Source organism: Allobosea sp. ASV33, assembly GCF_016428755.1.
Taxonomy (GTDB): domain Bacteria; phylum Pseudomonadota; class Alphaproteobacteria; order Rhizobiales; family Beijerinckiaceae; genus Allobosea.
In genome coordinates, this window is record NZ_JAELTI010000029.1 from 1 (window position 1) to 51,944 (window position 51,944).

Below are 51,944 nucleotides of genomic sequence, written 5' to 3' on the forward strand. Positions count from 1 at the left end.
CCCCCCCCCCCCCCCCCCCCCCCCCCCCCCCCCCCCCCCCCCCCCCCCCCCCCCCCCCCCCCCCCCCCCCCCCCCCCCCCCCCCCCCCCCCCCCCCCCCCCCCCCCCCCCCCCCCCCCTTTAATGCTCCGGCGACCACCGAGATCTACACCGAAGGTTAATCGTCGGCAGCGTCAGATGTGTATAAGAGACAGGACATGCCACGGCGCGTTGAAGGCGGCTCGCCCGGTCGTGGGTTCCGGGTTCTTCGCTATGCGAAGCCCCGGAATGACAAGGGTGGTTGCGCCCAGGAGCGATCGCGCGATCCGTCCCGCAGCCTAAGGCCTCTTCAGAATCGCCATCACCGCGTCGATCGCATCAGTGCGCGCCTTCGGATCGGTGCCGATCGTGACCATGCCGTCGGGCCGCTGGGAATAGGCCGCCTTGCGCTCGCGCAGAGGCAGGCTCGGATGGTCGAAATCGTGATAGGCGCCGGGGAAGCCGACGAAGCGCGCCCCGCCGCTGCGCGCCAGTTCCTCGCAGGGCGCGGCCGGGGTCCAGTCGTCCGCCAGCCCCTGGAAGATCGCGGTGTCGGTCTGTGCCTGCCAGCCGCGCTTCAGGATGACGCGGCAGCCGGGATAGAAGGCGATGACATGGCGCAGGCGCTTGGCCTCGGGCGCGCCCGCGACGCGCAGCGCCGTCGAGCCGCCATTCGACCAGCCGATCAAGGCGATGCGCTGCTTGGTGGCAAAGCTCTGCTTATCCAGCCAGTCTATGGCGGCGAAGGCGTCTCGCGCGCGACCGGCCGGGGTTAGCGAGCGCTCGCGTTCGTTGCACAGCGCCTTGATGCCGCGTGACCCGAAGCTGTCGACGAGGAGCACGGCATAGCCTGCCGCGGTCAGGCGCACCGACCAGTCGCTCTCACGGGCGCCAACCGCCCCCGAGCGCGTGTAGAGCCCGGCGCAGCCATGCAGCCCGATGACGACCGGGAAGGGGCCTGCGCCTGCCGGGCGGGCCAGCCAGCCGACGAGACCAACCGAATCGCGCGATGGAAAGGCCACTTTCTCGAAAGCGCTCGCGGAGCCTGCTGCCGCAGCGAGCGAGAAAAGAGTGACGACAAGAGCGCGAATAAGAGAACCGATCATCCCGAACTCCTCGGCGACCAACTGTACAACGCGCGCGTGTCGGCTGCTCGCGGAAACACGCCGTCATCCCGGGCTCGACCCGGGATCCATCGTGGAGATCCGGAGCCCTCCGATGGATCCCGGATCGGCGCTGCTACGCGGCTTGTCCAGGATGACACGGCGGTTGCGCCGGAAATCAGCGGCTGTGGATGAGCAGAACGATCTCACCCTGCACCCCGACTTTGGCGGGAGAGGAGCAAAGAAAAACGCCGCGTCCTTGCGGGCGCGGCGTCAAGCTTCGTGACGATCGGCTGCAGGCTCAGTTGAGCTTGGCCTTGATCTCGCTCAGCCCGGAGGTGAAGGCGGCTTCGCCGGCCTTGCCGGCCATCTGGCCGCGCAGGATCGTCTCGGCGGCCTTGGTGGCGGCCTCCGCAGCCGCGGCGCGAACCTCGGCCTCGGCCTGGCTCTCGGCCTGGGCGATCTTCTCCTCGGCCGCCTTGGTGCGGCGGGCGACGAAGTCGGCGAGCTTGGCCTCGGCTTCCGCCGCGAGGCGCTTGGCCTCGTCATTGGCGGAGGAGACGATCTCGGCGGCCTCGGCCTCGGCGGCCTTGCGCTTGGCGTCGTACTCGGCGAGCAGCTTCTCGGCCTCCTGACGCAGGCGGCGGGCTTCCGCCAGCTCCTGCGCGACCTTCTCGCCGCGCGAGTCGAGCGCCTTCACGATCGCGCCCGGCACGCCGAACTTGACGAGGATGGCAAGGAAGATGACGAGCGCGACGCCGACCCAGAAAGTATCCATCTGAACTCTCCTCAGCCGCGCGTCAGGGCCTGGTCGACAGCCGCCGACGCCTCGCTGGCGCTGGGAGCCTGACCGGTCAACTTGGTGACGATGGCGGCGGCGATATCGCTGCCGAGATCGCGCACATTGCCCATCGCCTTGGTCTTGGTCGTGGCGATGGTCGCCTCGGCCTGCGCCATCTTGGCGGCAAGTTCCGCCTCGGTGGCGTGACGCTGGGCGTCGCTGGCCTTGGCGCCGGTCTCGCGCGCCGCCTGGGCAATGCCCTGGGCGTTCTTGCGGGCCTCGGCCAGGGCCTTCTCATAGGCCTGGGCCATGTCCTCGGCCTTGGCCTGCATCTCGGTGGCCTGGTCGAGATCCCGGCCGATCGTCTCGGCGCGCTCTTCCATGATCGAGCCCAGGCGCGGCAGCGCGACCTTGGACATCAGCCAGTAGAGAGCCGCGAAGGTGATCGCGAGCCAGAACAGGTTGCTGGCGAAATGGGCGGGGTCGAAGGGCGGGAAGGAAGCCTTCTCGCCGCTCAGGCCGTGCTTCTGCTCGGCAGCCTGCGCCGCTCCCGCCACCAGAGTGGCGAACGAGCCGACAGCCAGAAGCCATCCTTGTCGCGCGAACCCTGAAGATCGAACCGGCATAGCGTGCCTTTCAGCGCTTAAGACAGGAAACCGTCGCGCGCCGGCCGGAGTGGCCTGAACGCGCGACGAGAAAGCGGTCGACGAAAGCGTCAGACCACGAAGAGCAGGACGAGCGCGACGACGAACGCGAAGATGCCCAGACCTTCGGCGAGCGCCGCGCCGATGAACGCGCGGGGGAACTGGCCGTCGGCGGCCGACGGATTGCGGAGCGCGCCCGAGAGGAAGTTGCCGAAGATGGTGCCGACGCCGATGGCGGCGAGGCCCATGCCGAGCGAGGCGAGGCCGGCGCCGATGAACTTGGCTGCAACAGGATCCATGGTCTTATCTCCAGTGTGGAACTTTTTGACGGGGTGGGATGAACTCTCGCGAGCGCTGCCCTGGCCTCAGTGGCCGGGGTGCAGCGCGTCGTTGAGATAGACGCAGGTCAGGATCGCGAAGACATAGGCCTGCAGAACGGCGACGAGGACTTCGAGCGCGGTCAGCGCGACAGCCAGCAGCAGCGGCAGCGGCGCGATGGCGTAGTTGAACACGGCGCCCGAGCCGAGCAGAACGACGACGAAGCCGCCGAAGACCTTGAGCGCGATATGGCCGGCCAGCATGTTGCCGAACAGGCGCAAGCTGAGCGAAACCGGGCGCGACAGGAAGGAGACGGCCTCGATCAGCACCATGAAGGGCAGGAGCCAGCCGGGCACGCCCGACGGCACGAACAGGCCGAAGAAATGGGTGCCGTGCTTCACGATGCCGTAGATCACGACGATGCTGATCACGAGCAGCGCGAGCGCGGCGGTGACGATGATCTGGCTGGTCACGGTGAAGGAGCCGGGCAGCAGGCCGAGCAGGTTCGAGGCCAGCACGAACATGAACAGCGAGAACACGAACGGGAAGAACTTCAGGCCTTCCTTGCCCATCACGCCCGTCATCGTTGCGGCGACGAACTCATAGGCCATCTCGGCGAGCGACTGCAGGCGGCCGGGAACGACCGAACGCTGGCTCGAGCCATAGATCATGATCGCGGAGACGACGGCGAGCACGATCACCATCCACAGCGAGGTGTTGGTGAAGGAAAGGTCGATGCCGAACGGCTTCAGCTCCACGATGGGAGCGATGTGGAATTGGTGGATCGGATCGATTCCGCCGCCGGCCGCCATTGTCTCGTTCCTCGTCGCGCGGCCGATGAAGCCGCCTTTCGATCAATTCGCCTTCGGGCCGCTCTTCGACCCGGAGGTCGGACGCGAACCGAGCCGATAGACGGATCTGAAGCCCGCGATGGCACCGATCACCAGGAAGGCGATCAGCAGGAACGGGGACGTTCCCAGCCACCGGTCGCCGAGGTACCCGATTAGGGCGCCTGCGATGATGCCACCTGCGAGATCCGTCGCGGCGCGAAAGCCTGAGGACATCGCGCCCGCAAGGGCCTTGTCCTCTCCAACCGGGCTCGCGCCCGGCTTTTCGCTCTCTTCCGCCCGCTTGATCGCGGACTTCAGGGAGCCCAGTCTTGCGCGCAACTCCGAGTCTGAGGCGTTTGGGTCGGGTTCGGACATGGTCTTGGGCCTCCGTCTTGATCGCGTTTACGCCGCGATCCGGCGAAAAACCACTATAACCACGACCAAACCCGCGCATCGAGCCGTCGTCAGCACGGCCTCCTTTATTGGCAGCCCCCCGCGCTGTCAAGGCAGGCGGATAATGTCTAACTCGTTGTAATAATTATAAATTCTGGCAAAGTGCGACAATCTTGCCGCATTGCGGGACCGAATGTGGCATTTTTTCAGCGGGGTGCGGCCACTCTACAGCCCGTTTCTGGGGATGATCGGGCTGGTCGGCGCCCGCTTATCCCGCCTCGCGGATGCGTTCCGCCGTCGCCAGGTCGACCGAGACCATCTGGCTGACGCCCCGCTCGGCCATGGTCACCCCGAAGAGTCTCTCCATCCGCGCCATGGTGATCGGGTTGTGGGTGATCAGGATGAAGCGGGTTTCGGTGTTTCGGGCCATGTCGACGAGCAGGTCGCAGTAGCGCTCGACATTGGCGTCGTCGAGCGGCGCGTCGACCTCGTCGAGCACGCAGATCGGCGAGGGATTGGTCAGGAACACCGCGAAGATCAGCGCGGTCGCCGTCAGCGCCTGCTCGCCGCCGGAGAGCAGCGTCATCACCTGCGGCTTCTTGCCGGGCGGGCGGGCGAAGATCTCCAGCCCCGCATCGAGCGGATCTTCCGAATCCACCAGTCGAAGCTCGGCTTCGCCGCCGCCGAAGAGCACGCCGAACAGCCGCTGGAAATGGCCGTTGACGACATCGAATGCGGCGATCAGCCGCTCGCGCCCCTCGCGGTTGAGCGCGCCGATCGCCTGCCGCAAGCGCCGGATCGCCTCGGTCAGGTCGTCGCGCTCGCCCGAAAGACCTTCGCGCTTGGCCTTCACCTCGGTCAGTTCGTCCTCGGCGCGCAGATTGACGGCGCCGAGCCGCTCGCGCTCGCTCTTGAGATTGGCGAGGCGCCGCTCGATCGCTTCCGGCTCCGGCAATGCGTCTCCGGCCTTGATTCCGGCGATCGCCTGCAGGCCGTCGAGCCCGGTCTCGAGACCGTCCTCGATCTGCCGGATGATGTCGCTGAGGCGCTGGCGGGCGGCATCGAGCCGCGCCTCGGCCGAAGCGCGGCGCTCGCGAGCCCCCGACAGGCCTTCCAGCGCGATGCGCGCCTGCCGGTCCGCCTCCGCCAGGGTCGTCTCGCCGGCGGCCAATCTGTCGGCGGCTTCACGGCGCGCGGCTTCGGCCTGCTCGATCTCGGCGACGAGGCGCCGTCGCTCGGCGAGGAAGGTGTCGGGTGCTTCGAGAAGCGCCTTCTGCTCGGCGCCGGCGGCGTCGATTCGCCGCCGCGTCTCCTCGGCGCTTTGGAGGCTCGCGGTGGTGCGCTGTTTCCAGGCGCGAATGTCGGCTGCGATGGCCTCGCGGCGGCGGCTCCGCAACTCCGCCTCGCGGGCCAGCGTCTGGACACGGGCGCGCGCGTCGGAAGCGGCGGCGCGGGCTTCGCCCAGCAGCACGCGAGCCTTGAGGAGGGCGTTTTCCAGTTCGGCGGAGGCGGGCAGGGCGGAAAGCCCCGTCTCCTGAGCGGCGACTTGCTGCGCGGCTTCGGACACGGCCTGGCCGAGCCGCTTGGTCGCTTCGGCCAGCGTCGAGCGCTTGACCAGCGTCTCGGCCGCCTTCCGCTCGGCAGCCGCCAGTTGCTCGCGGGTCTGATCGACGCCGCGCCGCGCCTGCCGTGCCGTTTCGATCGCCGCGCTTTCGGCCTGGGCCGCCTGCCGCGCCTCGGCACTGACGGCCTCCAGCGACCGGCGCGCGGTTTCCGCGGCGTCTCGCGCCACTTTCGCCTCGCGTTCGAGGTCGGCGAGGCGGTTTTTCTCCGAGAGCCGTCGTGCCGCGGGCGAAGGGGCGTCGGCCGCGCTGGTAAAGCCGTCCCAGCGCCAGAGATCGCCCGCCTTCGATACGAGTATTTGGCCTTGTCTCAAGGCGTGCCGCAGGGCCTGCCCCTGATCGGGCGTGACGACGCCGATCTGCGCCAGCCGCCGCCGCAGCGCCGTGGGCGCGGCGACATGGGCGAGCAGCGGTTGCGCGCCTGCTGGCAGGGCGGGATCATCCTGGCCTTCGCCGGTATCGTCCCAATGGGCGGGGGCGGTCGCCTCGGTCGAAGCGTCGAGATCGTCGCCAAGTGCGGCGCCGAGCGCGATTTCGTAGCCCTTGGCGACGCTGACGGCTTCGAGGACCGCCGGCCAGCGGTCGCCAGCCGCCGGCGCCAGCAACTTGCGCAGCGTGCCGATCTCGGTGTCGAGGTGTTGCGCCCGGCGGTCGGCCTCGGCGAGCGGCCCGCGCTGCGCGGTCTCACGCTCGCGCGCCGCTGCGACGGCATTGCGCGTTTTGACGACATCCGCATCGGCCGTCTTCAGCGCCTTCTCGGCGGCGATCAGTGCTTCGCGCAGCTTGTCGAGCAGCGTCTTCGCATCGGAGGCATCGAGGGTTTCGAGTTCGCGGCGCAGCTTGTCGCGTTCGGCCCCGGCGCGGTCCTGCCGCTCGCGCGCCTCGCGCAGCGAACGTTCCAGAGCGCCCCGTCGCGCGGCGAGATCGGACAAGGCGCTCTGCGCGGCGACCTGCTCGGCTTCCGCGGCAGCGAGCGCGGTCTCCGCCCCGCGTTGCGCCGCCGCGGCGGCCTCAGTGCTCGATCCGGCCCCATCGCCTTCGATGGCGAGCGCGGCGTCTTCGTCCGCGAGCCGGGCAAGGCTTTCGGACGCATCCCGCCCGATGCTCTCCTGCCGCGACAGATCGGCCTGCAATTCGGCGAGGCGCTTGCCGAGCTCTTCGGCGCGCTGGCGGGCACGCCTGTTCTCGGCTTCGAGCTCGTCCAGCCCGCGCTTCAGGCGCACCAGGGCGGCTGCCGCGGTCGCCTCGCCCTCGCGCAGTGCCGGCAATTCATGGGCGGCGATGGCCTGCCTTTTGGCGGCCTCGGCCTGGAGCCCGGTCTGGTCGGCGACGCCGCGCACGGCCTCTTCGAGGACATGCGCAGCCTGCGCCTCCTGGGCGCGGGCGTCGTGCAGGGCGATGACGGCAAGCGTCGCCTCGGCCCGGCGGATATCGGATGCGAGGCTGCGATACCGCCCGGCCTGCCGCGCCTGGCGCTGCAAGGCGTCGATCTGCCCGTCGATCTCGCCGAGCACGTCCTCCAGCCGGGTCAGGTTGTCTTCGGCCCCCCGCAGGCGCAGTTCCGCCTCGTGGCGGCGGCTGTGCAGGCCGGCGATGCCGGCGGCGTCCTCGAGGATGCGCCGGCGCGATTGCGGCTTGGCCGAGATGATCTCGCTGATCTGCCCCTGCCGGACGAGGGCCGGTGAGCGCGCGCCGGTCGCAGCATCGGCGAAGAGAAGCTGCACGTCCTTGGCCCGCACCTCCTTGCCGTTGATGCGGTAGGTCGAGCCTTCCTCGCGCTCGATCCGGCGCGTGACCTCCAGCACATCGGTTTCGTTGAAGGCGGCTGGCGCCTTCCGGTCGCTATTGTCGAGGGTGAGCGAGACCTCGGCCATGTTGCGGGCCGGGCGCTCGTTCGAGCCGCCGAAGATGACGTCGTCCATCCCCGAGCCGCGCATGTTCTTGAACGAGCTTTCGCCCATCACCCAACGCAGCGCTTCGACGAGATTGGACTTGCCGCAGCCATTGGGGCCGACGACGCCGGTCAGCCCCGGCTCGATCGCGAATTCGGTCGGCTCGACGAAGGTCTTGAAACCGGCGAGCTTGAGGCGCGTCAGATGCATGGAGCCACCGCGCCGGCTTGAAATACCTCAGCCCTCATCCTGAGGAGCAGCCGGCTTGGCCGAGTCTCGAAGGATGCTCCAGAGCGCGCTGGAACCATCCATCGAGATGCCACTGCGCGGCTCCTCAGGATGAGGGCTGAAGTGAATGGCTTGCGCCAAGAGCCCGAGCGAAGAAAAGCGCGCTCCTCAATTGCCGAGGAGCGGCTCCAGGATCTTGTCGAACTCGGCGATCGAGAGCGCACCGGAACGCTTCTGCCCATTGATGAAAAAGGTCGGCGTCGAATCCACGCCAGCCTTGGCCCCGCCATCCTTCACCACCGTGACGGCGTCATAGATATCCTGGCGTTTCAAGCAGGCTTCGAAGGATTCCTGTGTGAAACCGGCCTGTTTCACCAGCGACGAGAGCGCATCGACCGGCTTGTCGGTGAAGGCCCAGTTGCGCTGCTGCGCGAAGAGCAGGTCCGTCATCGGGTAGAACTTGTCGTTGCCGTTGCAGCGGGCAAGCATGAAGCCGGCCGTCGCCAGCGGATCGAGCGGGAACTCGCGCAGCGTGAAGCGCACCTTGCCGGTGTCGATGTACTTCGTCTTCAGCTCCGGCCAAGTCGTCTCATGGAAATGCGCGCAATGCGAGCAGGTCATCGAGGCATATTCGACGATGGTGACCTTGGCGTCGGCGGAGCCGAGCCACACATCGCCCAGCGGGCCGGCATCGGGCAGCTTGGTCTGGGCCCGCGCGGCGGTGCCGCCGGCGAGCGCGGCAGCGGCGATGCCGGCTGCGCCGGTCAGGAGCTGTCGCCTGTTCGTCATCGTAAGCAATCCTCGAAGGGTCAAAGTGGCTTGGAGCTATAGAGACCAGCGCGATTGTGGCAAGAGCGCATCGTGCCGCGCGCCGCGCCGCTCACGAAGCCGTGTCGTCGCCTTGCGTTTTCGTGCGGAGAGCCACCGCCCGCCCGAGCCGGGCCAGTGCCTCGCGCAGACCTTCGTCCGCGACCCCGGCGACCTGGGCCTCGACGCGCGCCGCCGTTTCGCTGTCCAGCTTGGGCACCGGCTTCTGCGTGACGGGTGGAGCGACCGGCCCCTGCTTGAGCACGAGCTTGCCGACCGCGCGCCAGCCGAGATGGGTATTGACGCGCTCGACCAGGATCGGCCCGAGCTGCTGCATCTCCAGCGCGAAGGCGCTCTCGACCCGCACCACCATCGTTGCCGGCTCGGAAGCCTCGCCCGGAGCCGGCCTTCGCCGCGGCCAGTCGATCTTGAGCGGGCGCGAGCGCGCCGCCAGCCGCTCGCCGACGATCTCCGGCCAGAGCGAGACGATGGCACGCCCCGCAAAGCCTTGCGCGGCAAGCGCTGGCGCGATGCAGTCGTCGATCAGCTCTGCGAGGGGTTTTGCGGCCATGGCTGCATTGTCGGCGCGATGGCCCTGTCTTACAAGGCCAGTGATCGCTACGGCGGCTTAGTTCGGGGATGGCGAGATGCGTGGAATGCTGCTCGGGCTTTGCGCGGCAATGGTCCTCCTTGCGCAGGCTTCGGCCGTAGAGGTGTCGCAAAAAGGGCCCGCGGCACTGATTAGCGGCGCGATCAAGGATGGCGACCAATTCAAGTTGCGGGAGTTCCTGGCCCGGCCTGAGGCCGCTCAGATCAGGGTCGTCTATCTCGATAGCCCGGGAGGGCGGATCGATCCGGCGCGAGAAATGGCGCGGCAGATTCGCGAGAAGGGCTATGCGACGGCTGTGGACGCCGCCAGGGCGCGCTGCGAGAGCGCGTGCACGGGCCTCTTCGTTGCCGGCTCGCGGCGGCTGTACCTGAACGCGGGCGCCATCAGCGACGGCGAGGGCAAGATCAGGCGCGGGCTCGGCTTTCACGAGGGCAATAGCTCGCAACCTGTTGGCGGGCGCGGCTATTCCGGCGGCGCGACATCCGGCATGGTCAATATCTATTATGAGATGGGCGTGCCCGGTGCCGCTTCGCTCGTTACCAAAGCGGCTTTCAACAGCATGTACCATATTTCAGCGCAGACCGCGCTGTCGCTGGGCGTCGCAACGGGGCTGTCCGGCCCGTGACACCGCCCCGCGCCACCGATCTTCTCGCCTGGTACGACCGCCATCGCCGCACGCTGCCCTGGCGTGCGGGCGCGGGCGAGCGGCCCGATCCCTACCGGGTCTGGGCCTCCGAGATCATGCTGCAGCAGACCACGGTTACGGCGGTTAAGCCCTATTACGAGCGCTTCATGGCGCGTTTCCCGACAGTGAAAGCCCTTGCCGAGGCGCCCTCCGAGGAGGTCATGCAGGCCTGGGCAGGGCTCGGCTATTATTCCCGGGCTCGCAATCTCCACGCTTGCGCCAAGGCGGTGATGGAGAGCCATCGCGGCCGCTTCCCCGATACCGAGGATGGCTTGCGCGCCCTGCCGGGCATCGGCGCCTATACCGCCGGCGCCGTCGCCGCGATCGCCTTCGACCGGCCGGCTGCGGCCGTTGACGGCAATGTGGAGCGCGTCATGAGCCGGCTCTTCGCGATCGAGGACGAATTGCCCGGCGCCCGGCCGCTGATTCGCGAGCGCGTGCTGGCGCTGCTGCCGCGGGAACGGCCGGGCGATTTCGCCCAGGCGCTGATGGATCTCGGCGCCACCATCTGCACGCCACGCAATCCCGCTTGCGGCCTCTGCCCCTGGCGCGAGCCGTGCGAGGCCCGCATCGCCGGCACGCAGGAGAGCTTTCCGCGCAAGGCGCCGAAGAAGGCCGGCGTCACCCGCTATGGCGCCGCCTTCGTGCTCGCCCGGCAGGACGGCGCGATCCTGCTGCGGACACGGCCGGCCAAGGGTCTGCTCGGCGGCATGGCGGAGGTGCCGACCAGCGAATGGCGCCCCGATTACGAACTCGAGGGTGCGGCGCAGGACGCGCCATTGCCCTTGCGCTGGCAGCGCCTGCCCGTGCCGGTGCGGCACGTCTTCACGCATTTTCCGCTGGAATTATCGGTGCTTGTCGGGCGCGTCGCCGCTGGAACCGCGGCGCCGGCCGGCATGCGCTTCACGGCGCAGGCCCAGCTCGGCGAGGAGCCGCTGCCGAGCCTGATGCTGAAGGTGGTCGAGGCTGGGCTGGCGGCGCTTACGCCGCCGCCATCTGCGCCCTGATCTCGCCGCGCAGCGCGTCGAGGATCGTGAGGCCTCCGTCGCGCTCGACATGCCAGAAGGTCCAGCCGTTGCAGGCCGGCAGGCCCTGCGCCAGCGCGCCGACCTTGTGGATCGAGCCGACCGCCGGGCCGAGCAGCAGCGTGCCGTCGGCGCGCACCGTCGCCTTGTAGCGGCGCTTCTCGTCATGGACGGTCTCGCCCGCCTTCACCAACCCGGCTTCGACCAGGCTGAGGAACGGCACGCGCGGCTCGCTGCGCTTCGAGGGCGCGGTGGAGAAGGCTTCCGGCGCCAGCGGCGTCACTGCATCGATACGCGCTCGCGCGGCCTTGGCATAGACCGGATCACGCTCGAGCCCGATGAAGCGGCGGCCGAGCGCCTTGGCGACGGCGCCGGTTGTGCCGGTGCCGAAGAACGGGTCGAGGATGACGTCGCCGGGATTCGAGGCCGAGAGCAGCACGCGGGCGAGCAGCGCCTCCGGCTTCTGCGTCGGGTGAACCTTGGCGCCGCTCTCGTCCTTCAGGCGCTCGTCGCCCGTGCAGAGCGGCAGATACCAGTCCGAGCGCATCTGCAGGTCGTCATTGCCGCCCTTCAGCGCCTCGTAATGGAAGGTGTATTTCGAGCTCTCGCCGCGGGCGGCCCAGATCAGCGTCTCATGCGCGTTGGTGAAGCGCCGGCCGCGGAAATTCGGCATTGGATTGGCCTTGCGCCAGACGATGTCGTTCAGCATCCAGAAGCCGAGATCCTGCAGCGTCGCGCCGACGCGGAAGATGTTGTGATAGCTGCCGATCACCCACAGCGCCCCGTCCGGCTTCAGGATGCGCCGCGCGGCCGACAGCCAGTCGCGGGTGAAGCGGTCGTAGTCCGAGAACGAGGCGAACTTGTCCCAGTCATCGTCGACGGCATCGACGAGGCTGTCGTCGGGCCGGCGCAGATCGCCGCCGAGCTGGAGGTTATAGGGCGGATCGGCGAAGATCAGGTCCACGCTTGCCGGCGGCAGCGCGTTCATCGCAGCGATGCAATCGCCGACGAGAATTTGATCGAGCGGCAGCTCGTGAGCGATGCCGATATGTTCGGGAAGGCCCTTGGCCTTCATCCGAGCCCCCAGTGCAGGCCGTCCGGTACGCGAAACCTGAATCCGGACGGGAGCACTGGCGGTCCCGGTACGCAGAATACCCATGACGCCAAGACCGTTACGCAACTTCAACGAGGGCGATATTGGTCAGACAGGGTAAAGGTCGGGTTTCTGCTTTGAAAAAAATGCGTCCCATTCTGGGGCTGCAATTTTTGCCTAGGCTATTGGCAATCAAGGGAAATTCGTAAACGCCGGTTAACGTCTGAGCCTGCCGTTAGGGTAGGCTGGCGGACGTTCGATGAGGGCCGAGAGCCGCGTTTCCCGTCATGGTCGGGCTTGCCCCGACCATCTGCGTCTTCCTTCAGCGAGGGCGGTGCTCAAGACGTGGATGCTCGCCACGAGGCGAGCATGACGGAGTGAAATACCGCCGGGTTCATCGAGGTCGGGCCGAAGCTTCCTGCCCGCCGGGGAGCGACGTGCGAACAGGCGCGGGCGACTGCCTACCGGAACCACACGCCCTTCACCGGCGCGAAGGAATAGCGGTGCTCGGGGCAGGGACCGTGCGCGGCGATCGCCTTGCGGTGCTGCGGCGTCGCGTAGCCGACATGGCCGGAGAAGCCATAGGCCGGGTAGCGCTTGCACAACCGTGCCATCATCCGGTCGCGCGTCACCTTGGCGATGATCGAGGCCGCCGCGATCGAGGCGATCTGCCCGTCGCCCTGGATGATCGCCTCGCAGGAACAGGCGAATTGCGGCGGGTCGTTGCCGTCGACCAGGATATGGAGCGGCGCAAGCGGCAGCCCGGCGACGGCCCGGCGCATCGCCAGCAGCGTAGCCTGGCGAATATTGATGGCGTCGATCTCGACCGCCGTGACGCTGGCGACGGAGACGGCGAGCGCCCGCTCCATGATCTCGCCGAAAAGCTCCTCGCGAATCGCAGCCGGCAGCTTCTTCGAATCGTCGAGGCCATGGGGGACCCGATCCGGATCGAGGATCACCGCAGCCGCCACCACCGGCCCAGCCAGCGGCCCGCGCCCGACTTCGTCGATGCCGGCCAACGGCCACAGGCCGTTGGCGATGGAGGATGTCTCGCGGTTGAAATCGGCGGGCATGACGGGGTTATGCAGCAGAGCGGGGCGCCCGGCCAGAGCTGTCTTCTGTCCGCCCCAAGTGATGGCGCTTCGACGTGACTGGTCGGCCTCCCAACCATCCACGTCTTCCTTCATGAGATGCGCTGGTCAGGACGTCGATGCTCGCTATAGGGGCGCGCATGACGACGCGGGCCGAACAACCCTTCAAAACAAGCTCAGTTGCGCCTTCTCCTTCTCAGGCTTCACGAACAGATCGGTCCGCAAACGCCGGCGCGTCGTGTTGAAGCCGATGCGCTCCGCCGCCATCTCGAAGCGCCGCCCGATCATCCAGGCATAGGGACCGGAGCCGACCATGCGCTGGCCCCATTGCGAATCGTAATCCTTGCCGCCGCGCGTCGAGCGGATCAGCGACATCACATGCCTGAGCTTGTCCGGGTGATGCGTCAGCAGCCATTCCTGCACGATGTCGCGGACTTCGAGCGGCAGCCGTAGCAGGACATAGCCCGCCTCCTGTGCCCCCGCCGCCTTCGCCGCGTCGAGGATGCGCTCGATCTCATGCTCGTTGATCGCCGGGATGATCGGCGCGACCAGTACCGTCACCGGGATGCCGGCCTCGGAGAGCTTGCGGATCGTTTCCAATCGCTTCGGCGGCGATGCGGCGCGCGGCTCCATGCCGCGTGCAACCTTCGGATCGAGCGTCGTCACCGAAAGCGCGACCTTGACCAGCCCCTTCTCCGCCATCGGCGCGAGGATATCGATGTCGCGCTGGACCAGCGCCGATTTCGTGACGATGCCGACAGGGTGGTTGAACTTCGCCAGCACCTCCAGGATCTGGCGCATGAGCCTGAGCTTCTTCTCGATCGGCTGGTAGGCGTCGGTATTGGTGCCGATGGCGATGGTGCGCGGCTGGTAGGACGGGGACGAAAGCTCCTTCTCCAGCAGCGCCGCCGCATCCGGCTTCGCCGTCAGCTTGCTCTCGAAATCGAGGCCCGGCGACAGCCCGAGATAGGCGTGGCTCGGCCGCGCGAAACAGTAGACGCAGCCATGCTCGCAGCCGCGATAGGGGTTGATCGAGCGGTCGAAGGAGATGTCGGGCGAGTCGTTGCGCGTGATGATGTTGCGCGCCTTCTCATAGGCGATCTCGGTCGAGAACGGCGGCAGTTCCTCCAGCGAGCCCCAGCCGTCATCCTCGGCGACGCGCTGCTCGGCCTCGTAGCGCCCGACCGGATTGATCGTCGCGCCCCGCCCGCGCCGCCGGTCCGGATCGATGCGGTGGCCGGCATAGGCCAGCGGATCGGCGGGCGCGACAACCGGAGCGGAGATGCTGGGTTCCTTGTCGGCTCGACGCAAGGGCTGCGCCGCCGGGAAGGGCCGTGAGGTGGGTCTGGCCTGGGGCATGGTTTTCGAGCCGCGTCGCGCGCCGGGAATCGACGCCTTCTGGTCTCATGTAGAGTGAACATAACAAGAACAAAAGGCAAGTGGCGGGATTGTGGCATGTTGCGTTGCGACATAGGGTTTTGCCCATGCTCACAGCCGTTATCCGCAGCGATGGTTCCCAGCAGGCGCTCGCCGCGACGCTTGCCATCCTTATCCCGGCTGTCGCGGAAGGCTTTCTCGGCCATGCGGTGATCGTCGATCTGGTCGGCGTGGCCGAGACCGAGCGGGCGGCCGACGCGACCGGCGCGCGCTATCTGCGCGCGAGCCGGGAGCGGGCCTGGCAGGACGCGGCAGCGAAAGCGCGGGGCGATCGCCTCGTCCTGTTCGATGCCGGCGACGTGCCGCAGGCCCATTGGGTCCAGGCGGTGGAGCGCCATCTGCTGGTCGCGGCCGGGAAGCCGGCACTGATTCCATTACGCGGCGCCGCGGCCTCGTTGCACGAGCGAATCGCGTTCTCCATCGGCGGTCGCGGGCTCGCGGCCGGGCTGGTCATGCCCAAGGCGATGGCGCTGGCCGGTCGTCTCGACCAGGCTCCGGTGCGGCTGCCGGTCTCGCGGGAACGGGCGGGCTAGCCTGCTGCGGCGGGCCGTGACGGCCCGCATTCGCTATGCCGGCTACGCATGGCTGGGCTCATTTTGATCGGGAACTTGTGCATTGCAGCATAAGTTCATATGTTGACGGTCGCCTGAAGCACCTCCCTCAGACATCGAAAGGAGAGACCCATGCTGGAACGGCACGATTCCTGTTCTGCGCTCGAAGCGGAGCGCGACGAGGACAAGCGCGAGGAACAACAGGAGGACACGGATACGTTCTCGCCTCGCGTTCATCAGGAAGGATTCTGGAGCTAGGCACCGGACCGGAAGCCGCGAAGGTTTTCAGGATCCATCTGTGCCGAGCGAAAAGCCCGATCGCCGGTAGCGGTGGTCCGGCAGCTCCATGACAACAAGGCGGAGGGCTGGATGCAGCCCTCCGCACGGAATTCCGGGCCGCCGCAAGCCCTGCTACAAGCCCTTCAGTTCTGGCGAACCAGAAGGCACTTCCGCCGATGATCGGCATCACCGTGCACACGAGATCTGAGGCGCGCCCGTTCTGGCAGTGGGTTGACAGGGCCGCGGCCTTGGAAGCGGTATCGTCGATCCGTGCGCTGGGCTATCCGCCCCATCTCACGCTCGCGCGCTATGACGATCTCTCTCCCGCGATATTGAACGAGGCCCTCGCGTTGTTCGCACGGGAAGCGCCGGTTTCGCTCATCTTCGACCGGATCGGCCTGTTCGACGTCGATCCGCTGGTTGTCTGGCTTTCGCCACGGCATGACGACCGCCTGATCGCCCTGCACGCGAAGATCCACGCGACCATCCGTCCAGCCCTTTGCGATCCGCATTATCGGCCTGGGCAATGGATTCCGCATCTGACGCTCGCGACAGCCATTCCGGCGAATCGGCGCGTGGATGCGCTGGCGCTTGCGGCAGAGAGAGTCGAGCCGTTCGAATTGGTTTTCGATCGGGCCGAGAGCGTTGCCTGGCCGCCGCTGCGCGTGCTGGAGACGGTCCAGCTCTCCGGCTGAACGCTGCTTTCGGGGAAGGCGTCGGCTATACCGGGTTCCGGAACGTATCGCAGCTTTGCATCGAGCCGGACTGGAAGCCGGTGGTGAACCATTTCGTGCGCTGCGCCGAGGAGCCATGCGTGAAGGAATCCGGCACGACCGTGCCCTGCGCCGCCTTCTGCAGCTTGTCGTCGCCGATGGCGGAGGCGGTGCGCATCGCCTGGTCGATATCGCCCTGGTCGAGCCGGCCCATCGCCTGGATGTTATGGGCCCAGACACCGGCAAAGCAGTCGGCCTGCAACTCGATCCGCACCGAGATCGCGTTCGCATCGCGCTCGGAGGAGCGCTCGCGCAACTGGTTGGCCTTGGGCAGGATGCCGATCAGGTTCTGGACGTGGTGGCCGACTTCGTGGCCGACCACATAGGCATAGGCGAAATCGCCGCCACCGCCGAGCTTGCGCTGCATCTCCTGGAAGAAGGAGGTGTCGAGATAGACCTTCTTGTCGACCGGGCAGTAGAACGGCCCCATCGCCGATTGCGCGGTGCCGCAGCCCGAGCGGTCGACGCCCGAGAACAGCACGAGGCGCGGCGGCTGGTAGCGGGTATTGGCCTGCTGCGGCAGGATCTTCGACCAGATGTCCTCGTTCTGCGCCAGCACGGCGGAAACGAAGCGGCCCATCTGGTCCTGGGGCGGGCCGGAGGATTGGCGCGTCTCCTGCGTCTGCTCTCGCCCGCCGATGCCGCCGATCAGTTCGGCGCCGCCGATGAGCAGGCGCGGATCGATGCCCAGCGCCCAGCCGAGCAGGCCGAGCACGACCATCGTGCCGATGCCGACGCCGCCGCGCCCGCCGGGCATGCCGGCAAAGCCGCCGCCACTGCCGCGCCGGTCCTCGAGATTATCGGACTGGCGGTAATCTTCCCATTGCATGAAGGCATCCCCGGCGAAGCTCCCCCGCAATCTCGCCGGGAGATGCGGGGAACTCAAGTTGTCTTTGCAGGCCGCTCCTGAACGCCGGCTGACTGCAGCGGTTCCCGCGTCAGGCTTTCGTGTCGAGTGCCGTCTTCAGCGCCCGCAGATCGCGCCAGGCGAGGCGCTTGTCGAGCGGGCGGCGCAGCAGATAGGCCGGGTGCAGGGTCGCGATCGCGCGGATGCGCCGCGCGCCGGTGTCATATTCCACCCATTTCCCGCGCGAGCGCAAAATGCCGGTGAAGCCGAGTAACCCTTGCGCCGAAGGCCCGCCGACACAGACCAGGATATCGGGATCGGCGAGCTCGATCTGGCGCTGGATGAAGGGCAGGCAGATCGCGACCTCCTGCGGGGTCGGCGTGCGGTTGCCCGGCGGACGCCAGGGCAACAGGTTGGCGATATAGACGTCGTCCTTCCGGCTGAGGCCGATCGCAGCCAGCATGCGGTCGAGCAATTGCCCGGAGCGCCCGACGAAGGGCAGGCCGATCCGGTCCTCGTCGGCGCCGGGCGCCTCGCCGACCATCATCACCCGGCCCTGCGGGTTGCCGTCGGCGAAGACGAGGTTCTTGGCGGTGGCCTTGAGGGCGCAGCCTTCGAACCCGGCCAAGGCGGTCTTCAATTCGTCGAGCGTGCGCGCCTCGCGCGCCAAGGCCTTGGCGGTGACTGCCGCGTCGTCCGGGGCCGTGGCGGCTGCCGCCATCGGCCGCGCCGGCGCGGCCGGCCGGCCGGGCAGGGGGCGCAGGCGCGGCTGCGCGTTGCCCCCAGTGGGGACCGGATCGGCGAAATGGTTGCGCGGCGTCTCGTCGAGCGCCTCGGTCACGCCCATCTCGGCGTACCAGCTCAGCAGCTCATAGGGATCGGGCGCGTCGGGGCCGACTGCATCGGACAGGCTCATCGGCACATCCTATACCCTGCAAGGGCTCTTCGCGAGCCAACGCAGTTGCAAAATGGAACGCGCGCTTGGATAGAGGGGTTCCAGACTGGACGAAAGCCGGCATTGAACGACCCGGCAAGATAGTTCATATATAAACAATTATGCGGCGCGGTTGCTGAGGCGGAGGGCAGGATGGATCTGAAGGAAGCGCAGAGCGAACCGCGCGAGAGCATGGACTATGACGTCGTCATCGTCGGTGCCGGCCCCGCGGGCCTGGCCGCCGCCATCCGGCTGAAGCAACTCGACGAGAACCTGACCGTCGTCGTGGTCGAGAAGGGCGCCGAGGTCGGTGCCCATATCCTCTCCGGCGCCGTGATCGACCCGATCGGCCTCGACAAGCTGGTGCCGGATTGGCGCGACGATCCCGATCGCCCCCTGACCACCGAGGTCAAGGAAGACATCTTCTATTTCCTGACCGAGCCCAACGGAATCCGCCTGCCGAATTTCGGCATGCCCTCGCTGATGAACAACCACGGCAATTTCGTCGGCTCGCTCGGGCTCGTCGCGAAATTCCTGGGCGCGCGCGCCGAGGCGCTCGGCGTCGAGATCTATCCGGGCTTCGCCGCCGCCGAACTGCTGTTCAACGAGGACGGTTCGGTTGCCGGTATCGCGACCGGCGACATGGGCATCGCCAAGGACGGCACGGTCTCCGAGCGCTTCACCCGTGGCATGGAACTGCGCGGCCGCTATACGCTGCTGGGCGAGGGCGCGCGCGGCTCGCTCTCCAAGATCGCGATCAAGCGCTTCGCCCTGGACGAGGGCCGCGAGCCGCAAAAATACGGCATCGGTCTGAAGGAGCTCTGGCAGGTCAAGCCGGAGAAGTTCCACAAGGGCCGCGTCCAGCACTCCTTCGGCTGGCCGCTCGACAACGGCACCGGCGGCGGCTCCTTCCTCTATCATTTCGACGACAACCTGGTCTCGGTCGGCTTCGTCGTTCACCTGAACTACCAGAACCCGACGCTCTCGCCCTTCGACGAGTTCCAGCGCTTCAAGACCCATCCGCTGATCCGCGACACCTTCGAGGGCGCCAAGCGCCTCGCCTATGGCTCGCGCGCGATCACCGAGGGCGGCTGGCAGTCGGTGCCGAAGCTGACCTTCCCGGGTGGCGCGCTGATCGGCTGCGCCGCGGGCTTCGTCAACGTTCCCCGTATCAAGGGCAGCCACAACGCCATCCTGTCGGGCATGCTCGCGGCCGAGAAGCTGGTGCCGGCGCTGCAGGCTGGCCGCAGCCATGACGAGGTCGTCGAGATCGAGAATAGCTGGCGGGACAACGCCATCGGCAAGGACCTGAAGCGCGTCCGCAACGTCAAGCCGCTCTGGTCGAAATTCGGCACCCTCCTCGGCATCGGGCTCGGCGGCATCGACATGTGGCTGAATCAGCTCTTCGGCTGGTCGCCCTTCGGCACGCTCAAGCATGGCAAGCCGGATTTCGCGACGCTGAAGCCGCTCGCCGAGGTGACGCCGATCACCTATCCGAAGCCGGACGGCAAGATCTCATTCGACAAGCTCTCCTCGGTCTTCCTCTCCTCGACCAATCACGAGGAAGACCAGCCGGCGCATCTGAAGCTGACCGATCCCTCGGTCCCGATCACGCAGAACCTGCCGCTCTATGGCGAGCCGGCCCGGCTTTACTGCCCGGCGGGCGTCTACGAGGTCGTCTACGAGAATGCCGAAACCAGGACCAATCCGCGCTTCGTGATCAACGCGCAGAACTGCGTCCACTGCAAGACCTGCGACATCAAGGACCCCGCCCAGAACATCACCTGGACGGTGCCGGAAGGCGGCGGCGGGCCCGGCTACGCGAATATGTGATCGCCTGCGATTCGCAGTCTCGTGAAATAAAAAGGGCGCGCCGGCAGGCGCGCCCTTTGTCGTCAAACCGTAGCTGATCAGCCCTTGCGGACGATCTTGGCGACCGGCTTGGTCTCGTCCTTGGCGCAACCGGCGACGAAACCGCCGAGGAGCGCGACGGCGGCAATGCTCAGAATGATCTTCTTCATTGGAATGATCCCAGTAGAATCGCTGCGGGAGCCGCAAGCGGAGAAAATATAGGCCCGATATCCCTGCCGGATGATTTCTGTTTCCGGGCACCGGCCTCTTCGTCAGCGGGATTTCGGCAACTGTTGCGCGGCTGCTACGAAACCGCCGCATTCATCGGGAGGCCGGCTTGCCCGCCCGCCCGGAAACCGCCATCTTGCCAGCCTACGCGAAGCGATCACGGTCCGCTGGAAGAGTGCGCCCCGAGATGGTGAGGCCGCGGACCGAAGGAGAATGGCAGTCGTGACATTATTGAAGAAGGTGCGTGCCTCGGGCACGGCTGCTGCGCTGTCGCTGTTGATGTTCCTGCCAGCCATGGCCGCCGCCCAGGGCGCGACGCAGCCACGCACGGCCGATTCGCTGGAGCCGGGCGACAGCCTGGAAGGGAACTATCTCGCGGCGATCGTCGCCGGCGCCTCGCGCGATCTCGGCGCGGCTTCGGTCTATCTGCGCGAAGCGATTAAGGAAGACCCGCAGAACAACGACCTGACCGAGCGCGCCTTCGTCGCCTTCCTGGCCGACGGCGCCATGCCGGACGCCTTCCGTGCTGCCGACAAGCTGATCCAGCAGGATCCGAGCAACGGCCTCGCCCAGCTCGTCATCGGCATCCGTTCGATCAAGCAGAAGAGCTACCAGACCGCGCGCAACCATCTCCAGCGCGGGGGCAGGGGCCGCGCGGCCGACATTACCGCGACGCTGCTCTCGGCCTGGTCCTATCTCGGCTCCAACAATCCCAAGCGCGCCATCGAGACGCTGGAGCGGCTGAAGGGCGAGCCCTCCTACAATCTCTTCCGCGACTATCACGCCGGCCTGATCCTCGACGCCGCCGGCCGCAAGGCCGAAGCCGAGAAGCGGCTGAAATCCGCCTATGACGCGGAGAAGACCACGCTCCGGCTCGTCGATCTCTGGGCGCGCTTCCAGGCCCGCAACGGCGATTTCAACGGCGCGGCCGAGACCTATGCCGGCTTCGATCGCCTGCTGCCGAACCACCCGATCATCCGCGAAGGCATGGCGCTCGTCGGCAAGAAGGAGGCGCCGCCGCGCCAGATCTCGACGCCGCAGCAGGGCGCGGCCGAGGTGCTCTACGGTCTCGCCAGCGCCGGCAACCGCCAGGGCGACGAGGCCGCTGCGCTGCTCTACCTGCGCATGGCGATCTATCTCGATCCCGGCCATGACCTTGCGATCCTGACGCTCGGCGACATCCTCGAGCGCGCCCGCCAGCCCGAGGACGCCGTCGCCGTCTACGACAAGATGCCGGCCTCCTCGCCGCTGCGTCCGAATGCCGAGATCCAGGCCGGCCTGGCGCTGGAGAATCTCGGCAAGCCCGACGAGGCGGTGAAGCATCTCGACAAGGTCATCGCGGAGCGCCCGGACGATGTTGACGCGCTCTCGGCGCTTGGCAACATCTATCGCTCACGCAAGCAGTTCGCCGAGGCCGCGACCGCCTATGACAAGGCGATCGCCAAGCTTGCCTCGCCCGGCCGCGCCAACTGGGACCTGTTCTATTTCCGCGGCATCGCCCGCGAGCGCACCAATCGCTGGCCCGAGGCCGAGGCCGACCTGCGCAAGGCGCTGGAACTCCTGCCCGATCCGCTTGGCCGCGAGCGCGCTCTGGTGCTGAACTATCTCGGCTATTCGCTGGTCGACAAGCATCTCAAGCTCGACGAGGCGCTCGACATGCTGCGCCGCGCTGTCGAACTCCGCCCGCGCGACGGTTACATCATCGATTCGCTCGGCTGGGCCTATTATCGCCTCGGCCGCTATGACGATGCCGCGCGCGAGATCGAGCGGGCTGCCGAGCTGCGTCCGTCGGACCCGGTCATCAACGACCATCTCGGCGATGTCTACTGGAAGACCGGCCGCCAGCTCGAGGCGAAGTTCCAATGGAACCACGCTCGCGACCTCAAGCCCGAGCCCGAGGATCTCGAGAAGATTCTGCGCAAGATCGAGCACGGCATGGATGAGCCCTCGGCCAATGTGACCGATGCCGCGAAGAAGGATGGCGGCTGACATCCTCGCGCCGCCGGCTTGAAGCCGTGGCTCTGCCCCTGACGACGCGCGCCCGCGCCAAGGTCAATCTCGACCTGCGCGTGCTTGGGCGCCGCGTCGACGGCTATCATGAGCTCGAAAGCCTCGTCGCCTTCGCCGGCGTCGGCGATACGCTCTCGCTCGATCCCGGCGCGGGGCTGTCTCTCACGCTCGCAGGGCCCAGGGCGCAAGGGCTGGCGGTCGACGACGGCAATCTCGTCCTGCGCGCCGCTCGTGCGCTCGCCGCCGCCCGCCCGGACTTGCGCCTCGGGCGCTTCCATCTCGTCAAGCGCTTGCCGGTCGCCTCGGGCATCGGCGGCGGCTCGGCCGATGCGGCTGCGACGCTGCGCCTGCTTGCGCGCCTGAACGGCATCGGGCCCGCCGACCCGCTTCTGCGGGAGGTCGCTGCAAGCGTTGGCGCCGATGTGCCCGTCTGTCTCGATTCGCGGGCGCGACTGATGGCCGGCATCGGCGAAAAGCTCGGTCCTGTCCTGAGGTTGCCGCCGCTCTTCGCCGTGCTGGTCAATCCTGGCGTCGGCGTCGAGACGGTTGCCGTTTTCCGGGCGCTCGGCCTGAAGGCCGGCGAGGCGGCATCCGAAGCGCGCGCTGCGACCGTCGCGGCGCCGGCATCAGCCGCGAAGCTGCTGGACGATCTCCAGTCTACGACGAACGATCTCGCTGCGCCGGCGCGGCGGGTCGCACCGATCATCGGCGAAGTTTTGGAGCGGCTTGCGGCGCTGCCGGGCTGCCGGTTGGCACGCATGTCAGGTTCCGGCGCTACCTGCTTCGCGCTGTTCGACGACTGCACGGCGAGCGCGGCCGCTGCGAAGACCCTGGCGAGCGAGCGGCCTAGCTGGTGGGTCAGGGCGACGCTGCTGCGCTGACCATGCGTGCCGGCTCGCGGCGCCCACGATAGGCAAGGAGGGTCGCGACGAAACCGCAAAGGGCGGCGAACATCAGCCACAGGCCGGCGATCGCGCGATTGCCGGTCGCCTCGATCAGATAGGTGCTCACCGCCGGCGTGAAGCCACCGAAGATCGCCGTCGCCAGGCTGTAGGCGACGGAGAAGCCGGTGGTTCGCAGCTCGACCGGGATGATCTCGGTCAGCGCGACGACCATCGCGCCGTTATAGCTGGCGTAGATGAAGGACAGCCAGAGCTCGACCATCAGCAGATGTGAGAAGGAGGGGCTGACGACAAGCCAGGACAGTATCGGATAGGCGCTCACGAAGAGCAGCACCGAGAAAACCAGCAGCAGAGGTTTGCGTCCGACCCGGTCGGATAACGCGCCCATCACCGGCAACCAGAACAGGTTGGAGAGGCCGACGCAGAGCGTCACGAGAAGGCTGTCGATGCTGCTCAGCTTCAGCACTTCCTTGCCGAAGGTCGGCGTGTAGGCGGTGATGAAATAGAACGAGACCGTGGTCATCGTCACGAGCAGCATGCCGGTCAGCACCGTCTGCCAGTTGGCCACCAGCGCCCGCACGATCTGTCGTGGGGTCGGATGACTGGCGCTGCGCTTGCGTTCGGCGAAATCCTCCGTCTCCTGCATCGAGCGGCGCAGCAGGAAGATCAGCGGCACGATCAGGCAGCCGACGAGGAAGGGAATGCGCCAACCCCAAGCCGTCAGGCTCTCCGGTGGCAGAATGGTGGCGAGCCAGACGCCGAGCAGCGCGACGAAGATGACCGCGATCTGCTGGCTTCCGGACTGCCAGCTGACATAGAAGCCTTTATTGCCGGGCGTCGCGATTTCCGAGAGATAGACCGAGACGCCGCCGAGCTCGACGCCGGCCGAGAAGCCCTGCACCAGCCGGCCGATCACGACGATGATCGGTGCCAGGATGCCGATCGTCGCATAGGTCGGCGCCAATGCGATGGTCAGCGTGCCGAAGGCCATGAGCATGAGGGTGAGCAGCAACCCGGCCCGTCGTCCGTGATGATCGATATAGGTCCCGAGCACGACCGCACCGAGCGGGCGCATCAGGAAGCCGGCGCCGAACGTCATGAACGCCGCCATCAACTGTGCGAAATCGCTGCCGGAGGGAAAGAACGCCTTCCCGATCGCCGAGGCGTAGTAGCCGAAGACGAAAAAGTCGTACATCTCCAGGAAATTGCCGCTCGATACTCGGACGACCGACCAGATTTGGTTCTGACGATGCGATGCTTCCGACATGGCCATGCTCCGGCCTAGCGTTTGCGGGACGCAATTACGCTAGGCCTCGGCGCGGCTGCTGGGAAGAGCTAGTTTGTCGTTGTGCGCGACGCCGGGCGAATGTCCGGATTCAATGCGCCCGCGCCACGCAGAAATCGACGGCGGCGTTCAGTGCCTGCTTCATCGGCGAAGCCGGGAAGAGCCCGAGCGCGTCCTTGGCCATGCGCGCATAGTGCTCCGCGCGAGCGATGGTGTCGTCGAGCGCCTTGTGCCGGCGCATGATCGCCTGGGCTTCTTCGAGATCGCCGTCGCGAATCGCGCCTTCCTGCAGCGTGCGCTTCCAGAAGGCGCGCTCGGCCTCGTCGCCGCGGCGGAAGGAGAGCACGACCGGCAGGGTGATTTTGCCCTCGCGGAAATCGTCGCCGGTGTTCTTGCCGAGCTTGGCCGCGACGCCGCCATAGTCGAGCGCGTCGTCGATGAGCTGGAAGGCGATGCCGAGATTGAGGCCGTAGCTGCGGCAGGCGGCGGCATCGGCCTTGGAGGAAGAAGCGATCACCGGCCCGACCTCGCAGGCGGCGGCGAAGAGCTCGGCGGTCTTGCCGCGGATCACCGAGAGATATTCGTCCTCGGTCGTCTCGGTGTTCTTGGCGACGGAGAGCTGCAGCACCTCGCCCTCGGCGATCACGGAGGCGGCGGTCGACAGGATGTCGAGCGCCCGCAGGGAGCCGACCTCGACCATCATCTTGAAGGCCTGGCCGAGCAGGAAATCGCCGACCAGCACGCTCGCCTCGTTGCCCCAGAGCATGCGGGCCGCGAGCTTGCCGCGGCGCATGTCGCTCTCGTCGACGACGTCGTCATGCAGCAGCGTGGCGGTGTGCATGAACTCGACGGAGGCCGCGAGCTTCACATGGCCGTCGCCCTGGTAGCCGCAGAGATCGGCCATCGCGAGCGTCAGCATCGGCCGCAGGCGCTTGCCGCCGGAGGAGATCAGGTGGTTGGCCACCTCGGGGATCATCGTCACGTCGGAGCCGGTGCGCGACAGGATCATCGCATTGACCCGCGCCATGTCATCGCGCGTCAGCGCGACCAGCGGCTCGATGCTGGCCTGGTTCGATTCCCGTTCCTCGAGGGAGACGACGACACCCACTGGAAACACTCCGGGTCAGATCCGCGCGCCGGGCGGCGCGCCTTTGCCATGCCACAACCGTCGCATGGGACGCCAGCCCCTGCAAACCGACGCGACGCCGCACCTTGGCGTGAAGACAGGCCCGATGAGCGCGGGGTCTTGCACAAGCCGGGGTGCTTGGGCTCCATGGCGCCATGCACGAACTCATGCGCACCAACGATCTGATTCTGCTCGGCGCGGTCGAAGCCCTGCTGGCCTCGGCCAATCTCGAATGCCTGATCGCCGATCAGCATATCAGCTCGCTGGAGGGCATGATCGGCGCCTTCCCGCGCCGGCTGCTGGTCCGCGATGTCGATCGCAGGCGCGCAAGGGCGCTGTTGATCGATGCCGGCTACGGATCCGAATTGCGCGATGAGTGAGGGCGGGGCGGATTCGGCGCTCGGCGAGATCGTCGAGGATCGCCTGCTCGACGGACGGTTGCGCTTGCTCCAGCCGCGCAAGGGCCACCGCGCCGGCAGCGACGCGATCCTGCTGGCGGCAGCCTTGCCGGAGCTGGGGCAGGGCGCATTGCTCGATATGGGGGCCGGTGTCGGCACGGTCGGGCTGGCAGCGGCGCTGATGCAGCCGGGCTTGCGTGTGACGCTGCTCGAACGCGATCCGGACCTCGCCGCGCTGGCCGGGCGCAATGCCGGGCTCAACGACCTGGCCGGACGCGTGAGGGCCGTGGCCGGGGATGTCACGGCGCGCGCGGCCGTCCTGTCCGAACGGGGGCTCGCTCCGGCTTCATTCGATGCCGTCGCGATGAATCCGCCCTTCTACCCGCCCGGCGGCAGCAAGGCTTCGCCGATTCCCAACCGCAGGGCGGCCCATGTCGCGGAAGGAGCGCTCGCGCCCTGGCTGCGCACCGCCAGGCGCCTGCTCCGGTCGGGCGGGCATCTCGCGCTTATCCATCGGGTGGAGGCTCTGCCGGAGGTGCTCGCCGGTCTCGAGACCGGTTTCGGCGCGGTCGTGGTGCTGCCGGTCCATGCCTTCGCCGAGAAGCCTGCGATCCGAATCGTCGTGACGGCGGTGCTGAACAGCAAAAAGCCGGCAGCCTTGCTGCCGGCTTTCGTGATCAATGGGCCCGAGGGCAAGCTGACGCCGCTAAGCGATGCGGTGCATCGCGGCCGCGGACGCCTGTCGCCCGATTACCAGTAATAGGGCCGCGGTGCGTAGATCGGCGGGGCGAACAGCGGCGGCGGGCCGTAGTAGCGCGGGCCGTAATAGCGGCGCGGACCGTAGTAGCGCGGGCCATAGTAGCGTCGAGGGCCGTAGTAGCGGCGCGGGCCGTAATAATACTGCGCCTGCTGAACCATGCCCTCGCTGGCGACCATGGGGGCGGTCGCGATCGGCGCGGCGCCGATCGGAGCCGCGGAGGCAGGAGTGGCGGCGAGGCCGGCCACGCCCAGCGCGCCGGCTGTCGCCATGGTGACGATCAGAGTCCGAAACATGAAAACCTCCATGAGATGGCGTCGGCAGTCCCTGCCGTCGGATGAAACGCCGCCCTTGGTGTGAGACCTTAGAGCCTCGAACCTGAACGGCACGGGATCGCGCCGTTCAGCTTGCCTTCAGCCGATGGCCGCATTGCGGCCATGGTGTATCAGCGGCAGACGCGCACCGGGCGGACGACCCAGCGGAAGCCGTTCCAGACGCGGCGGCCTTCGGTCCAGCAGCGCGGGCGGTAATAGGGACGCGGGCGATAGTAGCGGCGCGGACCGTAATAGTACTGGGCCTGTTCGACGAGGCCTTGCCCCGCCTGCATGGCCTGTCCCGCCGGCGCCGCGGCGGGGGCAGCGGAAGCGGATGTCGCCATCAGCGCGCCACCACCGAGCACGGCGGCCGTCGCGGCTGCGAGAAGGGTTGTCCGGAACATGATGTTCTCCATGGCTGGTACGATCGGGCATGCCGAAGGTGATCAAGTCGTCCCTGGCGAAAACTCTAACCCCGAAAGCGTGAACGGCGCGATACCGCGCCGTTCAGCTATCCTTCATCTTGGTGCGCTGGCCTCAGCGGCAGACGCGCACGGCCCGGCGGATCCAACGATGGCCGACCCAGACGCGGCGGGATTCGGTCCAGCAGCGACGGACATGGGGGCGACCCGGGCCGTAATGCGGCCGGCCGCGATGGTAGGCCTGCTGGACGAGGCCGGTCTCGGCGCCCGAAGCGAGCGTCGTGCCGGCGGAAACCGGGGCCGCCGAGGCCGGGGCGCTGCTCATGGCGGCACCGAGCAGGGTTGCGGCGCCGAAGGCGGCGGCAATGATGCGGGTTGTCAACATGGGCTAGTCTCCTTGGTTATGCGGCCGCAGGCCCGTCATCAAATGCTCGCCCCGAACATCGCGAGCCATGCGGTTGCCTCTATCGATATCAGGCCGGTCATGAACGAAATCTGTCCGCTTCCGGTTCCCGGCCGCGCTTGACCCTGGCCGGCGCGAACCCTAATCACCGCCATCGCTTTGTTATCGGAAGGTTGCAGGCACTTGTCCGCCCCGGCGCCCCTCACGCACTCCGCCATCCCGGCCTCGTCCCCGGCGATGGACCCGACCCGCTCCTTCCAGGGGCTGCTGCTGACGCTGCAGCGCTTCTGGGCCGAGCGAGGTTGCGTGGTGCTGCAGCCCTACGACATGGAGGTCGGCGCCGGCACCTCGCACCCCGGCACGATGCTGCGTTCGCTCGGGCCGAAGCCCTGGCGGGCGGCCTATGTCCAGCCCTCGCGCCGGCCCAAGGACGGCCGCTATGGCGAGAACCCCAACCGGCTGCAGCATTATTACCAGTTCCAGGTCATCCTGAAGCCGAACCCGCCGAACCTGCAGGAGCTCTATCTCCAGTCGCTCGAAGCCATCGGCATCGACATGCTCCTGCACGATATCCGCTTCGTCGAGGACGATTGGGAGAACCCGACGCTGGGCGCCTGGGGGCTCGGCTGGGAATGCTGGTGCGACGGCATGGAAGTCAGCCAGTTCACCTATTTCCAGCAGGTCGCCGGCATCGAATGCGCGCCGGTCTCCGGCGAGCTGACCTACGGACTCGAGCGTCTCGCCTGCTATCTGCAGAATGTCGAGAGCATCATGGAGCTCAACTTCAACGGGCTCGAGGGCGACGAGAAGGTCACCTATCGCGACGTCTTCCTGCAGGCCGAGCAGGAATATTCCCGCTACAATTTCGAGCACGCCGATACCGACGCCCTGTTCCGGCGCTTCGCCGAGGCGGAGGCCGAATGCCGCGCCCTCCTGCAAAAGGGTGAGGCCGGCGAGCGGCACCTCATGGTGCAACCCGCCTATGACCAGTGCCTCAAGGCCGGCCACACCTTCAACCTGCTCGACGCGCGCGGCGTGATCTCGGTCACCGAGCGGCAGAGCTACATCCTGCGCGTGCGCGAGCTCGCCAAGGCCTGCGGCGCAGCCTGGCTGAAGACCGCCGGCGGGGGAGCGAACTGATGCCCGATCTTCTGCTTGAACTCTTCTCCGAGGAAATCCCCGCGCGCATGCAGCGCAAGGCCGGCGAGGACCTCAAGAGGCTCGTAACCGATGCGCTGGTCGAGCGCGGCCTCGTCTATGAGGGCGCCAAGGCCTTCGCGACGCCGCGCCGGCTCGCGCTGCACATCGCCGGCCTGCCGGTGCGCGGCCGCGACGTGCGCGAGGAACGCAAGGGACCGCGCGTCGGCGCGCCCGAAGCTGCCGTGCAGGGCTTCCTCAAGGCCGCGGGCCTTAGCTCGCTCGATCAGGCGACTATCGTCAGCGATCCCAAGAAGGGCGATTCTTACGTCGCCATCATCGAGAAGCCCGGTCAGGAAACCGTCGCGGCCATCGCCGAGATCGTGCCGGCCGTGATCCGCTCCTTCCCTTGGCCGAAATCGATGCGCTGGGGCAAGGCTTCGGCCGGCGGTGCGAGCCTCCGCTGGGTGCGCCCGCTGCATTCGATCCTCTGCACCTTCGGCGCTGCCGAGGTCGAGGACCCGGAGGTGGTGCCCTTCGAGGTCGACGGCATCGTTTCCGGCAACGTGACCCAGGGCCATCGCTTCCATGCGCCCGGCCCCATCACGGTGAAGCGCCTCGACGATTACGTGACCTCGCTGGAGAAGGCGAAAGTCGTGCTCGATGCCGACCGACGCAAGGAGATCATCCTCACCGACGCCCGCAACCTCGCCTTCGCGCAAGGGCTCGACCTCGTCGAGGACGAGGGTCTGCTGGAGGAGGTCGCCGGCCTCGTCGAATGGCCGGTCGTGCTGATGGGCTCCTTCGAAGAGCGCTTCCTCGACATTCCCGGCGAGGCGATCCGCGCCACCATCCGCGCCAACCAGAAATGCTTCGTGCTGCGCGATCCCGCGACCGGGAACATCGCCAACCGCTTCATCCTGGTCTCGAACCTCGCCGCCAGCGATGGCGGCGCGGCGATCACCGCCGGCAATGGCCGCGTCGTGCGGGCCCGCCTCTCGGACGCCGCCTATTTCTGGCAGACCGATCGCGGCGCGCTGCCGGACCTCGATACCCTCAAGGACAGCGCCGACAAGCTCGGGCTCGATCTCGCCAAGCCGCTCGACCAGCGCATGGCCAAGCTCGACAAGCTCGGCGTCGTCTTCCACGCCAAGCTCGGCACGCAAGGGCAGCGCGTCCAGCGCCTCGCCGCGCTGGCACGGGAACTGGCCCCGATCGTCGGTGCCGATCCCGACAAGGCCGAGCGCGCCGCCAAGCTCGCCAAGGCCGACCTGCCGACCGAGATGGTCGGCGAGTTCCCGGAGTTGCAGGGCCTGATGGGCCGGAAATACGCCGAGCTGCAGGGCGAGGACGCCTCCGTCGCTGCGGCGGTCGAGGAGCATTACAAGCCGCTCGGCCCGTCCGACCGCGTGCCGACCGATCCGGTTTCGGTTGCGGTGGCGCTGGCCGACAAGCTCGACACGCTAGTGGGGTTCTGGGCCATCGACGAGAAGCCGACCGGGAGCAAGGACCCCTATGCGCTGCGCCGCGCGGCGCTGGGCGTGATCCGGTTGGTGGTTGAAAATGGGGTGCGGCTGGAAATCCGGGCAAAGTCTTGGAATATTTATGTCCGGAGGCTCCAGCAGCGGCTTGGCAGCGATGCTGACCTGCTTGATGAGCTTCTTGATGCCCCGCGAACCCAACCCGATGACGGGTCACTTTCTAGCGGCCTTGCCCAGCAGGTTGTTCGCGATGCTCATGCGATGTTACCGGACCTCCTCTCCTTTTTCCACGACCGCCTGAAGGTCATGCTCCGCGACCAGGGCGCGCGGCATGATCTCGTCGACGCCGTTCTCGGCGAGGGCGCCTCGGCCAATGACGACCTCCTCCTCATCACCCGCCGTGTCGCCGCGCTCGGGCGCTTCCTCGACACCGAGGATGGCAAGAACCTGCTCGCGGGTTACAAGCGCGCCGCCAATATCCTCAAGGCCGAGGAGAAGAAGGACGGCGAGGGCGCGTTCGCCGCTGCTCCCGACCTGCACCTCATCGCCGATGCCGGCCTGATCGAGGAGAAGGCGCTTGCCGTCGCGCTGGCACAGGCGACGCCGAAGGCGCAAGGCTCCGTCGCCGCCGAGGATTACGAGGGCGCCATGGCCGCGCTCGCGGAAATCCGCCCGGCGGTCGATGCCTTCTTCGACAAGGTCACGGTCAACGATCCCGATCCGGCTTTGCGTGCGAACCGCCTGAAGCTGCTCAACCAGCTCCGCCAGGCGACGCGCGCGGTCGCGGATTTCGACCGCATCGCGGGCTGACACCCTCCGTCAGGCTCGGGCCTGACCCGAGCCTCTCTGGACCAAGAGGCGTCATTCCGGGCGACCTAAGGGAGACCCGGAATCCATCGTAGGGCTACGAGCTCTCCGATGGATTCCGGATCAGCGCCGCTTCGCGGCTTGTCCGGAATGACGTTGGTCGGGTCCCTGAGAGTCCTCGAGTTTTTTGCTTCGCTCAGGCCGAGAATGACGCCCTCGACGTCATGCTCGCCCTTGTGGCGAGCATCCGTGTCTTGAACACGGCTTTCGACCAGCGAAAACGTGGATCCTCGGGACAAGCCCGACCATGACGGCGGTGCTTCTCCTGCAAGCCGCGACGACCTCTTTTCGCCCCACAACCCGCCTCCGGAACCAATCCCCGCCCGCGACGTTCTTTCGCCGGGGCCGACAAGTCGCGAATGCGTCGCGGCTGGGCTCCGGGGGGCCGGCTACCGGCCGAGATAAAGGGCTGAAAGCATGTCCATTCTGATTTCGCTGCTGATCACCGTTCTCGTCATCGGCCTCGTGCTCTACCTCGTGCGGATGCTGCCGCTCGACGGGCAGATCAAGAACGTCGTCCAGATCATCGTGATCGTGATCGGCATCATCTCGCTGCTGCGCTATCTCGCTGTTTTCTAAGGCGATTGACGGCGCCATCGCGCTGGTTCAGACTTCGTGAGGTCCAGAAGGCCCCGGACGATCCCGTCCCGGGGCCTTTTTCCGTTTCAGGACGTGACCGCGATGAACGCGCCGAACCGCAACGGCCATATCAGGCTGACCTCCCACCCAGAGCCGGGCGGCGCCGCCACGCGCTTCCCGATCAAATGGGGCGCGCCGACCGCCATCGAGCGCGGCCCGATCATCGCCTCGACCACCAACCCGGCCGACCGCAACGTCATCGGCGCCCATGGCGGCTCCTATTCGGTCTATCGCGCGCTGGCGATCTCGGCCCGCGCGATGAACCCGCAGCAGCGCCCGGACCTGACCAACACCTATCCGACGGCGGAAATCCTGCCCCAACCGCAATGGGCCGATCCCAGGAAGATCGTTTCGCTCGATCCGTTCGGCCACACCGTCGCGCAGGATTTCGGCCAGCTCATCGGTGAGGGCATCGATATCCGGCCCTCGATCGCGATCACCAAGGCCAGGCTCAACCTGCCCGAGATCCTCGCCGCGATGGGCGCCCATCGCCTCGCCGCGGACGGGCATATCCTGCACAGCACCGGCGATATCAGCGTCACCAAGATCGCGGTCGATCCGGTCTGGTATCTGCCGGGCATCGCCGAGCGTTTCGGCACGAACGAGAGCGAGCTCCGCCGCACGCTCTTCGAGCAGACCGGCGGCATGTATCCCGAGCTGGTGACGCGGCCGGACCTCAAGGTCTTCCTACCGCCGATCGGCTCGATCACGGCCTATGTCATGGGCGAGGCCTCGCGGCTTGCCGATCCGAAGACGCGCATCGCCTGCCGCGTTCATGACGAGTGCAACGGCTCGGACGTGTTCGGCTCCGATATCTGCACCTGCCGGCCCTATCTCACGCATGGCATCGAGGAATGCGTGAAGGAGGCCCAGAGCGGCGGCGTCGGCCTGATCGTCTACAACCGCAAGGAGGGCAGGGCGCTCGGCGAGGTCACCAAGTTCCTCGTCTACAACGCCCGCAAGCGCCAGGAGGGCGGCGATTCCGCCGCGACCTATTTCGAGCGCACCGAATGCGTCGCCGGCGTGCAGGATGCCCGCTTCCAGCAGCTCATGCCGGACGTGCTGCACTGGCTTGGCGTCACGCATATCGACCGGCTGATGTCGATGTCGAACATGAAATACGACGCCATGGTCGAGAGCGGCATCGCGATCGGCGAGCGCGTCGCGATCCCGCCCGAGCTGGTCCCGCCCGACGCCTCCGTCGAGATCGAGGCCAAGAAGGCGGCGGGCTATTATTCGCCTGACGGCGCGCCCGGCGACAACGCCCTGAAGTCGACGGTCGGCCGCGACCTCGACAAGTTCTGATTCCGTCCCGCCCGCCGAGTTGATGATGCCTGACCGCGACCCCGAGCCGTTCTGCGCCCTGTTGAAACCCACAGCCGTGCGCGAGCGCGCGCAGGAGATGCGGGAGCTCGGGCTCGCCGGCGAATTGCTGCATTTCAGCGTCCACCCGGAGCGGCTCGAAGCTTGTGCCGACTATGTGCTGGAGACGATCCGCGCGAATTATCCGACGCTCGACATCCCCTTCCACGCCCGCTGGCGCCATTTCGTCGTCGAAGGCGAGGATCGCTGGCAGATGCTCGACCGCGAAGCGAATTTCGCTGACCCCGCCGCGCGCGGCCGCGCCGCCTATGATCTCGCCGTCGTCAGCGTCCTGCTCGATGCCGGCGCCGGGCCGGACTGGCGCTATCGCGACGCCGCGACCGGCCGCGAGATCGGCCGCTCGGAGGGGTTGGCGCTCGCCTCGCTCGACATGTTCGCCGCAGGTCTCTTCTCCAGCGATCCGGCCGATCCGTTGCGCGCCGATGCGCAGACGCTGATGCATCTGGACACGGCCGTGCTGGCCAAGGGCTTCCAGGCGGGGCCGGACAATCCGCTGTTGGCGCTCGAAGGCCGCGCCGCCCTGCTCAACCGCCTTGGCGAGGAACTCGAAAGGCAGGGGCTCTCGCGGCCCGGCGACCTCTTCGACCGCTTTGTGGCCGCGGCCGATACCGGCACGCTGCGGGCGCCGCATATGCTGGGCGAAGTGCTCGGCACCTTCGGCGGCATCTGGCCGTCGCGCCTGACGCTGGCGGGCGTCGCGCTGGGCGACACCTGGCGCCACCCGCTGATCGCACGAGGCAAGCCGACCGAGGGGCTCGTGCCCTTCCACAAGCTCTCGCAATGGCTGACCTATTCGCTGATCGAGCCGCTGGAATGGGCCGGCATCGCCGTGGTCGATATCGACGAGATGACCGGCCTCCCCGAGTACCGCAATGGCGGGCTCTTCCTCGACAGCGGCGTCATCGCGCTGAAGGACGAGGCGGACCGGACGAAGGCGCATGAAGTCTCGTCGCCGCTCGTGGTGGAATGGCGCGCGCTGACCGTTGCCCTGCTCGACGAAATCGGCGCCCTCGTCCGCCAGCGTCTCGGCCGTTCGCGCGAGGAACTCCCGCTCGCCAAAGTGCTCGAAGGCGGGACCTGGGCGGCCGGCCGGCGGATCGCGCGCGAAAAGCGTGTGGATGGCGGCCCGCCCTTGACCATCATCAGCGATGGCACGGTATTTTGATCCGTCGGTTGCGTGCAAAAGCCGTCATTCCGGGCAAAGCGAAGCGCAGACCCGGAATCCATCATAGAGCACACTGCTTTTCGATGGATCCCGGATCGGCGCCGCTTCGCGGCTTGTCCGGGATGACGCGAGAGACCCGAGAACGAGAGGGAAACGGCGTATGACTTCGAGCCAGGACGGCGTCACCGTCGTCGACCATCCGCTGGTCCAGCACAAGCTCACGCTGATGCGCGAGAAGGATCGCTCCACCAAGAGCTTCCGCCAGCTCCTCAACGAGATCGGCATGCTGCTCTGCTACGAGGTGACGCGCGACCTGCCGACCGAGCTGATCGAGATCGAGACGCCGCTGCAGAAGTCGATGCAGCCGGTCATCTCCGGCAAGAAGCTGGTCTTCGCGCCGATCCTGCGCGCTGGCGTCGGCTTTCTCGACGGTATGCTGGAGCTCGTGCCGGCCGCCCGCGTCGCCCATATCGGGCTCTATCGCGATCCCGACACGCTCCAGGCCGTCGAATACTACTTCAAGGCACCTTCCGACATCGCCGATCGCATGATCGTGGTGATGGACCCGATGCTGGCGACGGCGAACTCCGCCGTGGCCGCGGTCGAGCGTCTCAAGGAGCGCGGCGCCAAAGATTTGCGCTTCGTCTGCCTGCTGGCTTCCCCCGAAGGCGTCGCACGCCTGCGCGGCGCGCATCCCGATGTCCGCATCTGGACGGCTGCGATCGACGAGCGCCTCAACGATCACGGCTATATCGTTCCCGGCCTCGGCGATGCCGGCGACCGCATGTTCGGCACCCGCTGAGAACCGCCCCAAAGCAAAGCGGCCCGCCCCGTTTCCGGAGCGGGCCTGACCTGAAAGTTGGGCGTGTCTGGGGTTAGAACCGCCCGCCTTTCGGGTCTGTGTTACTCGATGATCTGGACGACGCGGCGGGTCTGCGGCTCGACGATGACCGTGCGGTCATTCACCACCGTGTAGCGGTAGTTCGAGGCGTTCGGCGCATAGTCAGCCGGGACCTGGTGATAGACCACGCCCTGCTCCGGCAGCACCGTGCCGACAGCGATAGGCTCCGCGTAGGTGTAGGACGGGACGCGCTGCTGGACCACATAGGTGCGGAACTTCGGCTCGGCCGCATCGCCGACGATCGCGCCGACCACGGCACCGCCGACACCGCCGACAACCGCGCCGACCGGGCCGCCGACGATGGCGCCGCCGACAGCGCCGGTGGCCGCACCGCTGGTCGCGCCGCCGACGGCGCCACCGGAGGGCTGGCCCTGGGCAAAGGCAACCGCCGGGGTGATGGTCAGGGCGGCAACGAGAGCAAGCTTCTTGAACATGGGATGTCTCCTTTCGAAGCTAATCTTCGGCGGGACAACCAAGGCGCGTTGCAACAGTTCCCGGAACCGGGGTCACGAGATGTTAACGACCGGCAACAGAGCGGCGAAAAGCACGCGGGAGCAAGAGCTTGCTTGGTTACGAAAAAAGTCCCGCGCGTCGCCTGCCGCCTGCGGCAACGGGTTGAAAACAAAAACGGCGGACCCGAAGGCCCGCCGCATCGTCGTCGAAATCAGGCGCTTCTTACTGCTTCGGCGCCGCCGAAACGGCAGGAGTGAGCTTGTCGGCGTCGCGCTTGATCAGCGCGGCGAAGCCGGCCGGCGTGCGCTCCTCGGCCGTCGGCAGCACGGTGCCGAGATCGAGCAGGCGCTTCTTGGTGCCTTCGTCGTTGAGCGCCTTGCCGAGCGCGTCGACCAGCTTGTCCACGGCTTCCTTCGGCATGCCCTTCGGGCCGGCGATGCCGTTCCAGGCCTCGATCTGGTACTCGGGCAGCCCGGCTTCCTTGGTGGTCGGCACGTCCGGCAGCGCCGGCGAACGCTGGGCCGAGGCGATCGCATAGGCCTTGATCGTGTTGGCGCGGACCTGCTCGGCGACCGAGACGATCTGGTCGCACATGAAGTCGACCTGGCCGGAGACGAGGTCGTTCAGGGCGGGGCCCGTGCCGCGATAGGCGACGGCGTTGATCTTCGGCGTGCCCAGGATGCCCTTGAGCAAGGTGCAGGTGGTCCAGGAGACTGAGCCGAGGCCGGCATGGGCCTCGTTGAACTTGTCCGGATTGGCCTTCACGGCCGCCACAAAGGCCTTGAGGTCAGGGGCCTCGAGGTTCTTGCGGGCGACGATCAGGATCGGCGTGCCGCCGGCGAGGCCGATCGTCTGCATGCCGTTGATCGGATCGTATTTCAGGCCGGGATACGTCGCGGGCGCCGCAGAGAAGGTGCCGAGATGCCCCATCGCGATGGTGTAGCCGTCAGGCGCGGCGGTGACGGCGCGGGTGATGCCGGTGGTGCCGCCGGCGCCGGCGACGTTTTCGATGACGATCTGCTGGCCGAGCGTCTTCGACATGTGGTCGGCGACGATGCGGGCGATAATGTCGGTCGGCCCGCCTGCCGCGAACGGCACGATCATGGTGATCGGCTTGGTCGGGTAGCCTTGTGCCTGCGCGCTACCCGTAAAAGCCAGCGCCGCGGCCGCGGCAAGCCCGAGAACAAGTTTCCTCATGCATTTTCTCCCTGTGATCGTTGAGGCAAGGCTGGCGGGGCATCGCCAGAGTCGCAACCCCGCCATTCGGATGGTTCACTCGGTGAAGACCTCTTCGCGCTTCTTCGAGATCGCGGGCAAAAGCGCGATGACCAGGACCAGTACGGCGACCACGAGCAGGCCGGCCGAGATCGGCCGCTCGATGAAGGTCACGAACGAGCCGCGCGAGATGATCAGCGCCTGCCGGAGCTTCTCCTCCATCAGCTTGCCCAGCACGAAGCCGAGCAGCATCGGTGCCGGCTCGAAGCCGAGCTTGATCAGCAGGTAGCCGAACAGGCCGAACAGCGCCGTGAAGGCGACGTCGAGCGGCTGGTTGTTCACCGAGTAGATGCCGATGCAGCAGAAGATCAGGATCGCCGGGAACATCAGCCGGTAGGGCACCTGCAGCAGCTTCACCCACATGCCCACCAGCGGCAGGTTGATGATCAGCAGCATCAGGTTGCCGACCCACATCGACGCGACCATGCCCCAGAACAATTCGGGGTTGCGGGTCATGACCTGCGGGCCGGGGATGATGCCGTGGATCGTCATCGCGCCGACCATCAGCGCCATCACCGCATTCGGCGGGATGCCGAGCGTCAGCAGCGGGATGAAGGCGGTCTGCGCGCCGGCATTGTTCGCCGATTCCGGCCCCGCCACGCCCTCGATCGCGCCCTTGCCGAAGCGCGAGGGATCCTTCGCGATCTTCTTCTCGACGGTATAGCTGGCGAAGGGGCCGAGCACCGCGCCGTTGCCCGGCAGGATGCCCAGGATGCCGCCGATGAAGGTGCCGCGCAGCACCGGGGCGGCGGATTGCTTGATATCCTCCCAGCCCGGCAGAAGCCGGCCGATCTTGCCCTTGACGACGTCGCGCGCTTCCGGGCTTTCGAGGTTGCGCAGCACCTCGGCGAAGCCGAACACGCCCATCGCCAGCACCGAGAAATCGATGCCGTCTGAGAGCGAGGCGATGCCGAAGGTCAGGCGCTCCTGCCCGGTTTCGAGATCGGTGCCGACGGTCGAGAACAGGAGGCCCAGCATGATCATGCAGAAGGCCTTGAGGATCGAGCCCCGTGCCAGCACGACCGCGAAGCACAGGCCCATCACCATCAGCGAGAAATACTCTGCCGGGCCGAACAGCAGCGCCATCTTGGTCAGGGGTGCGCCGAGCGCGGCGATGAACACGGTGGCGACGCAGCCGGCGAAGAAGGAGCCGATCGCAGCGGTGCCGAGCGCGACGCCGGCGCGGCCCTGCCTGGCCATCTGGTGGCCGTCCAGCGTGGTGACGACCGAGGTCGCCTCGCCGGGGATGTTGACCAGGATCGCGGTGGTCGAGCCGCCATACTGCGCGCCGTAATAGATGCCGGCGAGCATGATCAGCGCGCCCGTCGGATCGAGGCCGAAGGTGATCGGCAGCAGGATCGAGATCGTCGCGATCGGCCCGACGCCGGGGAGCACGCCGATCAGCGTGCCGACGAGGCAGCCGGCGAAGCAGAGCGCGATGTTCTTCAGCGTCAGCGCGACGCCGAAGCCCAGTGCGAGATTGGAGAACATGTCCATCGGTCAGATCCCCAGCAGCCAGGGCGCGAGCGGGATCGGCAGCGACAGCGCGTATTTGAACAGCAGGATGCAGCCGAGCGACATCGCCACGGCGAAGATCAGGAGCTCCTTGAGCTTGCGGTCATCGGCGGCCAGGCCCGAGAAGAAGATCAGCAGCGGGCCGGAGACGAGCAGGCCGAGCGAGGGAACCCGGATCGGGCCGATCTCGAAGCCGCGGATGGTCAATCCGAACAGGCAGGCGCCGCCCAGCGCGAAGAAGATGCCCTTCCAGGACCAGCCCGAAAGCTGCTCGCCGTGATAGCGCAGCGAGGATAGCGCCAGCACCAGGCCGAGCGCGCCGCAGATCACTGCGAAGGCCTTGGGCAGCATGCCCGGCCCGAGCTGGCGCAGCGTCCCGGCCGGCAGGTCCCAGGAGAAGAAGAAGGCGCCCACCGCGAGCAGGATCATGAACAGGCCGCCGGCCAGATCCTGCGTCGATCTCACGCGCAGGCCCTGGGCCTGTTCTATCTGGTTCAAACTCATCAGGCTCCTCCGATTGGCGACCCGGTGCGGGCGGTTCGTTTCTGCGGTTTCGACGAGACCGGGGGCAGCACGTGGCGCTCATCGAGCAGCGTCACGCTTTCCCTGAGAATGGCGAGGAAGTCGTCGCGCGACGGCAGCTTCTGCTGCGGGCGCCAGGAGACGCCGACGAGCGCGCCCGGCGGCGGCGGATCGAGCATCGCCCCACGCAGGCGCCGCATCGTCACGCCGGGGAAGGACAGGCGCGAGACCCAATCGGGCGCGAGCGCCATGCCGAGCCCGGCCGCGACGGCCGACATCATCGCCGGCTTCTCGGTCGCCTCGATGGTGACGTTGGGAACCGCGCCGACGCTCTCGAAATAGGCCATGACCAGGTCGTAGGCGTAAGGCCGGATGCGCTTGGACGGCACGACGAAGGGCTCGCCGACGAGATCGAGCATGGTCAGGTGGTCGCGCGCCGCGAGCGGGTGGTCCTCGTGCAGGACGACGATCGGGCGCTCGACCCGCAGGATCTCGAAGGCGCAGTCGGTCGGCTTGCGTGGCGGGCGGGTCAGCGCGAGGTCGAGCTTGCCGGCTTCCAGCATCTGGACGAGCGCGGCCGTCATCGCCTCGACGAACTTGATCTCGACGCCGGGGAAGCGGGCGCGGAAGGCCATCAGCGCTTCCGGCACGAAGCTCGACGAGGCCGCGTCGATCGCGCCGACGCGCAGCACCTTGCCGGAGGCGAGCGACGCCTCGCGCACGGCACGCGAGGCATGCTCCATCTTGACGAGAATGCCCTTGGCCTCCTCGAGCATGATCAAGCCGGCGCGGGTCATCGCGACCTGCCGGGTGGTGCGGGTCAAAAGCGCGACGCCGAGTTCGTCTTCGAGGGCGCTGATCTGGCGCGACAGCGCAGGGGGCGCGACGCCGAGACGTTCGGCCGCGCGACCAAAATGCAGCTCTTCCGCCACCGCGATGAAACATCGCAGTTGCCGCACATCCATGGCCGTCCCCTGTTCCCCGGTACCGCTTGCCGCGGTATCTTGAGAGCCTCTCACGTGAGCCCGAAAGGCCCGATGGGCTCGTAAGTCAGTGGATCGTGCCCTTAGAGACTCCAGCCGACAAGTCGACTCTAGAGCAATTCATAATTTTTGAGCAATAAAGCCTTTGGGCTGAGAAGCCCCGACAAGAGCTTGCGAGGGCTCGCCCGGTTTTGCTGGAAACTGTCATGCCGGCTTGGTTCGCGGTGCCTTGAACAACCTGCCGTCGATCAGTGCAAGACCGGCGGCGATGGCGGTCATACCCAGGAAATGCCGCGGCTGCAGGGCCTCGCCGAGGAACGCTGAACCGAGCAGGATGGCGCTGACCGGTACCAAGAACGTCACCAGCATGACATTGGTCCCGCCGGCGCGGCGCATGATCCGGAAGAAGATGACATAGGCCATTGCCGTCGAGAGGATCGCGAGGCCAACCAGCGAGGAGGCGACCTCGATGCTCGGGACCGGCAGCAGCCAGGGCGGGTTGAACGCGATCACCAGCGGAATGGTCATCATGGTCGTGGCGCTGACTTGCCCGGCGGCCGTGACCAGCGGCGGCAATTCGCGGAAGCGCCGGCCATAGAGGCCGGCGAACCCATAGGAGAGGGCGGCGGCAAGGCAGGCGAGCTGCGGCAGCAGCGCCCCCGAGACGCCGCCGATTGCATCGGGGCCCATCAGGATCGCGACGCCGAGGATTCCGGCACCGACGCCGGCAAGCTTCAGCCCGGTCGCCTTCTCGTTCTGTCCGAACAGATGGGCGACGATGACGCCGAAGAGCGGGGTGGTGGCATTGAGGATCGAGGCAAGCCCGCTCGCGATCTGCGTCTGGCCCCAGAAGATCAGCCCGAACGGGATGAGATTGTTGAGCAGCCCCATGCCGAAGAAGGAGAGCCACATCCGCCCGCCGACGCGCATCGACAGCCCCGACAGCCTGACGACGAGCAGCAATGTGGCCGCCGCCATGCCGACGCGGGCCAGGACCACCGCCAGCGGCGGCCATTCGGAGACGGCAATCTTGCCGAAGAAGAACGACGCGCCCCAGAGCACCGACAGGAGCAGGAGCAGCAGCCAGTCGCTCAGATCCATGGTCTGAGGCCGGTCGGGGGAGGCGGACATGGCGAACCTGTCGGTCGGAGGAAACGGCGGTGCCTCGCCCCGCGGGGGGCCGTCATTCCGGACAAGCTGCAGAGCAGCGCCGATCCGGAATCCATCGGAGGGCGCGGCGCTCTACGATGGATTCCGGGGCAAGCCCGGAATGACGGCACGTTTCCGTCGAAGGTGGTTTGGTCTAGGCGGAAGGTCGCCAGTCGCTCCACCCGTTTCCTGTGTTCAGGCCTCGATCAGGCGGCCTCGGCGTCGCGCGCCTGCCACATTGCCTGGAAGGCCGGCCGCGCCTGGCAGGCCTCGAGCCAGGCCTTGACGTTCGGATTGGCATCGAAGAGCTGCGTCGCCGGCTTGGCGTAGCGGATCACCTCGGCGACATTGATGTCGGCAACGGTGAAGCGACCGCCCATTAGATAGCCCTTGCCCTCGGCCAGGGCGCGGTCGAGCACGGCGAACGGTGCCTTCAAGGCGGCGAACGACGCCTCGGCCACTTCCGGCTTGCGCTTTTCCGGCGGGAAGGCGGCGAGATGCTGCTGGAGGGCGAGGGCGTTCGTCTCGCATTCGGTCGCGGCCCAGAGCGACCACATGATCGCGAGGCCTTCCTCCTGCGCATCCTTGGGCGCGAGCGGGCCGCCATGCTTGCGGGCGAGATAGAGGTTGATCGCCAGCGATTCGTGCAGCTTGAAGCCGTTGTCGTCGATGCTCGGGATATGGCCGTTCGGGTTGATCTTGAGGAAATCGGCGCTGCGGGTATGCAGCGGCACGCCGGGCGCCTGCGGATCGGGCAGGCGATAGGCCTGGATCACCGGCACATGGTCGAAGGGCAGGCCGAGCTCGTTGGCGAGCCAGATGACGCGCGTCGCGCGCGAGCGGTAACAGCCATAGATGGTCAGGGACATCGGCGGGATCCGGCGAGAGAGTGCGAACGGTGACGCAGGCCGGCCGCAAGTGCCGGTTCGTCGTCGGCGACCATAGGCCGGACAGGCCGCCTCGGCCAATGCCGATGATCGCTCCGCCAGCACGGCAAAAACCGTTTGACGCGGGCGCTTTGCGGGTGCATTGGCCTCCTGCCTCCGGCCCTTGCGGCCGGCTGCTCACAGGAACCCCCGACCCGATGCCAAGCGACAGTCCCAGCCGACAGTCGAAGCCGTCTGCCGCCGTCTCGCGCGCCTGACCGGGTCCCCCGGCTCGCCTGCGGTCCGGCCACGACGGCCCGATCGCAAGGAACAGAGCCATGAATGATACCGTCGACACCACGGACCTCCTTGCCGTGACGCTGGCCCAGACGCTGGCGCAGGAGCACGTCGCCGACATCGTCGAGACGTTGAACGACCAGGATGACGCGACCATCGCGCATGTCCTGGCCGAGTTGCCGTTCGAACGTGCCGTCGAGGTGCTCGACCAGCCCGAGTTGACAGCCGCCGCCGAGGCGATGGCGCTGCTGCCGGACCAGCGCGCCGGCGCGCTGCTCTCCGCCATGTCGGCGGACCGGGCGGCCGACGTCTTCCAGGAATTCGACGAGGAGACCAGAGCGCGCCTGAGCGGTCGCATCGACCGCCAGACCCGCTCCGACCTCAAGAAGCTGCTGGCCTATCCCGAGCACAGTGCGGGCTCGATCATGACGACCGAGTTCGTCAGCGTGCCCTCGAACTGGACGGTGCAGCAGACGCTCGACCATATCCGCCGCGTCGAGCGCTCGCGCGAGACGGTCTACGCGATCTACGTGCTCGATTCCGTGACGCGCAAGCTGGTGCGCGCGGTCTCGCTGCGCCGCCTGATCGCTGGCGATCCCGAGGCCCCGGTCGAGTCGGTCGTGCCCGCGCACAAGCCGATCACGGTCACGCCCGAGGTCGATCGCGAGGACGTCGCCCGGCTGATCACGAAATACGACCTTCTCTCGGTCCCGGTCATCGATGCCGATGAGCATGTCATCGGCATCGTCACCTTCGACGACGTCATCGACGCGATGATCGCCGAGACGACCGAGGACGTTCAGAAGCTCGGCGGCATGGAGGCTCTCGACGAGCCCTATAACGAGATCGGCTTCGTCGCGATGATCCGCAAGCGCGCCGGCTGGCTCTCCATCCTGTTGCTCGGCGAGATGCTGACCGCCTCCGCCATGCAATATTTCCAGACAGAGCTGGAGAAGGCGATCGTGCTGACGCTCTTCATCCCGCTGATCATGAGCTCCGGCGGCAATTCCGGCTCGCAGGCGACCTCGCTGATCATCCGGGCGCTGGCGCTGCGCGAGATCACGCTGAAGGACTGGTGGCGGGTCGTCCTGCGCGAATTGCCTTCGGGACTCGTGCTCGGCTCGATTCTCGGCGCTATCGGCATCGTTCGGATCGCGGTCTGGCAATGGCTCGGCCTTTACGACTACGGGCCGCACTGGATGCTGATCGCGGCGACGGTCGGCGGCGCGCTGATCGGGATCGTCACCTTCGGCTCGCTGATGGGCTCGATGCTGCCGTTCCTGCTGAAGCGGGCGGGGTTCGACCCGGCCAGCGCCTCGGCGCCGCTCGTGGCGACCCTGGTCGACGTCACCGGCCTCGTCATCTATTTCGGCGTGGCGGCGCTGATCCTCAGCGGCACGCTGCTCTGACAAATGAAAACGCCCGGGGCCGAGGCCCCGGGCGCCTCTAGATCGGAAACCCTGTTCGATCAGCTCGCCAGCACGCGCTGCGGCGGGAAGGTGATCTCGACCAGCGTGCCCTCTTTCTTGACGCTGGTGATCGCCATGGCGGCGCGGTTCGCTTCGACCAGCGCCTTGGTCAGCGGCAGGCCGAGCCCCGTGCCGCCGGCGCGGCGCGTCGTCGGCACCTGGCGGAAGGGTTCGAGCGCCAGGCGGAGCTCGTCGTCGTCCATGCCGATGCCGGTATCGCGCACCCTGAGGATCGCCTCGCCCTGGTCGCCGAGTGCGGTCGAGATGATGACCTGTCCGCCGGCATCGGTGAACTTCACCGCGTTCGAGAGCAGGTTGATCGCGATCTGGCGGATCGAGCGCTCGTCGGCGACGACCGGCGGCAGCTTCGGCGACAGGCCCGAGCGCAGCACGACGCGGCCGCGCTGCGCCTCCGGCTGGAGCAGGGACACCGTCGACAGCGCGATCTCGTTCAGGTTGACGCTGACGAAGTCGAGGTCGAGCTTGCCGGCCTCGATCTTGGCGAGGTCGAGCAGGTCGTTGACCAGGCTGATGACGTAACCGCCGGACTGGTGGATGTCGCGCAGGTATTCCTTGTAGCGCTCGTTGGCGATCGGCCCGAAGCGCTCCTCGGCCATCACCTCGGCGAAGCCGATGATGGCGTTGAGCGGCGTGCGGATCTCGTGGCTGATCTTGGCGAGCACGTCGGATTTCTGGGCGCTCGCCGTCTCCGCCGCCTTGCGTGCCTCGACCAGTTCGCCCTCGGTCTTCTTCCAGGCGGTGAGGTCGCGCAGCACGGCGCAGAAGCGCGGCTCGCTACCATGGGCGATCTGGCCCATCGTCATGAACAGCGCGATCTTGCCGCCCTGGCGCACGCGGCCCTGCACCTCGCGCCCGTCATTGAGCACCGAGGCGACGCCGCCGCCCTTCAGCCCTTCGAGATAGTCCAGCGCCGGCGCATGGCTCTCGCTGGCGAAGAGCAGGGTGAACAGCTCGCCGGTGACCTCGCGCTGGTCATAGCCGAACAGTGCCTCGGCCGCCTTGTTCAGCGACAGGATGCGTCCGCGGTCGTCGACGGTGACGACGCCGTCGGTCGCGGTGTCGAGCATCGCGGTGAGCTCGCCGATCCGGGCATCGCGCGCATCGGCATCGAGCCTGAGCGCTTCGACGCGGGCCGCCGATTCGGCTTCCTCTGCCGCGAATTCGGCCGCAAGCTCGGCTTCCTCCGCCTCTTCCGGCGTCAGCACAGGCACCTCGCTGCCATCGCCATTGGGATGGCGGAAAGCCATCAGCGTCGCCGGCTCCTCCTGCCAGCTCACGCTCGACAGCACGGCATCGACGCTGACGAGATGGCCGAGCCGGTCGATCAGCGTCATCGTGCCGCCATCGGTGCGGGCGGCCTCCTTGATCAGGCGGCTGACCTTGCCGCCGGCCTTGAGGTCGGCGAGATCGGCATAGTCCAGGAGCTCCAGCAGCGTGCGGTTGGCATAGAGCGCCTCGTCGCCGCGATTGACCAGAACGGCGATCGGCAGCCGGTCGAGCACATCGGCATGGGAGTTGCGCTGGCGGGCCGGAGCGGCGGCTTCGACCTCCGCCGCGACCTTCGCCGCCGGAGCCTCTTCCTTCTCCTTGACCTGCAATGGCGCGACCGGCGGCAGGCGCGGCGCGCTCGGCTCGTCGTCGCCGGCGAGCCTGGCGCCCAGCGCCTTGGCGATCTCGCGGAAGGCGTTGCGCTCGGCCGAGCTCAGATGCGATTTCGACGGCTCGAGCACAGGCCGGATCGCGGTCAGATGCCCGTTGCGCAGCGGCACGATCTTGCCGGGTAGCGGCTCGATCTCGGCGTCGGGTTGGGCAGGCACTTCGGGCGTGGCCTCTGCCGAAGCCTCTTCCTCCGGCTGGTCGAGATCGGTCGAGGCGGCGGCTTCTACGGCCTCCTCCTCGTCTTCCTCGAGCAGATCCCGCGAATCGTCCGTCTCGAGCGCGCTCAGGGACGTGGCATCCTGGTCGACCATGTCGGAGATGGCCGGATCTTCGGTGGACGGTGCGGTGACCGCCGTTTCGCCCATGGCGGAAAGATCGGCCGCTTGGTGCGCGTTGTCTTCCTGTGCGGCCGGGGCCGTAATCGCGACCTGCTCCGCTTCCGACTCCGGCGTGGCCGTCTCCGCCGGGGCGACCTCGGCCACGGGGAACGGGCAGCGCTCGTTGAGCCGGGCGATGCCGAAGCCGCGGAACCCGGCGATCTGGCGCGCTGCGTCGAGCACCGGCACGCCGGAGAGCTCGACTGGCGCCGCCTCGCCGGGCGAATCGGTGCGCCAGAGCACGCTATGGCCGCTCCAGGTCGCAGCCTTGGCGAATCGTTCGATCAGCCCGCCCTCGCTGTCGGCGAAGGCCGAGCCGAGCAGGTCCTGCCAGCGCTGGCCGACCAGCCCGGCCGCGGCCGCTTTCCCGGTCAGGATGGCGATGTTGTCGGAGAGCTTGGTCAGCCTGCCCTCATGATCGCTCTGCCAGAGAAAGCGGACCATGGCCGGCTTGGCCGGCGAGGGCGCTTCGTCCTGAGCGGCAGGTGCCGCCGGAGCGACGGCCGATGCAGGCTCCGCAGGCGCGGCCTTCGGAACGGTGATGCCGAGGCGGCGCAGCTCGGAAGCCTGCACCGCGATAGCCAGGGCGGAACGGCCGTCGGCCAGCGAAACCAGCTTGCTGCCGCAGGTGACGGGCACGGCCGCGAAGCTCGCGGTCAGGCGCAGGCGTTCCAGGCGGATACCGTTGGCCGAGGCCAGGCCACCGGCGAGGAGGTTCAGGCGTTGCCGCGTCGGTGCCGGCAAGCTCGTCTGCCCGCCGAGCAGCGCCTGCGCTGCAGCGTTGACGAGATGCGGCTTCTCGGCGGCCGGATCCCACAGCAGCAGGGCGCCGCCGGCAGCAAAGGATGCAAGGGCGGCGTCTTCAGCCGCCGCCACGCTCCACTCCGCCCAGTCCTCTCCGGCCTCGCTCATGCCTGCCCGCTCGTTCGATCCGCGCCCGTTATGCCTAACAAAGCCTTAATAGACCCCAAACGGCAGCAAATCCATGGAACCTAAGATCGCTCTCCCGCTTCTCATCGAAACAGCGTTAACATGGCGGCTGACGCCGATTGTCACGTTGTTGTCATTGCAGCGCAACAATGATATTGCAGTGCACAATGATCTAGGGATGGATCACCACACGACAGGAGGATTCGATGAACGGCAAGCTGCCTTATGAAGTGCCCACCGAAATGCGCGAGTTCGCCGAGCGCAGCGTAGAGCAGGCCCGCAAGGCGTTCGACGGCTTCATGGGCGCCGCCCACAAGGCTGTGGACAATGCGCATGGCTCGGCCGAGAGCGCCCGCGCCAACACCCAGGAAGCGACCCGCAAGGCCATTTCCTATGCCGAGAACAACGTCGCGGCCGCGTTCGATTTCGCCCAGAAGCTGGTGAAGTCGAAGGACCTGACCGAGGTCATGCAGCACCAGTCCGAGTTCCTGAAGTCGCAGGTCGCCGCGCTCCAGAGCCAGATCAAGGACCTCGGCACCGCCGCGCAGGACGTCGCGACCAAGGCCGCCGAGACCGTCAGCAAGGCCACCAAGGGCCGCTGAGGCGCCACTGATTCGGTGTCGTATGGCGCCGTTCATCGCTCACGTGGCCGGACCGTACGGTCCGGCCTTCGCTGTTTGCCGCTGAAGGAGAGCTGTCATGGTCAAGCCTGCTCCGACCCGGACCAAGTCCAAAGTTCCGGTCAGCCTGTCCCCGGTGAAGGCGCTGACGCCCGCGTCCGCCGCATCCGCCGCGCCGCCCGCCGCCGCGGAACCCGAGAAGCCGAAGGCCCCCGCCGCATCCGCCGCTCCGGCCCAGCCCGCTCCCGCGAAGCCCGCACCGGTCGCGCCTGCGAAGGTTGCCGCCCCCGCTCCGTCACCTGCGCCCGTCGCAGCCGCCAAGCCGGCTCCCGTCGGCAAGCCCGCCGTTGCAAGTGCGCCGGCGAAGCCCGCGCCGATCAAGATCCGGATCGAGAAGCCCGTGTCGAAGGTCGCGGGGCCGAAGGTTGCGGCGAAGGCCGCCAAGCCTGCGGCTTCCGTGTCCAAGCCTGCCGTCGCTGAAACTAAGCCGGCGCCGGCCAAGCCTGCTGCGATCGAGCCGACGGTTGCAAAGCCCGCGCCCAGCAAGCCCGAAGCCGTTCAAGCCGCGCCGGTTGCCCCGATCGCGAAGCCCGCGCCGGCTGCCAAGGCGCCGCCTCCGCAGCCCGTTCCCCTCGATTCGCTCCCTCTGCCGCGCCCGCCCGAGGCTGCAGCCGTCGTGACCGCGACGGCGATGAGCCAGGCGCTCACCATGGCGCGCGCCTTCGGTGCCCTCCAGGCCCGCATGCTCGATCACGCCTGTGCCGAGCTGGAGGCGACGCTGGGCGACGCGCAGACGCTGGCGCGCAGCAACAGCGCCTCCGAGGCAATTGCCTTGCAGGCCAAGGCGGTGCGCCGCAGCTACGAATCCTATGCCGAGCACCTCAAGGAGCTGGCGCGCACCGCCAACGCGGCGCTCCGCAAGGACTGATCGAACGCCGGATTCGGCGCATGCGCAGGCCGCGCCGAAATTCCGATGCCGGAGTTCAATTACGCGGTTGCAAAAGCGGAGAGTCGGCACTAGGGTCCGCGCCGCTGACGACCCCGCCACGGCGGCCGGTCGCTAAGCCTGTGTTTGGGCAGCCATAGCTCAGTTGGTTAGAGCGCTAGATTGTGGATCTAGAGGTCCCCCGTTCAAGCCGGGGTGGCTGTACCATTCTTCTTCCGGACATGGTCGGAACCTTCCGCCTCAGGGTTCGCCGGCTTAACGCCCGCTCCCCTTGAAGCGGCCTTCGCGCTTCGCCATATCTTGCTCAAGCGGAAGGGTTCGCCTTTCGCCCGCGGGATGCTGCCCGGCGGCGGGTCCCGATGTCCATGAGGCGCCTTTCGAGGGCCTGGATCGATGACGCGTACGCCTAGCCTGTCCCATCCGTTCCTGCTCGGCTTCGACGATATCGAGCGTGCGCTCGACCGCGTCGCCAAGGGCGCGAGCGAAGGTTACCCGCCCTACAATATCGAGCGGATGCCCCGGACGGAGGACGAGCCCGATCGCCTGCGCATCACCCTGGCCGTCGCGGGCTTCGCCCGGGAGCAGCTGGAGATCACGCTGGAAGAGAACCAGCTCACGATCCGGGGGCGCCAGAGCGACGACAAGAATCGCCAGTTCCTGCACCGCGGCATCGCCGCCCGTCAGTTCCAGCGCAGCTTCCTGCTGGCCGAAGGTATGCAGGTTCTCGGCGCCGATCTGTCGAACGGCCTGCTCGCGATTGATCTGGTCAGGCCGGAACCGGAACGGCTCGTCCGGCGTATCGATATCATGAGCCGGGAGTAGAGGGCGGAGACCCGTCCAGCTTTTGAAGGGTGCGTCAGCGGTTTTCGCATCTGTTCATAATTGAAGGCGCAGTATCAGAACCGCATTCGCACTGCTCTGAAGGAGGGCGCGATGAAACAGGACAGAATCCTTATTCAGGCCAACCCGCTGACCCCTGCGGAATTCGCCGCGCTCGGCGCCGGCGAAGTGGCCTACGTCAAGTCGATGACCTCGGACGAGCTGATGCGGATTTTCCCGCAGGCGCCGAAGATCGAGTCCGGCTTGCAGCTCTTCACCCTGCTCTCGGCCGACGGCGCGCCGATCCTCGTCACGGATTCGCGCGAAGCCGCCACGGCCAATGCCTGGGAGCACGACCTGAAGATGGTCAGCGTCCACTGACGCCGACCGGGCTCCAGGTCAGGGCGCAGTCGCCATCCCGGCGACCGCCGCCTGCAACCTCACGATATCGTCCGGCGTGGACAGGCGGTGATCGCCGTCCTTGATCAAGGTCAGGACGACGGGATCGCCGCTGAGATGCTCGACGAGCTTAAGCGCTTGGCGCCAGGGCACGTCGGGGTCGCGCATGCCCTGCAGGATATGCACCGGGCAGCCGGCCTTGATCTCGCCGCCGAAGAGCAGGTGCCGGCGCCCGTCCTCGATCAGGGCGCGGGTGATCGGCGTCGGCTCCGGCGAATACTCGGAAGGCCGCAGCCAGACCCCCTCGTCGAGAATCATGCGGCGGATCGAATCGGGCATCTGCGCCCACATCAATTCCTCGGAGAAATCGACGGCGGGTGCGATAAGCACGAGCCCGGCCGGCTGGAGCGGGGTGCCGAACAGTTTGCGTGCCGCGAGCAGAGCGATCCAGCCGCCCATCGAGGATCCCACCAGGATCGGCCGCTGGCGGCAAAGGCTTTCGATCGCGGCGAGCGCGTCGCCGAGCCAGTCGGAGAGGGTGAAGCTGCCGAAGTCGCCATCGCTCTCGCCATGGCCGCCATAGTCGAAGCGTAGGCAGGCCCGGCCGTTGGCGCGTGCCCACTCGGCCAGCGCCTCCGCCTTGGTCGCGCGCATGTCCGAGCGGAAGCCGCCGAGCCACACCACCGGCGCGCCGGTTCCCTCCTGCAGGAGATAGGCGAGGCGGCGCTTCGAGGGGCCGTTTCCGACCTCGAGCCATTGCGGCGGCTGGCGCTCCAAGGCAAATCTCCTGTGACGAATCAGGGCGCCGCGGCGATTAAGGGCTGCGACGTCTATCCGATAGGGGCATATTCGCCCTCGTTCACGAAAGTCCAGATCACCAGATCAAGAGAGCATGTCCTTCAAGCCGGGTGCCCATCTTTCGCTGCCGTCGACCGAAACGCATCCGCTGGCGGGGCGGACGATCCTGCAGATCATTCCCGAGCTGGAAGCCGGCGGGGCCGAGCGCACCGCGGTCGATATCGCCAAGGGTCTGACCGATGCCGGCGCACGCGCGCTGGTCGCGACCGAAGGCGGGCGCCTCGTCGCCGAGTTGCAGGCCAAGGGCGGGGTCTGGCTGCCGTTCCCCGCGGCCTCCAAAAACCCGCTCGCGATGCTCATCAACATCCGCAAGCTCGCGCGGCTGTGCCAGCAGGAGAGGGTGGAACTAATCCATGCCCGTTCGCGTGCCCCAGCCTGGGTCGCGCTCGGCGCGGCGCGGCTGCTGAAGCTGCCTTTCGTCACGACCTATCACGGCTCCTATAACAGCCGCTCGGCGGTGAAGACGCTCTATAATTCGGTGATGGCGCGCGGCGATGTCGTCATCGCCAATTCCCACTACACGGCCGGCCTGATCCAGGCGAAGCATCCTGTCGCAGGGGATCGGGTCAGGGTCGTCAATCGCGGCACCAATTTCTCGGCTTTCGCGCCGGCCGCGGTCGGTGCCGATCGCGTGCAGGCGCTGCGCAAGGCCTGGGGCGTCGAGCCTCACCAGCGCATCGTCCTGCTGCCCGGCCGCCTGACCAACTGGAAGGGTCAGCGCGTGCTGATCGAGGCCGCGCGCATCATGCGCGACGGCGGCGATACCGACACTGCCTTCATCCTCGCCGGCGACGCGCAGGGGCGGGACGGTTACGTCAAGGAACTCGACGCTCTGATCGCCAAGGCCGGGCTCGAAGGCCGGGTGAAGCGCGTCGGCCATTGCACCGACATGCCGGCGGCGATGCTTTCGGCCGCCGTCGTCGCGGTGCCCTCGACCGATCCCGAAGCCTTCGGCCGCGTCGCGGTCGAGGCGCAGGCGATGGGCACGCCCGTCGTGGTTTCGGATCTGGGTGCGGTGCCGGAGACGGTTCTCGCGCCGCCGCAGGTCGCGCCGGCGGAGCGTACCGGCTGGCGCGTGCCTCCGGGCGACGCTCCGGCTCTCGCTGCGGGATTGAACGAGGCGCTCGCCCTGCGTCCCTCCGCCCGCGATGCGCTGGCGCGGCGGGCGCGAGTGCATGTCGAGCGGCATTTCTCGCTCGAAGCGATGGTCGCGGAAACCCTCGACGTCTATTGCGCGTTGCTGGGGCGCTGATCTGCGCGCAGGCGAATGCCTGCCGTGGCGGTGTCATGCATTGACATCGCCCATCTTTGTGCAATGTGTCTGCAACAACGGCGCGACGCGCGCCAAGTACAGGAGAATACCCCCATTCGTCGTCCCTATCGCGCTGCCCCGACCCCGACCAAGGAAGGTCCCCGCTCGAACCGCGACATCCGCGGAGTTCGCGAAGTCCAGCTCATCGACGATACCGGCGCCAACCGTGGCGTGGTCTCGTTCTTCGATGCGCTGAAGCTCGCCGAGGATGCCGGCCTCGACCTTGTCGAGATCGCCCCGAACTC

General features: G+C 67.4%; 50 protein-coding genes, 1 tRNA gene and 1 pseudogene. 24 read left to right on the plus strand and 28 right to left on the minus strand.

What is annotated here, in order from left to right; all coding sequences use genetic code 11:
* Positions 1-316 precede the first annotated feature (316 nt).
* From JHD80_RS11100 to JHD80_RS11140, 9 genes are all read right to left on the minus strand, one after another.
* On the minus strand, positions 317-1,123 hold the full coding sequence (locus JHD80_RS11100; RefSeq protein ID WP_199087017.1) for a dienelactone hydrolase family protein: 807 nt from the start codon (positions 1,121-1,123) through the stop codon (positions 317-319).
* 298 nt (positions 1,124-1,421) lie between these two features.
* Positions 1,422-1,898: a F0F1 ATP synthase subunit B family protein gene (locus JHD80_RS11105; protein ID WP_199087019.1), complete on the minus strand. Its 477-nt coding sequence runs from the start codon at positions 1,896-1,898 to the stop codon at positions 1,422-1,424.
* A gap of 11 nt (positions 1,899-1,909) precedes the next feature.
* Positions 1,910-2,458, minus strand: coding sequence for a F0F1 ATP synthase subunit B family protein (locus tag JHD80_RS11110; RefSeq protein WP_349237252.1), 549 nt, complete (start codon positions 2,456-2,458; stop codon positions 1,910-1,912).
* A gap of 158 nt (positions 2,459-2,616) precedes the next feature.
* Positions 2,617-2,844, minus strand: coding sequence for a F0F1 ATP synthase subunit C (locus JHD80_RS11115; protein WP_038360954.1), 228 nt, complete (start codon positions 2,842-2,844; stop codon positions 2,617-2,619).
* Between the two features lie 66 nt (positions 2,845-2,910).
* Entirely contained in the window at positions 2,911-3,675 is a 765-nt protein-coding gene (locus JHD80_RS11120) for a F0F1 ATP synthase subunit A (protein WP_199087023.1), read from the minus strand.
* Between the two features lie 42 nt (positions 3,676-3,717).
* Positions 3,718-4,068 carry an AtpZ/AtpI family protein gene (locus JHD80_RS11125; RefSeq protein WP_199087025.1) on the minus strand — a complete coding sequence of 117 codons (351 nt, stop codon included), beginning with the start codon at positions 4,066-4,068 and terminating at the stop codon, positions 3,718-3,720.
* 286 nt (positions 4,069-4,354) lie between these two features.
* On the minus strand, positions 4,355-7,810 hold the full coding sequence (locus JHD80_RS11130; RefSeq protein ID WP_199087027.1) for an AAA family ATPase: 3,456 nt from the start codon (positions 7,808-7,810) through the stop codon (positions 4,355-4,357).
* A gap of 186 nt (positions 7,811-7,996) precedes the next feature.
* Entirely contained in the window at positions 7,997-8,617 is a 621-nt protein-coding gene (locus tag JHD80_RS11135) for a DsbA family protein (RefSeq protein ID WP_199087028.1), read from the minus strand.
* Positions 8,618-8,708: 91 nt separating this feature from the next.
* Positions 8,709-9,206 carry a DUF721 domain-containing protein gene (locus tag JHD80_RS11140; RefSeq protein ID WP_199087030.1) on the minus strand — a complete coding sequence of 166 codons (498 nt, stop codon included), beginning with the start codon at positions 9,204-9,206 and terminating at the stop codon, positions 8,709-8,711.
* A gap of 85 nt (positions 9,207-9,291) precedes the next feature.
* Here JHD80_RS11140 and JHD80_RS11145 point away from each other — a divergent pair, with 85 nt between their 5' ends.
* Together JHD80_RS11145 and mutY are read left to right on the plus strand one after the other, a co-directional pair.
* On the plus strand, positions 9,292-9,870 hold the full coding sequence (locus tag JHD80_RS11145; RefSeq protein WP_199087032.1) for a hypothetical protein: 579 nt from the start codon (positions 9,292-9,294) through the stop codon (positions 9,868-9,870).
* Positions 9,867-10,937, plus strand: coding sequence for an A/G-specific adenine glycosylase (gene mutY / locus JHD80_RS11150; protein ID WP_199087034.1), 1,071 nt, complete (start codon positions 9,867-9,869; stop codon positions 10,935-10,937). Before JHD80_RS11145 ends, mutY begins: the two co-directional genes overlap by 4 nt.
* On the opposite strand, the gene JHD80_RS11155 is transcribed toward mutY, so the two are convergent.
* From JHD80_RS11155 to JHD80_RS11165, 3 genes are all read right to left on the minus strand, one after another.
* Entirely contained in the window at positions 10,912-12,114 is a 1,203-nt protein-coding gene (locus tag JHD80_RS11155) for a site-specific DNA-methyltransferase (RefSeq protein WP_199087036.1), read from the minus strand. The two genes, mutY and JHD80_RS11155, sit on opposite strands and share 26 nt — an antisense overlap.
* Before the next feature lie 395 nt (positions 12,115-12,509).
* Complete coding sequence (locus JHD80_RS11160; protein ID WP_199087093.1) at positions 12,510-13,121, minus strand: ribonuclease HII; 612 nt, start codon at positions 13,119-13,121, stop codon at positions 12,510-12,512.
* Between the two features lie 183 nt (positions 13,122-13,304).
* Positions 13,305-14,498, minus strand: coding sequence for a PA0069 family radical SAM protein (locus JHD80_RS11165; RefSeq protein ID WP_199087038.1), 1,194 nt, complete (start codon positions 14,496-14,498; stop codon positions 13,305-13,307).
* Between the two features lie 125 nt (positions 14,499-14,623).
* On the opposite strand from JHD80_RS11165, the gene JHD80_RS11170 reads away from it, so the two are divergent.
* The 3 genes from JHD80_RS11170 to JHD80_RS11175 all read left to right on the plus strand — a co-directional run bounded on the left by JHD80_RS11170 (position 14,624) and on the right by JHD80_RS11175 (position 16,101).
* Complete coding sequence (locus JHD80_RS11170) at positions 14,624-15,109, plus strand: hypothetical protein (protein ID WP_199087040.1); 486 nt, start codon at positions 14,624-14,626, stop codon at positions 15,107-15,109.
* Positions 15,110-15,259: 150 nt separating this feature from the next.
* Positions 15,260-15,385 (plus strand): hypothetical protein, encoded by a 126-nt coding sequence (locus JHD80_RS29110; protein WP_282568382.1) that lies wholly within the window; start codon positions 15,260-15,262, stop codon positions 15,383-15,385.
* 197 nt (positions 15,386-15,582) lie between these two features.
* On the plus strand, positions 15,583-16,101 hold the full coding sequence (locus JHD80_RS11175) for a 2'-5' RNA ligase family protein (protein ID WP_199087042.1): 519 nt from the start codon (positions 15,583-15,585) through the stop codon (positions 16,099-16,101).
* Between the two features lie 25 nt (positions 16,102-16,126).
* Here JHD80_RS11175 and ypfJ read toward each other — a convergent pair whose 3' ends face one another.
* On the minus strand, positions 16,127-17,008 hold the full coding sequence (gene ypfJ / locus JHD80_RS11180; protein WP_199087044.1) for a KPN_02809 family neutral zinc metallopeptidase: 882 nt from the start codon (positions 17,006-17,008) through the stop codon (positions 16,127-16,129).
* Between the two features lie 109 nt (positions 17,009-17,117).
* Positions 17,118-17,942, minus strand: coding sequence for a uracil-DNA glycosylase (locus JHD80_RS11185; protein ID WP_199087046.1), 825 nt, complete (start codon positions 17,940-17,942; stop codon positions 17,118-17,120).
* 171 nt (positions 17,943-18,113) lie between these two features.
* Between JHD80_RS11185 and JHD80_RS11190 the strand changes: the two genes are divergently transcribed.
* From JHD80_RS11190 to JHD80_RS11200, 3 genes are all read left to right on the plus strand, one after another.
* On the plus strand, positions 18,114-19,793 hold the full coding sequence (locus JHD80_RS11190; RefSeq protein WP_248311495.1) for an electron transfer flavoprotein-ubiquinone oxidoreductase: 1,680 nt from the start codon (positions 18,114-18,116) through the stop codon (positions 19,791-19,793).
* A 459-nt stretch (positions 19,794-20,252) separates the two neighbouring features.
* A complete protein-coding gene (locus JHD80_RS11195; protein WP_465246517.1) occupies positions 20,253-22,028 on the plus strand; it encodes a tetratricopeptide repeat protein in 1,776 nt (591 codons plus the stop codon).
* 26 nt (positions 22,029-22,054) lie between these two features.
* Positions 22,055-22,930 (plus strand): 4-(cytidine 5'-diphospho)-2-C-methyl-D-erythritol kinase, encoded by an 876-nt coding sequence (locus tag JHD80_RS11200; protein WP_199087048.1) that lies wholly within the window; start codon positions 22,055-22,057, stop codon positions 22,928-22,930.
* Here JHD80_RS11200 and tcuC read toward each other — a convergent pair.
* Together tcuC and JHD80_RS11210 are read right to left on the minus strand one after the other, a co-directional pair.
* The gene (gene tcuC, locus JHD80_RS11205; RefSeq protein ID WP_199087050.1) at positions 22,908-24,218 is read right to left on the minus strand and encodes an MFS transporter; all 1,311 of its coding nucleotides are present in this window, start codon (positions 24,216-24,218) and stop codon (positions 22,908-22,910) included. The genes JHD80_RS11200 and tcuC overlap by 23 nt on opposite strands.
* A 109-nt stretch (positions 24,219-24,327) precedes the next feature.
* Positions 24,328-25,263 (minus strand): polyprenyl synthetase family protein, encoded by a 936-nt coding sequence (locus tag JHD80_RS11210; protein ID WP_199087098.1) that lies wholly within the window; start codon positions 25,261-25,263, stop codon positions 24,328-24,330.
* A gap of 266 nt (positions 25,264-25,529) precedes the next feature.
* Between JHD80_RS11210 and JHD80_RS11215 the strand changes: the two genes are divergently transcribed.
* On the plus strand, positions 25,530-25,742 hold the full coding sequence (locus JHD80_RS11215) for a putative signal transducing protein (RefSeq protein ID WP_465246518.1): 213 nt from the start codon (positions 25,530-25,532) through the stop codon (positions 25,740-25,742).
* Positions 25,735-26,520, plus strand: a complete 786-nt coding sequence (locus tag JHD80_RS11220; protein WP_199087054.1) for a tRNA1(Val) (adenine(37)-N6)-methyltransferase — start codon at positions 25,735-25,737, stop codon at positions 26,518-26,520. The genes JHD80_RS11215 and JHD80_RS11220 overlap by 8 nt, the downstream gene beginning before the upstream one ends.
* Here JHD80_RS11220 and JHD80_RS11225 read toward each other — a convergent pair.
* The 3 genes from JHD80_RS11225 to JHD80_RS11235 form a co-directional block, all read right to left on the minus strand.
* The gene (locus tag JHD80_RS11225) at positions 26,511-26,813 is read right to left on the minus strand and encodes a hypothetical protein (protein WP_248311496.1); all 303 of its coding nucleotides are present in this window, start codon (positions 26,811-26,813) and stop codon (positions 26,511-26,513) included. The genes JHD80_RS11220 and JHD80_RS11225 overlap by 10 nt on opposite strands.
* Before the next feature lie 149 nt (positions 26,814-26,962).
* Complete coding sequence (locus JHD80_RS11230) at positions 26,963-27,235, minus strand: hypothetical protein (protein ID WP_199087056.1); 273 nt, start codon at positions 27,233-27,235, stop codon at positions 26,963-26,965.
* Between the two features lie 133 nt (positions 27,236-27,368).
* A complete protein-coding gene (locus JHD80_RS11235; protein WP_199087058.1) occupies positions 27,369-27,638 on the minus strand; it encodes a hypothetical protein in 270 nt (89 codons plus the stop codon).
* Positions 27,639-27,893: 255 nt separating this feature from the next.
* Between JHD80_RS11235 and JHD80_RS11240 the strand changes: the two genes are divergently transcribed.
* The 6 genes from JHD80_RS11240 to upp all read left to right on the plus strand — a co-directional run bounded on the left by JHD80_RS11240 (position 27,894) and on the right by upp (position 35,130).
* Entirely contained in the window at positions 27,894-28,796 is a 903-nt protein-coding gene (locus tag JHD80_RS11240) for a glycine--tRNA ligase subunit alpha (protein WP_199087100.1), read from the plus strand.
* Entirely contained in the window at positions 28,796-31,084 is a 2,289-nt protein-coding gene (gene glyS, locus JHD80_RS11245) for a glycine--tRNA ligase subunit beta (protein ID WP_199087060.1), read from the plus strand. Before JHD80_RS11240 ends, glyS begins: the two co-directional genes overlap by 1 nt.
* Positions 31,085-31,558: 474 nt before the next feature.
* Positions 31,559-31,720 (plus strand): Thivi_2564 family membrane protein, encoded by a 162-nt coding sequence (locus JHD80_RS11250; protein WP_091855869.1) that lies wholly within the window; start codon positions 31,559-31,561, stop codon positions 31,718-31,720.
* A gap of 102 nt (positions 31,721-31,822) precedes the next feature.
* On the plus strand, positions 31,823-33,085 hold the full coding sequence (locus JHD80_RS11255) for a GTP cyclohydrolase II (protein ID WP_199087063.1): 1,263 nt from the start codon (positions 31,823-31,825) through the stop codon (positions 33,083-33,085).
* Positions 33,086-33,110: 25 nt separating this feature from the next.
* Positions 33,111-34,328 (plus strand): URC4/urg3 family protein, encoded by a 1,218-nt coding sequence (locus JHD80_RS11260; RefSeq protein ID WP_199087065.1) that lies wholly within the window; start codon positions 33,111-33,113, stop codon positions 34,326-34,328.
* A gap of 160 nt (positions 34,329-34,488) precedes the next feature.
* Positions 34,489-35,130: a uracil phosphoribosyltransferase gene (gene upp, locus JHD80_RS11265; RefSeq protein ID WP_199087066.1), complete on the plus strand. Its 642-nt coding sequence runs from the start codon at positions 34,489-34,491 to the stop codon at positions 35,128-35,130.
* A gap of 101 nt (positions 35,131-35,231) precedes the next feature.
* Here the strand turns inward: upp and JHD80_RS11270 are convergent, their stop codons facing one another.
* The 7 genes from JHD80_RS11270 to JHD80_RS11300 form a co-directional block, all read right to left on the minus strand.
* Positions 35,232-35,663, minus strand: a complete 432-nt coding sequence (locus JHD80_RS11270) for a DUF1236 domain-containing protein (protein ID WP_199087068.1) — start codon at positions 35,661-35,663, stop codon at positions 35,232-35,234.
* Positions 35,664-35,904: 241 nt separating this feature from the next.
* Positions 35,905-36,879 carry a tripartite tricarboxylate transporter substrate-binding protein gene (locus JHD80_RS11275; RefSeq protein WP_199087070.1) on the minus strand — a complete coding sequence of 325 codons (975 nt, stop codon included), beginning with the start codon at positions 36,877-36,879 and terminating at the stop codon, positions 35,905-35,907.
* A gap of 75 nt (positions 36,880-36,954) precedes the next feature.
* Entirely contained in the window at positions 36,955-38,454 is a 1,500-nt protein-coding gene (locus JHD80_RS11280; protein ID WP_199087071.1) for a tripartite tricarboxylate transporter permease, read from the minus strand.
* Between the two features lie 3 nt (positions 38,455-38,457).
* Positions 38,458-38,976, minus strand: coding sequence for a tripartite tricarboxylate transporter TctB family protein (locus JHD80_RS11285; protein ID WP_199087073.1), 519 nt, complete (start codon positions 38,974-38,976; stop codon positions 38,458-38,460).
* A complete protein-coding gene (locus JHD80_RS11290; RefSeq protein ID WP_199087075.1) occupies positions 38,976-39,959 on the minus strand; it encodes a LysR family transcriptional regulator in 984 nt (327 codons plus the stop codon). The genes JHD80_RS11285 and JHD80_RS11290 overlap by 1 nt, the downstream gene beginning before the upstream one ends.
* A gap of 222 nt (positions 39,960-40,181) precedes the next feature.
* Complete coding sequence (locus JHD80_RS11295) at positions 40,182-41,108, minus strand: DMT family transporter (protein WP_248311497.1); 927 nt, start codon at positions 41,106-41,108, stop codon at positions 40,182-40,184.
* Between the two features lie 224 nt (positions 41,109-41,332).
* Entirely contained in the window at positions 41,333-41,995 is a 663-nt protein-coding gene (locus JHD80_RS11300; RefSeq protein WP_199087077.1) for a glutathione S-transferase family protein, read from the minus strand.
* Positions 41,996-42,330: 335 nt separating this feature from the next.
* On the opposite strand from JHD80_RS11300, the gene mgtE reads away from it, so the two are divergent.
* Positions 42,331-43,698: a magnesium transporter gene (gene mgtE / locus JHD80_RS11305; RefSeq protein WP_199087079.1), complete on the plus strand. Its 1,368-nt coding sequence runs from the start codon at positions 42,331-42,333 to the stop codon at positions 43,696-43,698.
* 59 nt (positions 43,699-43,757) lie between these two features.
* Here the strand turns inward: mgtE and JHD80_RS11310 are convergent, their stop codons facing one another.
* Positions 43,758-46,727 (minus strand): sensor histidine kinase, encoded by a 2,970-nt coding sequence (locus JHD80_RS11310; protein WP_199087081.1) that lies wholly within the window; start codon positions 46,725-46,727, stop codon positions 43,758-43,760.
* Positions 46,728-46,951: 224 nt separating this feature from the next.
* On the opposite strand from JHD80_RS11310, the gene JHD80_RS11315 reads away from it, so the two are divergent.
* The 5 genes from JHD80_RS11315 to JHD80_RS11335 all read left to right on the plus strand — a co-directional run bounded on the left by JHD80_RS11315 (position 46,952) and on the right by JHD80_RS11335 (position 49,511).
* Positions 46,952-47,347, plus strand: coding sequence for a phasin (locus tag JHD80_RS11315; RefSeq protein WP_199087083.1), 396 nt, complete (start codon positions 46,952-46,954; stop codon positions 47,345-47,347).
* Between the two features lie 97 nt (positions 47,348-47,444).
* A complete protein-coding gene (locus tag JHD80_RS29115) occupies positions 47,445-48,293 on the plus strand; it encodes a phasin family protein (RefSeq protein ID WP_199087085.1) in 849 nt (282 codons plus the stop codon).
* 148 nt (positions 48,294-48,441) lie between these two features.
* Positions 48,442-48,518, plus strand: a tRNA-His gene (locus JHD80_RS11325).
* 186 nt (positions 48,519-48,704) lie between these two features.
* Positions 48,705-49,133 carry an Hsp20 family protein gene (locus JHD80_RS11330; RefSeq protein WP_199087087.1) on the plus strand — a complete coding sequence of 143 codons (429 nt, stop codon included), beginning with the start codon at positions 48,705-48,707 and terminating at the stop codon, positions 49,131-49,133.
* A gap of 111 nt (positions 49,134-49,244) precedes the next feature.
* Positions 49,245-49,511, plus strand: coding sequence for a BQ00720 family protein (locus JHD80_RS11335; RefSeq protein WP_199087089.1), 267 nt, complete (start codon positions 49,245-49,247; stop codon positions 49,509-49,511).
* Between the two features lie 18 nt (positions 49,512-49,529).
* Here the strand turns inward: JHD80_RS11335 and JHD80_RS11340 are convergent, their stop codons facing one another.
* The gene (locus JHD80_RS11340) at positions 49,530-50,306 is read right to left on the minus strand and encodes an alpha/beta hydrolase (RefSeq protein ID WP_248311498.1); all 777 of its coding nucleotides are present in this window, start codon (positions 50,304-50,306) and stop codon (positions 49,530-49,532) included.
* Between the two features lie 115 nt (positions 50,307-50,421).
* Here JHD80_RS11340 and JHD80_RS11345 point away from each other — a divergent pair, with 115 nt between their 5' ends.
* Both JHD80_RS11345 and JHD80_RS11350 read left to right on the plus strand, forming a co-directional pair.
* Positions 50,422-51,639, plus strand: a complete 1,218-nt coding sequence (locus tag JHD80_RS11345; RefSeq protein ID WP_199087091.1) for a glycosyltransferase family 4 protein — start codon at positions 50,422-50,424, stop codon at positions 51,637-51,639.
* 63 nt (positions 51,640-51,702) lie between these two features.
* Positions 51,703-51,944: pseudogene (locus JHD80_RS11350) on the plus strand (hypothetical protein); the annotation flags it as partial.

Bases quoted from the DNA above. Each gene is read 5' to 3' on its own strand.
- JHD80_RS11100 (WP_199087017.1), bottom strand. From the start codon at position 1,123: ATGATCGGTTCTCTTATTCGCGCTCTTGTCGTCACTCTTTTCTCGCTC.
- JHD80_RS11105 (WP_199087019.1), bottom strand. From the start codon at position 1,898: ATGGATACTTTCTGGGTCGGCGTCGCGCTCGTCATCTTCCTTGCCATC.
- JHD80_RS11115 (WP_038360954.1), bottom strand. From the start codon at position 2,844: ATGGATCCTGTTGCAGCCAAGTTCATCGGCGCCGGCCTCGCCTCGCTC.
- JHD80_RS11120 (WP_199087023.1), bottom strand. From the start codon at position 3,675: ATGGCGGCCGGCGGCGGAATCGATCCGATCCACCAATTCCACATCGCT.
- JHD80_RS11125 (WP_199087025.1), bottom strand. From the start codon at position 4,068: ATGTCCGAACCCGACCCAAACGCCTCAGACTCGGAGTTGCGCGCAAGA.
- JHD80_RS11130 (WP_199087027.1), bottom strand. From the start codon at position 7,810: ATGCATCTGACGCGCCTCAAGCTCGCCGGTTTCAAGACCTTCGTCGAG.
- JHD80_RS11135 (WP_199087028.1), bottom strand. From the start codon at position 8,617: ATGACGAACAGGCGACAGCTCCTGACCGGCGCAGCCGGCATCGCCGCT.
- JHD80_RS11140 (WP_199087030.1), bottom strand. From the start codon at position 9,206: ATGGCCGCAAAACCCCTCGCAGAGCTGATCGACGACTGCATCGCGCCA.
- JHD80_RS11145 (WP_199087032.1), top strand. From the start codon at position 9,292: ATGCTGCTCGGGCTTTGCGCGGCAATGGTCCTCCTTGCGCAGGCTTCG.
- JHD80_RS11155 (WP_199087036.1), bottom strand. From the start codon at position 12,114: ATGGGTATTCTGCGTACCGGGACCGCCAGTGCTCCCGTCCGGATTCAG.
- JHD80_RS11160 (WP_199087093.1), bottom strand. From the start codon at position 13,121: ATGCCCGCCGATTTCAACCGCGAGACATCCTCCATCGCCAACGGCCTG.
- JHD80_RS11165 (WP_199087038.1), bottom strand. From the start codon at position 14,498: ATGCCCCAGGCCAGACCCACCTCACGGCCCTTCCCGGCGGCGCAGCCC.
- JHD80_RS11170 (WP_199087040.1), top strand. From the start codon at position 14,624: ATGCTCACAGCCGTTATCCGCAGCGATGGTTCCCAGCAGGCGCTCGCC.
- JHD80_RS29110 (WP_282568382.1), top strand. From the start codon at position 15,260: ATGCTGGAACGGCACGATTCCTGTTCTGCGCTCGAAGCGGAGCGCGAC.
- JHD80_RS11175 (WP_199087042.1), top strand. From the start codon at position 15,583: ATGATCGGCATCACCGTGCACACGAGATCTGAGGCGCGCCCGTTCTGG.
- ypfJ (WP_199087044.1), bottom strand. From the start codon at position 17,008: ATGCAATGGGAAGATTACCGCCAGTCCGATAATCTCGAGGACCGGCGC.
- JHD80_RS11185 (WP_199087046.1), bottom strand. From the start codon at position 17,942: ATGAGCCTGTCCGATGCAGTCGGCCCCGACGCGCCCGATCCCTATGAG.
- JHD80_RS11190 (WP_248311495.1), top strand. From the start codon at position 18,114: ATGGATCTGAAGGAAGCGCAGAGCGAACCGCGCGAGAGCATGGACTAT.
- JHD80_RS11195 (WP_465246517.1), top strand. From the start codon at position 20,253: ATGGCAGTCGTGACATTATTGAAGAAGGTGCGTGCCTCGGGCACGGCT.
- tcuC (WP_199087050.1), bottom strand. From the start codon at position 24,218: ATGTCGGAAGCATCGCATCGTCAGAACCAAATCTGGTCGGTCGTCCGA.
- JHD80_RS11210 (WP_199087098.1), bottom strand. From the start codon at position 25,263: ATGGCGCGGGTCAATGCGATGATCCTGTCGCGCACCGGCTCCGACGTG.
- JHD80_RS11215 (WP_465246518.1), top strand. From the start codon at position 25,530: ATGCGCACCAACGATCTGATTCTGCTCGGCGCGGTCGAAGCCCTGCTG.
- JHD80_RS11220 (WP_199087054.1), top strand. From the start codon at position 25,735: ATGAGTGAGGGCGGGGCGGATTCGGCGCTCGGCGAGATCGTCGAGGAT.
- JHD80_RS11225 (WP_248311496.1), bottom strand. From the start codon at position 26,813: ATGTTTCGGACTCTGATCGTCACCATGGCGACAGCCGGCGCGCTGGGC.
- JHD80_RS11230 (WP_199087056.1), bottom strand. From the start codon at position 27,235: ATGTTCCGGACAACCCTTCTCGCAGCCGCGACGGCCGCCGTGCTCGGT.
- JHD80_RS11235 (WP_199087058.1), bottom strand. From the start codon at position 27,638: ATGTTGACAACCCGCATCATTGCCGCCGCCTTCGGCGCCGCAACCCTG.
- JHD80_RS11240 (WP_199087100.1), top strand. From the start codon at position 27,894: ATGGACCCGACCCGCTCCTTCCAGGGGCTGCTGCTGACGCTGCAGCGC.
- glyS (WP_199087060.1), top strand. From the start codon at position 28,796: ATGCCCGATCTTCTGCTTGAACTCTTCTCCGAGGAAATCCCCGCGCGC.
- JHD80_RS11250 (WP_091855869.1), top strand. From the start codon at position 31,559: ATGTCCATTCTGATTTCGCTGCTGATCACCGTTCTCGTCATCGGCCTC.
- JHD80_RS11255 (WP_199087063.1), top strand. From the start codon at position 31,823: ATGAACGCGCCGAACCGCAACGGCCATATCAGGCTGACCTCCCACCCA.
- JHD80_RS11260 (WP_199087065.1), top strand. From the start codon at position 33,111: ATGCCTGACCGCGACCCCGAGCCGTTCTGCGCCCTGTTGAAACCCACA.
- upp (WP_199087066.1), top strand. From the start codon at position 34,489: ATGACTTCGAGCCAGGACGGCGTCACCGTCGTCGACCATCCGCTGGTC.
- JHD80_RS11270 (WP_199087068.1), bottom strand. From the start codon at position 35,663: ATGTTCAAGAAGCTTGCTCTCGTTGCCGCCCTGACCATCACCCCGGCG.
- JHD80_RS11275 (WP_199087070.1), bottom strand. From the start codon at position 36,879: ATGAGGAAACTTGTTCTCGGGCTTGCCGCGGCCGCGGCGCTGGCTTTT.
- JHD80_RS11280 (WP_199087071.1), bottom strand. From the start codon at position 38,454: ATGGACATGTTCTCCAATCTCGCACTGGGCTTCGGCGTCGCGCTGACG.
- JHD80_RS11285 (WP_199087073.1), bottom strand. From the start codon at position 38,976: ATGAGTTTGAACCAGATAGAACAGGCCCAGGGCCTGCGCGTGAGATCG.
- JHD80_RS11290 (WP_199087075.1), bottom strand. From the start codon at position 39,959: ATGGATGTGCGGCAACTGCGATGTTTCATCGCGGTGGCGGAAGAGCTG.
- JHD80_RS11295 (WP_248311497.1), bottom strand. From the start codon at position 41,108: ATGTCCGCCTCCCCCGACCGGCCTCAGACCATGGATCTGAGCGACTGG.
- JHD80_RS11300 (WP_199087077.1), bottom strand. From the start codon at position 41,995: ATGTCCCTGACCATCTATGGCTGTTACCGCTCGCGCGCGACGCGCGTC.
- mgtE (WP_199087079.1), top strand. From the start codon at position 42,331: ATGAATGATACCGTCGACACCACGGACCTCCTTGCCGTGACGCTGGCC.
- JHD80_RS11310 (WP_199087081.1), bottom strand. From the start codon at position 46,727: ATGAGCGAGGCCGGAGAGGACTGGGCGGAGTGGAGCGTGGCGGCGGCT.
- JHD80_RS11315 (WP_199087083.1), top strand. From the start codon at position 46,952: ATGAACGGCAAGCTGCCTTATGAAGTGCCCACCGAAATGCGCGAGTTC.
- JHD80_RS29115 (WP_199087085.1), top strand. From the start codon at position 47,445: ATGGTCAAGCCTGCTCCGACCCGGACCAAGTCCAAAGTTCCGGTCAGC.
- JHD80_RS11330 (WP_199087087.1), top strand. From the start codon at position 48,705: ATGACGCGTACGCCTAGCCTGTCCCATCCGTTCCTGCTCGGCTTCGAC.
- JHD80_RS11335 (WP_199087089.1), top strand. From the start codon at position 49,245: ATGAAACAGGACAGAATCCTTATTCAGGCCAACCCGCTGACCCCTGCG.
- JHD80_RS11345 (WP_199087091.1), top strand. From the start codon at position 50,422: ATGTCCTTCAAGCCGGGTGCCCATCTTTCGCTGCCGTCGACCGAAACG.